The organism is Bradyrhizobium sp. LB14.3 (genome assembly GCF_040547985.1).
In the GTDB taxonomy this organism is placed as follows: Bacteria; Pseudomonadota; Alphaproteobacteria; order Rhizobiales; family Xanthobacteraceae; genus Bradyrhizobium.
In genome coordinates this window covers 1-57,152 of the sequence record NZ_JBEPQT010000034.1, presented here as the reverse complement: position 1 = coordinate 57,152, position 57,152 = coordinate 1, and the positions used below count along the sequence as shown (strand labels likewise).

At 60.9% G+C, this 57,152-nt stretch carries 52 protein-coding genes and 1 pseudogene (1 of these 53 running past the window's edge); 29 read left to right on the top strand and 24 right to left on the bottom strand.

What is annotated here, in order from left to right; translation table 11 throughout:
- A protein-coding gene (locus ABIB00_RS34510; protein WP_354107443.1) for an MATE family efflux transporter crosses the window boundary here: on the top strand, positions 1-920 show its 3' portion. Its footprint begins 604 nt before the window's first position; the window shows 920 of its 1,524 coding nt (coding positions 605-1,524); its start codon lies beyond the left edge, outside the window; it ends in the stop codon at positions 918-920.
- 42 nt (positions 921-962) lie between these two features.
- On the opposite strand, the gene ABIB00_RS34505 is transcribed toward ABIB00_RS34510, so the two are convergent.
- The 3 genes from ABIB00_RS34505 to ABIB00_RS34495 all read right to left on the bottom strand — a co-directional run bounded on the left by ABIB00_RS34505 (position 963) and on the right by ABIB00_RS34495 (position 5,128).
- Complete coding sequence (locus ABIB00_RS34505) at positions 963-2,093, bottom strand: glycosyltransferase family 4 protein (protein WP_354107442.1); 1,131 nt, start codon at positions 2,091-2,093, stop codon at positions 963-965.
- A 523-nt stretch (positions 2,094-2,616) separates the two neighbouring features.
- On the bottom strand, positions 2,617-3,699 hold the full coding sequence (locus ABIB00_RS34500) for a CgeB family protein (protein ID WP_354107441.1): 1,083 nt from the start codon (positions 3,697-3,699) through the stop codon (positions 2,617-2,619).
- A 100-nt stretch (positions 3,700-3,799) separates the two neighbouring features.
- Positions 3,800-5,128: a hypothetical protein gene (locus ABIB00_RS34495; RefSeq protein WP_354069454.1), complete on the bottom strand. Its 1,329-nt coding sequence runs from the start codon at positions 5,126-5,128 to the stop codon at positions 3,800-3,802.
- Between the two features lie 107 nt (positions 5,129-5,235).
- Between ABIB00_RS34495 and ABIB00_RS34490 the strand changes: the two genes are divergently transcribed.
- From ABIB00_RS34490 to ABIB00_RS34460, 7 genes and pseudogenes are all read left to right on the top strand, one after another.
- Complete coding sequence (locus ABIB00_RS34490; protein ID WP_354069452.1) at positions 5,236-5,550, top strand: Gfo/Idh/MocA family oxidoreductase; 315 nt, start codon at positions 5,236-5,238, stop codon at positions 5,548-5,550.
- 44 nt (positions 5,551-5,594) lie between these two features.
- Positions 5,595-5,994, top strand: a pseudogene (locus tag ABIB00_RS34485) (DegT/DnrJ/EryC1/StrS family aminotransferase).
- A gap of 208 nt (positions 5,995-6,202) precedes the next feature.
- Positions 6,203-7,201, top strand: a complete 999-nt coding sequence (locus ABIB00_RS34480; protein ID WP_354069450.1) for an NAD-dependent 4,6-dehydratase LegB — start codon at positions 6,203-6,205, stop codon at positions 7,199-7,201.
- 5 nt (positions 7,202-7,206) lie between these two features.
- Positions 7,207-8,427: a LegC family aminotransferase gene (locus ABIB00_RS34475; protein ID WP_354069448.1), complete on the top strand. Its 1,221-nt coding sequence runs from the start codon at positions 7,207-7,209 to the stop codon at positions 8,425-8,427.
- Positions 8,427-9,815, top strand: coding sequence for a hypothetical protein (locus ABIB00_RS34470; RefSeq protein ID WP_354069446.1), 1,389 nt, complete (start codon positions 8,427-8,429; stop codon positions 9,813-9,815). Before ABIB00_RS34475 ends, ABIB00_RS34470 begins: the two co-directional genes overlap by 1 nt.
- Before the next feature lie 62 nt (positions 9,816-9,877).
- A complete protein-coding gene (locus tag ABIB00_RS34465; RefSeq protein WP_354069444.1) occupies positions 9,878-11,203 on the top strand; it encodes an oligosaccharide flippase family protein in 1,326 nt (441 codons plus the stop codon).
- A gap of 11 nt (positions 11,204-11,214) precedes the next feature.
- Complete coding sequence (locus ABIB00_RS34460) at positions 11,215-12,786, top strand: hypothetical protein (RefSeq protein WP_354107440.1); 1,572 nt, start codon at positions 11,215-11,217, stop codon at positions 12,784-12,786.
- 43 nt (positions 12,787-12,829) lie between these two features.
- On the opposite strand, the gene ABIB00_RS34455 is transcribed toward ABIB00_RS34460, so the two are convergent.
- The 4 genes from ABIB00_RS34455 to ABIB00_RS34440 all read right to left on the bottom strand — a co-directional run bounded on the left by ABIB00_RS34455 (position 12,830) and on the right by ABIB00_RS34440 (position 17,048).
- Positions 12,830-13,789, bottom strand: coding sequence for an NAD-dependent epimerase/dehydratase family protein (locus ABIB00_RS34455; protein WP_354069440.1), 960 nt, complete (start codon positions 13,787-13,789; stop codon positions 12,830-12,832).
- Between the two features lie 77 nt (positions 13,790-13,866).
- Positions 13,867-15,021, bottom strand: coding sequence for a phytanoyl-CoA dioxygenase family protein (locus ABIB00_RS34450; protein WP_354069438.1), 1,155 nt, complete (start codon positions 15,019-15,021; stop codon positions 13,867-13,869).
- A 90-nt stretch (positions 15,022-15,111) separates the two neighbouring features.
- Entirely contained in the window at positions 15,112-16,305 is a 1,194-nt protein-coding gene (neuC, locus tag ABIB00_RS34445; RefSeq protein WP_354107439.1) for a UDP-N-acetylglucosamine 2-epimerase, read from the bottom strand.
- Positions 16,302-17,048, bottom strand: coding sequence for an acylneuraminate cytidylyltransferase family protein (locus ABIB00_RS34440; RefSeq protein ID WP_354069434.1), 747 nt, complete (start codon positions 17,046-17,048; stop codon positions 16,302-16,304). The genes neuC and ABIB00_RS34440 overlap by 4 nt, the downstream gene beginning before the upstream one ends.
- Before the next feature lie 178 nt (positions 17,049-17,226).
- Here ABIB00_RS34440 and neuB point away from each other — a divergent pair, with 178 nt between their 5' ends.
- Genes neuB through ABIB00_RS34400 form a run of 8 tightly spaced genes read left to right on the top strand, consistent with a single transcriptional unit; the run spans position 17,227 to position 24,153 of the window.
- On the top strand, positions 17,227-18,309 hold the full coding sequence (neuB, locus tag ABIB00_RS34435) for an N-acetylneuraminate synthase (protein WP_354069432.1): 1,083 nt from the start codon (positions 17,227-17,229) through the stop codon (positions 18,307-18,309).
- Positions 18,306-18,938: an acetyltransferase gene (locus ABIB00_RS34430; protein ID WP_354069430.1), complete on the top strand. Its 633-nt coding sequence runs from the start codon at positions 18,306-18,308 to the stop codon at positions 18,936-18,938. The genes neuB and ABIB00_RS34430 overlap by 4 nt, the downstream gene beginning before the upstream one ends.
- Before the next feature lie 6 nt (positions 18,939-18,944).
- Positions 18,945-19,985, top strand: coding sequence for a nucleotidyltransferase family protein (locus ABIB00_RS34425; protein WP_354069428.1), 1,041 nt, complete (start codon positions 18,945-18,947; stop codon positions 19,983-19,985).
- A complete protein-coding gene (locus tag ABIB00_RS34420; protein WP_354069426.1) occupies positions 19,982-20,794 on the top strand; it encodes an SDR family oxidoreductase in 813 nt (270 codons plus the stop codon). The genes ABIB00_RS34425 and ABIB00_RS34420 overlap by 4 nt, the downstream gene beginning before the upstream one ends.
- 37 nt (positions 20,795-20,831) lie before the next feature.
- A complete protein-coding gene (locus ABIB00_RS34415; RefSeq protein ID WP_354069424.1) occupies positions 20,832-22,013 on the top strand; it encodes an N-acetyl sugar amidotransferase in 1,182 nt (393 codons plus the stop codon).
- Between the two features lie 44 nt (positions 22,014-22,057).
- Entirely contained in the window at positions 22,058-22,696 is a 639-nt protein-coding gene (hisH, locus tag ABIB00_RS34410; protein ID WP_354069422.1) for an imidazole glycerol phosphate synthase subunit HisH, read from the top strand.
- 10 nt (positions 22,697-22,706) lie between these two features.
- Positions 22,707-23,483, top strand: coding sequence for an imidazole glycerol phosphate synthase cyclase subunit (locus tag ABIB00_RS34405; RefSeq protein WP_063995631.1), 777 nt, complete (start codon positions 22,707-22,709; stop codon positions 23,481-23,483).
- A 4-nt stretch (positions 23,484-23,487) separates the two neighbouring features.
- Complete coding sequence (locus tag ABIB00_RS34400; protein WP_354069420.1) at positions 23,488-24,153, top strand: LbetaH domain-containing protein; 666 nt, start codon at positions 23,488-23,490, stop codon at positions 24,151-24,153.
- Here ABIB00_RS34400 and ABIB00_RS34395 read toward each other — a convergent pair whose 3' ends face one another.
- On the bottom strand, positions 24,154-25,467 hold the full coding sequence (locus ABIB00_RS34395; RefSeq protein WP_354069418.1) for an aminotransferase class III-fold pyridoxal phosphate-dependent enzyme: 1,314 nt from the start codon (positions 25,465-25,467) through the stop codon (positions 24,154-24,156).
- 989 nt (positions 25,468-26,456) lie between these two features.
- Here ABIB00_RS34395 and ABIB00_RS34390 point away from each other — a divergent pair.
- From ABIB00_RS34390 to ABIB00_RS34375, 4 genes are all read left to right on the top strand, one after another.
- The gene (locus ABIB00_RS34390; RefSeq protein ID WP_354107438.1) at positions 26,457-27,674 is read left to right on the top strand and encodes a class I SAM-dependent methyltransferase; all 1,218 of its coding nucleotides are present in this window, start codon (positions 26,457-26,459) and stop codon (positions 27,672-27,674) included.
- A gap of 62 nt (positions 27,675-27,736) precedes the next feature.
- A complete protein-coding gene (locus ABIB00_RS34385; RefSeq protein WP_354069414.1) occupies positions 27,737-28,123 on the top strand; it encodes a cupin domain-containing protein in 387 nt (128 codons plus the stop codon).
- Positions 28,123-29,244 carry a DegT/DnrJ/EryC1/StrS family aminotransferase gene (locus ABIB00_RS34380; protein ID WP_354069412.1) on the top strand — a complete coding sequence of 374 codons (1,122 nt, stop codon included), beginning with the start codon at positions 28,123-28,125 and terminating at the stop codon, positions 29,242-29,244. The genes ABIB00_RS34385 and ABIB00_RS34380 overlap by 1 nt, the downstream gene beginning before the upstream one ends.
- On the top strand, positions 29,241-30,014 hold the full coding sequence (locus tag ABIB00_RS34375; protein ID WP_354107437.1) for a class I SAM-dependent DNA methyltransferase: 774 nt from the start codon (positions 29,241-29,243) through the stop codon (positions 30,012-30,014). Before ABIB00_RS34380 ends, ABIB00_RS34375 begins: the two co-directional genes overlap by 4 nt.
- 62 nt (positions 30,015-30,076) lie before the next feature.
- Here ABIB00_RS34375 and ABIB00_RS34370 read toward each other — a convergent pair whose 3' ends face one another.
- From ABIB00_RS34370 to ABIB00_RS34360, 3 genes are read right to left on the bottom strand one after another with little or no spacing between them, the layout of a single operon-like run.
- Entirely contained in the window at positions 30,077-31,744 is a 1,668-nt protein-coding gene (locus ABIB00_RS34370) for an ArnT family glycosyltransferase (protein WP_354107436.1), read from the bottom strand.
- A gap of 49 nt (positions 31,745-31,793) precedes the next feature.
- On the bottom strand, positions 31,794-32,840 hold the full coding sequence (locus tag ABIB00_RS34365) for a lysylphosphatidylglycerol synthase transmembrane domain-containing protein (protein ID WP_354069409.1): 1,047 nt from the start codon (positions 32,838-32,840) through the stop codon (positions 31,794-31,796).
- A 5-nt stretch (positions 32,841-32,845) separates the two neighbouring features.
- Complete coding sequence (locus ABIB00_RS34360) at positions 32,846-33,442, bottom strand: TVP38/TMEM64 family protein (protein ID WP_354069408.1); 597 nt, start codon at positions 33,440-33,442, stop codon at positions 32,846-32,848.
- Between the two features lie 524 nt (positions 33,443-33,966).
- On the opposite strand from ABIB00_RS34360, the gene ABIB00_RS34355 reads away from it, so the two are divergent.
- The 3 genes from ABIB00_RS34355 to ABIB00_RS34345 all read left to right on the top strand — a co-directional run bounded on the left by ABIB00_RS34355 (position 33,967) and on the right by ABIB00_RS34345 (position 38,182).
- Positions 33,967-35,001: a glycosyltransferase family 2 protein gene (locus tag ABIB00_RS34355; RefSeq protein ID WP_354069406.1), complete on the top strand. Its 1,035-nt coding sequence runs from the start codon at positions 33,967-33,969 to the stop codon at positions 34,999-35,001.
- 20 nt (positions 35,002-35,021) lie between these two features.
- Positions 35,022-36,119, top strand: coding sequence for a glycosyltransferase family 4 protein (locus ABIB00_RS34350; RefSeq protein WP_354069404.1), 1,098 nt, complete (start codon positions 35,022-35,024; stop codon positions 36,117-36,119).
- 131 nt (positions 36,120-36,250) lie between these two features.
- On the top strand, positions 36,251-38,182 hold the full coding sequence (locus ABIB00_RS34345) for a hypothetical protein (RefSeq protein ID WP_354069402.1): 1,932 nt from the start codon (positions 36,251-36,253) through the stop codon (positions 38,180-38,182).
- A 552-nt stretch (positions 38,183-38,734) separates the two neighbouring features.
- Here the strand turns inward: ABIB00_RS34345 and ABIB00_RS34340 are convergent.
- The 8 genes from ABIB00_RS34340 to ABIB00_RS34305 all read right to left on the bottom strand — a co-directional run bounded on the left by ABIB00_RS34340 (position 38,735) and on the right by ABIB00_RS34305 (position 47,656).
- Positions 38,735-38,908, bottom strand: coding sequence for a hypothetical protein (locus ABIB00_RS34340; RefSeq protein WP_354107435.1), 174 nt, complete (start codon positions 38,906-38,908; stop codon positions 38,735-38,737).
- Positions 38,909-39,148: 240 nt separating this feature from the next.
- Complete coding sequence (locus ABIB00_RS34335; RefSeq protein WP_354069398.1) at positions 39,149-39,379, bottom strand: hypothetical protein; 231 nt, start codon at positions 39,377-39,379, stop codon at positions 39,149-39,151.
- A 1,791-nt stretch (positions 39,380-41,170) separates the two neighbouring features.
- Positions 41,171-41,581, bottom strand: a complete 411-nt coding sequence (locus tag ABIB00_RS34330; protein WP_354069396.1) for a hypothetical protein — start codon at positions 41,579-41,581, stop codon at positions 41,171-41,173.
- 172 nt (positions 41,582-41,753) lie between these two features.
- On the bottom strand, positions 41,754-42,962 hold the full coding sequence (locus ABIB00_RS34325) for a glycosyltransferase family 4 protein (protein WP_354069394.1): 1,209 nt from the start codon (positions 42,960-42,962) through the stop codon (positions 41,754-41,756).
- A gap of 15 nt (positions 42,963-42,977) precedes the next feature.
- Complete coding sequence (gene fcl / locus ABIB00_RS34320; protein ID WP_354069392.1) at positions 42,978-43,946, bottom strand: GDP-L-fucose synthase; 969 nt, start codon at positions 43,944-43,946, stop codon at positions 42,978-42,980.
- Positions 43,927-45,012, bottom strand: coding sequence for a GDP-mannose 4,6-dehydratase (gene gmd / locus ABIB00_RS34315; RefSeq protein WP_354069390.1), 1,086 nt, complete (start codon positions 45,010-45,012; stop codon positions 43,927-43,929). Before gmd ends, fcl begins: the two co-directional genes overlap by 20 nt.
- A 648-nt stretch (positions 45,013-45,660) precedes the next feature.
- The gene (locus ABIB00_RS34310; protein ID WP_354107434.1) at positions 45,661-46,839 is read right to left on the bottom strand and encodes an ERF family protein; all 1,179 of its coding nucleotides are present in this window, start codon (positions 46,837-46,839) and stop codon (positions 45,661-45,663) included.
- Complete coding sequence (locus ABIB00_RS34305) at positions 46,823-47,656, bottom strand: YqaJ viral recombinase family protein (protein WP_354107433.1); 834 nt, start codon at positions 47,654-47,656, stop codon at positions 46,823-46,825. Before ABIB00_RS34305 ends, ABIB00_RS34310 begins: the two co-directional genes overlap by 17 nt.
- Positions 47,657-48,079: 423 nt before the next feature.
- Between ABIB00_RS34305 and ABIB00_RS34300 the strand changes: the two genes are divergently transcribed.
- On the top strand, positions 48,080-48,583 hold the full coding sequence (locus ABIB00_RS34300) for a D-glycero-alpha-D-manno-heptose-1,7-bisphosphate 7-phosphatase (protein WP_354107432.1): 504 nt from the start codon (positions 48,080-48,082) through the stop codon (positions 48,581-48,583).
- Between the two features lie 84 nt (positions 48,584-48,667).
- Here the strand turns inward: ABIB00_RS34300 and ABIB00_RS34295 are convergent, their stop codons facing one another.
- Complete coding sequence (locus tag ABIB00_RS34295; protein ID WP_354107431.1) at positions 48,668-49,624, bottom strand: recombinase family protein; 957 nt, start codon at positions 49,622-49,624, stop codon at positions 48,668-48,670.
- Between ABIB00_RS34295 and ABIB00_RS34290 the strand changes: the two genes are divergently transcribed.
- Positions 49,588-49,932: a hypothetical protein gene (locus ABIB00_RS34290; RefSeq protein WP_354107430.1), complete on the top strand. Its 345-nt coding sequence runs from the start codon at positions 49,588-49,590 to the stop codon at positions 49,930-49,932. The two genes, ABIB00_RS34295 and ABIB00_RS34290, sit on opposite strands and share 37 nt — an antisense overlap.
- Positions 49,933-50,003: 71 nt before the next feature.
- Here ABIB00_RS34290 and ABIB00_RS34285 read toward each other — a convergent pair whose 3' ends face one another.
- Positions 50,004-50,534: a hypothetical protein gene (locus tag ABIB00_RS34285; RefSeq protein WP_354107429.1), complete on the bottom strand. Its 531-nt coding sequence runs from the start codon at positions 50,532-50,534 to the stop codon at positions 50,004-50,006.
- A gap of 645 nt (positions 50,535-51,179) precedes the next feature.
- A complete protein-coding gene (locus tag ABIB00_RS34280) occupies positions 51,180-51,518 on the bottom strand; it encodes a hypothetical protein (protein WP_354107428.1) in 339 nt (112 codons plus the stop codon).
- Positions 51,519-51,742: 224 nt separating this feature from the next.
- Between ABIB00_RS34280 and ABIB00_RS34275 the strand changes: the two genes are divergently transcribed.
- The 3 genes from ABIB00_RS34275 (at position 51,743) to ABIB00_RS34265 (ending at position 53,597) form a co-directional block, all read left to right on the top strand.
- Entirely contained in the window at positions 51,743-52,498 is a 756-nt protein-coding gene (locus ABIB00_RS34275) for a hypothetical protein (protein ID WP_354107427.1), read from the top strand.
- Positions 52,499-52,620: 122 nt separating this feature from the next.
- Positions 52,621-53,259, top strand: coding sequence for a hypothetical protein (locus ABIB00_RS34270; protein WP_354107426.1), 639 nt, complete (start codon positions 52,621-52,623; stop codon positions 53,257-53,259).
- Positions 53,259-53,597 carry a hypothetical protein gene (locus tag ABIB00_RS34265; RefSeq protein ID WP_354107425.1) on the top strand — a complete coding sequence of 113 codons (339 nt, stop codon included), beginning with the start codon at positions 53,259-53,261 and terminating at the stop codon, positions 53,595-53,597. The genes ABIB00_RS34270 and ABIB00_RS34265 overlap by 1 nt, the downstream gene beginning before the upstream one ends.
- Before the next feature lie 70 nt (positions 53,598-53,667).
- Here ABIB00_RS34265 and ABIB00_RS34260 read toward each other — a convergent pair whose 3' ends face one another.
- A complete protein-coding gene (locus tag ABIB00_RS34260) occupies positions 53,668-54,891 on the bottom strand; it encodes a phenylacetate--CoA ligase family protein (protein WP_354107424.1) in 1,224 nt (407 codons plus the stop codon).
- Between the two features lie 86 nt (positions 54,892-54,977).
- Between ABIB00_RS34260 and ABIB00_RS34255 the strand changes: the two genes are divergently transcribed.
- Positions 54,978-56,132, top strand: a complete 1,155-nt coding sequence (locus tag ABIB00_RS34255; RefSeq protein ID WP_354107423.1) for an AGE family epimerase/isomerase — start codon at positions 54,978-54,980, stop codon at positions 56,130-56,132.
- On the opposite strand, the gene ABIB00_RS34250 is transcribed toward ABIB00_RS34255, so the two are convergent.
- Positions 56,129-56,968: an ABC transporter ATP-binding protein gene (locus tag ABIB00_RS34250; RefSeq protein WP_354107422.1), complete on the bottom strand. Its 840-nt coding sequence runs from the start codon at positions 56,966-56,968 to the stop codon at positions 56,129-56,131. The genes ABIB00_RS34255 and ABIB00_RS34250 overlap by 4 nt on opposite strands.
- Positions 56,969-57,152: the final 184 nt, after the last annotated feature.

Genomic DNA, 57,152 nt, shown 5'->3' with positions numbered 1-57,152 from the left:
TGTTCCTGACCGTCTACGACGCCCCGCGCCAGTTGCCATTCCTGGGGCGGGGACGCGCGGTCACCTCACGGTCCTGGCTATGGAATGCCGGGCAATTCCGTCTTGCGCTGCCATTCGCCGTGGCCAATCTGACGGAGATCGCGCTCGCCAATGCGCCGATGCTGCTGGTCAGCGCGATGGTTGCCGATCGCGTGGCGGTCGCGCAATGGGGCTTGATCCGCGTGATCTCGAGCTTCCTGCGCGGCATCAGCATCCAGATGACATTGCCCATCGGCGCTGAGCTCGGCCACGATTTTGCGATCGGCGACTTGGTACGGCTGCGCGGCCTCTACGCCTTCGGATCGCTGTTCATCACCGCGATGGCCAGCTTGATCGTCGGCGGGTTGCTGCCGTTCTGGCCGGATTTCTTTACATTGTGGACGCATGGCAGTATTCCGAACGACGCTGCGCTCACCGTCACGCTGCTGATAGGTTCGGCTGTCGTTGCGCCTTCCCTGATGGCCCTTAGTTTCGCCAATCACAGCAATCGTGGTAATCTCCTGGTGCGGACCAAGGGAGTACAGCTGGGAGTTTTCCTGGTGTTGTCGGCCGTGCTGATTCCCCGGCTCGGTCCGCTCGGTGCCGCAATCGCGATCGTTGCGAGCGACCTGCTTACCCAGTTCGGAATCCTGACGCTCGTGATCGTCTACCAGACGCTAAGCCATCCGGTCCGCCACGTGGTGGTCCTGATCTCAACCATGGCGACGATCGTGCTCGGCGGATGGGGTCTCGGCGCAGCAATCCGGGATGTCGTGCCGGGGGCGGGGCTGCTGCCTTTCATCGCGGAGTGTGCGATCTGGCTGGTCGTCGTTGCCATCGCGGCCAGTCCGCTTCTGATGGAGCGGGTGCGTGCGCGGGTGCTGGCGGCGGTGCCGAACTGATTTAGCACATCCGGCCAATCGTCTTTCCTGCTCCCGTGGAAGTCAGTAGATCTGGGGATAGCAGCGGTATCGCAGCCGCATCAGCTTCCGGGCGAGCTGGCGATGACCCTCGTCAATCCGCTCGGCAAAAAAAGCGAGCCGCTCCTTGCCGGCCGCGGCGAGCCGGCTGCGCTCCTCCGCCGAGCCGACCTTGACGATGGCCTCGGCCAGCGATGCGGGATCGTCGTAGTCGAACAGGATTGCGGCATCGCCGGCTTGCGCCTTCAATGCTTCCGGATAGATTACGGGCGTTCCGACCGCCCAAGCTTCCAAGGGCGGGAGGTTGGTCGGGCCAAAATAGGTAGCCATCACCATCGCATTTGCTGCCCGATAGAGAGCGGCAAGCTCGGTGGAGGGGACGAAGCCGAGGAAACGGACGGAATCTTCAAGCTTATGATGGGTGACAAGCGCCTCGAAAGTAGATCGGGCACCAGGATCGGAGCCGCACAGCACCAGCGTATGCTTTCGCCCTTGATCTCTCAGGAGGCGCATCGCGAGCAGGATGGTCGCATGGTTCTTATGCGACCAAAATTGTGCAGGGTAAAACAGATAGCCTGGCTCCAAGCCATATCTGCCCAAAATCGCAGCATCCTGTTCCCGTGTTGCCTCGTCCGCGTTCGCTCGGGTCACGTAAGGTGATGGCGAAAGAGGAATGCAAACGGCATGGTCCAGCGCCATCGCATAACGGAAGCATAATTTTTCGATAAGCTCGTCGGCGTTTGTGATGACAAGGGCAGCTTTGGTGCAAGCGCTGCGCCAAACGATTTCCCGTCGCTCGAACTGGGCAAATTCGCGTACCTCGTCGAATTCCGGGCTGTCACGGTGGCAGCCGTCGAAGATTGTGATGATGAACGGCAGCTTGTAGAGCACCAGATTCCAGTTGGACGTCGTGGTGAAGTAGACGATGTCGACCCCGGCGTTCCTCAGTTTTCTCTCAAACGGCGCGCATGTGCGCATGGTGTATTGCAGGAGATCGAACGGTCCCAGATATTTGAGGAACAAGAACAGGCGGTCGAGCCAGTTGAGTTTCAGATACACGCCGGTGATGCCGAGGTCGGCAAGGATCGCAACGTTATCGCGCAGCGTCGTGAATACGGTAACCTCCAGGCCGACGGTCCTGGCCCAGTCGCGCATCCACATGATGTCGGTGAGCGACTGCTGGAAACCGCCGCCGACGTCGAGCGGAAGTTCGAGAAACACACCAATGTGATAGCGTTTCATCGTTCAGCGCCCGCTCTTGTTTGCGACTTCGGCAGCAAGGCGTGATGAGGCAATCGAAACCCGCTGGAGTTTGACGTCGTGCCGACTTTGAATGGACACCCGTAGTACGGTCGGTGACGATTCGTAAGAAGAGCACCTCGTCAAGCGATCCTCTTCGTCAATGAGTATTTGATCCACGCGAATACTCGATCTGATTTTCGACGCTTTGGGGTTGTGCGATCCAGCCCGAATTGAAGCGTCCTGTGCTTGGTCCGCTCGATGCCTGCTTGCTGAGAATGATCTAGATAAAGGTGTTCGCCGAATCTGAAATGATCAACGTCTGCCATCCGGGCCCTCAAACAAAAAAAGGCGCCATCAAAGTGACATGGCGTCTCTTATGCGCAGGCACTTTGGCTATTTTGATTCGTACCGTCAAGGGTGAGGGGACTCGCGACCTTCAGCTCACAAAGCGAAGAATGTCCTCAATCCGTCGCCTGAATGTATGGGTCGATAGTGTCCGCGCCTGTCCTGCGGCAGCAATTGCGCAGCGCTCGTCTTCGTTCCCGAGATAGCGGTCGATCAGCGTCAGACAGTCGTCAGCCGTATGCCAAGCCGCGACCTCGCTGCCCACATCAAACAGTGTGTGGAGATTGTCCTTGAAATCGGTCAGCAGGAACGTGCCGGCGCCGGTCGCCTCGAACAGCCGCGCGTTGCCGGCCTCGCGGCCAGCCTGGTCGATATGCGAATTAAGCGTCAGGCGCGAAGCCCGGAGCGCCTGGTACATCTCCACGCCCCAGACCTCGCCCTGGTAGCAGCGGTGCAGCGGCGACGAGGCGGGCAGGTTCTGCAGGCCGCTGCCGTAGAGCTTCATGTCGAATTTTCGCGCCACCGCTTCGAGTTGTGCCACCCGCTGCTGGTGATCGGCCGAAACCGCGCCGACGAAAGAAATGTCGACGCTGCGTTCAGGCGCGGGCGGAAGACGGTGGAGGATGTCCGGTTCAAAGGCCAGATGGACCACCTCGGACCTGACGCCAACGTCGCTAAGGGACTGAACGACCCGCAGAAGCTGCGAGATCATCAGATCATAGGCCGACCAATCCTCGCCGCGCGAGGGGACGATGCCGACCTGCCCGATCAGAGTCGGCCGCCCGATGCCCTTGATCCGCCGGGCCAGGCGTGCGTCGATGTGGAAGATGTCCTGATTTAGGACCAGGTCCGGCTTGAATTCCTCAATCTGCGCCAACAGGATCTCTTCCGCCTGCGCATCGAGCCGTGGGCTCAAGCCCACTTTTCGTGCCAGTGGCCTGAGGATCGGCTTGAATGGCGCGATCATGCGTTGAAGCGAGCCGGGGATCGCTCGCCGTTGAGCCTCGTTGCCCGGCTCCGGTGGCTGCTCGAAAGCAAGCCCGTGTTCGCGCGCCCAAGCTGCGCGCATCCAGGGATTGTTGATGTGAATGTCGGCGGCGACATGCCCAGCGGCCGCGAAGTTGCGTGAGTAGAAATCGGCAACGCCAAACAGGCTGGCATTGCGCGCCGCCATCTGCGTCGCGTAAGTCGCGCCGGCAAGATCGGGCGTGCGGCGGTACAGCCAGGTCAGGAAGCGTGGATAGTCGGCGTTGAGGATGAGGACACGCATCGCGTTAATCTGCTCGTTCGGTTGTGTCTCGCGGCATCACATACCACAGGAGAAACAACACGACGGCTCCATGAGTCAGCATCACAGTCGTGAACGGCACGTTGAGCAGGGTCTGCGGCAACAGTGCCGAGGATACGAGAACAATCCGCTGGGATGCGCCTGCGGACATGCCGTTGGCGATGGCGACGACGATACCGCATAAGAGTGCAGAGATCGGGGCAAGCAGCGGGCCGACGGACGCAACGCCTTCGGTGGCGAAGAGCGAGGCGTTCATGTAGCCGCCGATGCCAAACCAATTGTAAATGACGACTGCCAGTGGCTCCCGATAGGGGCAAGGCATGATTGGCTTCAAATAGCTGATCTGACAGAAGTGCGTCAGATCGTGAGTGAAAAAGAACGCGTTATAATAGTCCATCGCAAGCGAGGGCATGGTCACCATACGGAGGTTCAGGAGTTGGAAGACCGCCATCGCGAACCGCTCTGGGAATAGGCCCCACTGGTAAAGGCCGAACAGAACCAGACCCGCTGCAGTCGGGAGCAGGAGGGACAGGATGACGGTGAGCCGCAAGCTGATGAACCGCGTGACCACGAACATGAAAACAAGCCATGCGGGGGTAAAGAAGGCCTGCTTGCTCAATGTGATCGGATAGAACAGCAAAAGCAGGATGAGGACTGCGCCAGCCCACCAGAGTTTTCCATGCACTGCGTAGCATGCGAATGCGAACGGCAAGAGGGCCGTCATTGTGCCCCCAACCAAGTAGTTCACCAGTGTCGGTGCGGTCAAAGCTTCTCGATACGTGTAGATGTCTCCAAGCGAGACCAGCCTGAAGTTGTAATATGCTCCAACCGCAGCGACGGCAGCCCCAGTTAGAACGATGCAGCTCAATAGCCGCTCGAAAGTCTGCGTGGACAAATTTAGCAATCGCGGCAAGGTTGGCTGGCAGAGTGCCGGCAACAGGAATGCCGCGGCGGAGGCCGCCGCCGAGAGGCCGCTCAGGCGATGGTTGTAATCTAGCTCAGTGAAGTTGATTAGCCAGAGATAGCCGGCAATCATGACGAAGAGGTAGTAGCCGGCAAAATAGCCGAAGCTGAACCTGGCGCGGACGAACAAGACGGTCAGGACGGCGAACGCTGCGACCGTGGCAATCGCCGCGGGTAGCTTCTCGTTGTCGAAGAGAATGTGGTAGACCGGGTAGATCCGCGCGACGCAGATCAGCGAGATGCTGCCCAGGGCCAGATGGCACAGGATGAGCAGCGGTACGCCGCGATCGTTGCCGCGCAAACGAAATCCGTCCGCGGCCGTGTGATCCGTGAAGTCCGTGAGGGGCGCCATGTGGCGATTCGGATATCCCATTCGAGGAACGCAAGCAATGTCTGAGGTACGCCCGAATGGGGGTATGAACGGTCTGAAACCTTGATTTATTCGAGCTTTTGTTAATATTGGTCAGCCTGGCTGGTGCGCTCAAGACCTTTCGTCACGAGCCCATCAAGGGGAAAGATCGAAGTCTCATGGTTAGGTTCGGCCTGCTCGGATGCGGGCATATCGCCAAGCGTCATTCCGAACTCCTGGGTGGCGGTATTGTCGAAGGCGCTCGCTTAGTTGCGGTGTGCGATTCCGACCGTGCACGGGCTGACGCAATCGCCGCGAAGTTCAAGGTTTCCGCGTATGCCGATCACAACGAGATGCTCGCGCGCGACGACATTGACGCCGTCGCGGTACTCACGCCGAGCGGGAGGCATGGCGGGGTCTGGTGAAGCATCAACACGAGATCGAGGGCGTCAACAGCCGGCTCGATGGGATGCAGGCCGCGATCCTGGCGGCAAAGCTTCCGCATCTGGCCGCCTGGACCGAAGCGCGGCAGCGCGCTGCCGCAGTCTACGATGCTGGTCTCAACCAGATCGAAGGGGTGAGCGTACCGCAGGTCGCCCGGTCGCGATCACGTTTATCACCTCTACACTATCAGGCATCCGCGACGCGATGCGCTGGCGGCTCACCTCAACGCCAATGGCATGCAGACCGCGATCAACTATCCGACCGCGCTGCCGCTGCTTCAGGCCTATGCGCGATTCGGCCACACAGCGGCGCAATTTCCACATGCATGCCGAGACCAGACCAGCATCCTGTCGCTGCCGATGTTTGCCGAAATCACGCCGGCGCAGCAGGAGAGCGTGATTTGGCTCGTTCGCGAATTTGCATAGCCCCGGCTGCGCGTCTATCGCGCGAGATTTATTGATCTTTCTCAAAGACTTGTGCGCCGCGCGCGTTCGTACTTCGTGCGGAGGTTCCCGAGCCCGTTGTTGGCCTGTAGTGCATTCAAAACTGGCCTCCAGCGGCGGGAATGTTTAGAAGCGGCCGTGTCAGGTCGGCAGGCGGGGCGGGTGGCCCGTCCAGAGGGGAACAGGAACTTTGCAAAAAGTACTTTTGACGGGTGCGGGTGGGTTCATCGGATCGCACCTCGCCGAAGAGCTGGTCCGCCGCAATGTCGCGGTGCGCACGTTCGTGCACTACAACAGCGCGGGTTCGCACGGCTGGCTCGATTTCTCGTCGCCCGATATCCGCAAGGAGTTTGACGTCTTCGCGGGCAATATTTGCGACCCCAACGGCGTGCGCACGGCGATGAAGGGATGCGATGCCGTGCTGCATCTCGCCGCGCTGATTGCCATTCCCTATTCGTACCACTCGCCTGATACCTATGTGGAAGCCAACATCCGCGGCACCCTCAACGTTCTGCAGGCAGCGCGCGATCTTGGCGTCGAAAAGGTGATCCACACGTCGACCAGCGAGGTCTACGGCACTGCTCAATTCGTTCCGATCACCGAGGAGCATCCGCTGCAGGGCCAGTCGCCTTACTCCGCGACCAAGATCGGCGCTGACCAGCTTGCGTTGTCATTCGAGCGCTCGTTCGGTACGCCGGTGACCGTGGTGCGGCCCTTCAACACGTATGGCCCGCGGCAATCGGCCCGCGCTGTGATCCCGACCATCATCACCCAGATCGCGGCAGGCGCGCGCCAGATCAAGCTCGGCAGCATTCATCCGACCCGCGACTTCAACTTTGTCGCTGACACCGCCGCGGGCTTCCTGGCGGCACTCGAGTCCAAGGCCAGCATCGGCGAGGTCATCAATATCGGCAGCGCCTTCGAGATCTCGATCGGCGACACCGCGAACCTAATTGCTGAGCTGATGGGAGTCGAGATCGAGATTGAGCACGATGACGTTCGTGTGCGCCCCGAGCGCAGCGAGGTCGAGCGGCTCTGGGCCTCCAACGCCAAGGCGCTCAAGCTGCTCGGCTGGTCGCCGCGTTTCGGCGGCGTCGACGGCCTGCGCAAGGGTCTTGAACAGACCGTCGCCTGGTTCACCAAGCAGGACAATCTGTCCCGCTATCGCGTCAATACCTACACGTTGTGAGCATCATGAGCATGTCCTCCGCGCAAGCGAGCCCTAACCGTCCTGCCGTGCTTGACGTTAATCCGGTGCTCGACGCCGTCGATGCGGCGCTCGGCCCAGCCCAGCGTCCGGTCGAGCTGCACGAGCCGCGGTTCGGTGATCGCGAGCGCGAGTTGGTGCTCGACTGCATCGACACCAATTGGGTGTCGTCGGCCGGCAAATACGTCACTAGTTTCGAAGAAATGGTGGCGGAGGCGACTGGGTCGCGCCACGCTGTTGCGATCGTCAACGGCACCGCGGCGCTGCATGCGGCGTTGGTGCTGGAGGGCGTCGAGCCGAATGACGAGGTGCTGCTGCCCTCGATCACCTTCGTCGCCACTGCCAACGCCATCAGCCATGCCGGCGCCGTGCCTCACTTTGTCGATTCGACCTGGGACACGCTCGGGCTCGACCCGCGTGCGCTCGAGGCCCATCTCGATGCGGTCGCCGTGCAGCAGAACGGCGCCTGGGTGAACAGGCACACGGGCCGCCGACTTCGCGCCGTCGTTCCCGTGCACATTTTTGGACATCCCGTCGACATGGTCGCGCTCTGCGCAGTCGCTGCTCGTTACGGCCTCGTCATCGTCGAGGATGCGACCGAGTCGCTGGGCTCGCGCCTGAACGGCAAGGGCTGTGGCACGTTCGGCCATTCCGCGGTGCTGAGCTTCAACGGCAACAAGATTGTCACAACAGGTGGCGGCGGTATGATCGTGACCGACGATGAGGCGCATGCACGCCACGCCCGGCATTTCACGTCGACTGCAAAGAAAGCCCATGCTTGGGCGTTCGAGCACGACGAGATCGCATACAACTACCGCCTGCCCAACATCAATGCCGCGCTCGGCTGCGCGCAGATGGAACGGCTAGGGGGAATGGTCACGGCCAAGCGCGTCCTTGCTCGGCGGTATCTCGATGCGTTCAACGATTTCCCATGGGCGCGCATCTATCGTGAGCCGAAAGGGTCCGAGAGCAATTACTGGCTCAATACGCTGGTGCTCGACCGCGAATACGCCCCCGAGCGCGACCGCCTGCTTCAGGCCCTGCACGGCCACGGTATTCGTGCGCGCCCGCTATGGACGCCGATGCACCTGTTGCCGATGTACCGCGACTGTCCACGCGCAGCGCTCCCCGTCGCCGAAGATATGAATACCCGCTGCATCAACCTGCCGAGCAGTCCGTTCCTCGCCGAAAACGCGAACGAGCGCTGATGCCCCGGATCGTTTTCTTCACGATTCACAGCACGACGGCCTGGTGGAAGTACCTGGCCTCGCGCATGGAGTTTGCCGACGCGGTTGTGCTCAGCGATCTGCGCGACGACGGCGACTATTCGTTAGTCGACGACTTCTATCGTTTCATCGACCAGGGCGATGCCGCCGCCGCGGCGCTCGACCGCTTCGGCCAGGAGGGCTGCGCCGACATCATCCTGCGCTGTCGTGTGCTCAGGAGCATAGATCGCGATCTCGCGCTTAATATGATCGGCGGCATGGCGCAGGCCATCGAACAGGCTTTTGACACTCTTGGCCCCGAGTTGGTCGTGACCTTCACGATCGATCGCTACGTCATGGACGTGATGGCGCGCGTCGCGCGGCGGCGCGGTATCGACTTCCTGGAGATGACGACCTCGATCATCCCGGATCAGGTGATGTTGATGCGGCGCGGAAAGCCAGCCTGGCTGCGCGAGCCCTCCACGGAGGACATCGACGCGGCAGTCGGTCAGCTCTGCCGGGAAGATTTCGCGCCGGCTTATGTTCGCGACGCCCAGCGTTTTTCACTCGCCAGGTTCTGGTGGATTTTCGGGTATTACGCCCTGCGTGGCGCATATTTCAACCTCTGGCGCTTTCTCAAGCGCGACCGTTACAACTGCCACTATCTCGATGCGTCGAAGCGGCTCAAGCACAAGGTCCGCGTGCGCGACGTGGCCGTGCTTGGAATGCTCGATCATGGCTGGGACAGGCGGCTCGCCGAAGTGCCACGCGAGCGTCGGGTGTTCCTCGGGCTTCAGCTCTTCCCCGAAGCTTCGATGGATTACTGGCTCGAGGCGCAAAACATGCTCGCGCATGACGACGTCGTCGTACGCTATTGCGAGGTGCTCAGCCGCGTCGGCTACCGCATCTTCGTCAAGGACCATCCGCTGCAGTTCGGTTTCCGCCAGCGCGAGCTGTTCGAGCGCCTGGCGAAGCTGCCGTTCGTGGTGCTGGTGCCTTATGACGTGCCGGCGAATCTGCTGAACGCGAAATGCGCGGTGTCGGTGACGTTCACGGGCACCATTGGCTTCCAGGCGGCGCTGGCTGGGTTGTGCTCGATCGCGACCGAGCCGTACTACGCAACCGAGCGGCACTTTCTTCACGTCCGCGACACCAGCGAGGTCGATGGCATCGTTGACCGGCTGGCGCGGTGGCAATCCCCCGACGATCTCGACACGACCCGTCGGGCGATCATGCGGCACTTGGCGTCGATCAGCGTCGAAGGCGACTATTTCGGCTGGCGCAAGTTCGATCCGGGGAGCGAGGCCTTGCGGGCCTCGGTCGAGCCGCTGGCGCGTTCGCTGAACGCGCACCTGCCGCGATTCTTGAAATCCTGCAGAACTGCGGCCTGACGATCCCGTGGGACGCGCGCCTGTAACGGATGTCGATGGCCGGGCGTAGATGGAACAGCGCGATGCGATCTCGTCTGCTTGACCTCGCAACTCGGCCGGCGGTTATTGCCGCCGTCGCGGTCCTTATCTTGCGCGGTTTGACGCTTGGCAGCCGTTTTCTCCTGTCTGTGCTGCTGGCACGGATGCTCTCGCCGGAGGAGATGGGCAAGTACGGACTGATAACAGCGGTACTGGCGTTCGCACTGCTCGGCCTGGGGCTCGAGTTCTATTCCTACATGTATCGCGAGATGGTGCCATCGACGCCAGAAAGGCGGGTGCAGATTATCGCAGATGAGGCCGCACTGGGGGGGCTCACGTTTCTCGCCGTGGTAATCCTCTCGGCTCTGGCGGTCCTTGCGGGGGTGTTTCCGGCAAGGCTCGCTACCTGGTTTCTCTTGATCTTGTTGACCGAGCATATCTCGCTCGAGGCCACGCGCTTCCTCATCATCATGTCGCGACCGATTCGCGCCTATATCGTTGTTTTCCTTCGGGGTGCCGTATGGGTCTACGCCATCGCGATTCTGATGTTCACCGTGCCGTCGTCGCGCTCGTTCGAGACGGTCCTGGTCTGGTGGGGGCTCGGGGGAGCTAGTTCGATTCTCTTCACGGCGATCTCCCTGCGAGATCTGCCGTGGCGCAAACTCCGGAAGCGGCGGCCGGATTGGGCCTGGATTGGTCACGGCTTGCGCACCGCTGGTCCCTTCATGTTGACAGCAGCGGGAGCACTGGTCATCTCCTATGTCGACCGCTTCGTCATCGACGCGTTCGTCGGTCGCGATGCGCTCGGCGTCTACACGTTCTATTCGACGATCCTGATCGGCCTGCTGTCGCTGGGCGGCTCGGTGTCGCATCAGTTCCTGCCAAAAGTTATCGCGGGCTATGCCGCGGGCAGGGAGGCCTATCGCACGGCGTTGCGCTCGTTCTTCTGGTCGATGCTGGCGCTGGACTGCGTGACCATGATCCTTGCGGCCTTTGCAATGGGACCCATGCTCGCGCTGCTTGGGCTGTCCACCTACGCGACGAGCATCGGCGTGTTCTATGCCATGCTTCCAGGGATATTCCTGCGCATGCTGGCGGATGTCCCGTCCTATGCTCTCTACGCGGCGCGGTCGGACAAATATCTCATGATCTGCAATCTCGGTTCAGCCGCGGTGTCGACGCTGCTGAACGTGGCATTGGTTCCCGTGCTGGGCATCTACGGGGCACCGCTTGCCGGTGGAGTTGCCAGTGCTGTGCTGTTCCTCTCCCTGGTGGGGTTCGCAATCCGCAGGATGCGCGGGAGATTCGGGGAACGCTCTGCGACCGAATCCGTCGGCCTTCCCACCGATCCGGACATGCTCTATCCGTGAAAGACTGGCTCATGCGTCAGGGCAATCTCACTTCTAAACCCGAGGGGCGCCTCTTGGACGGAAGCATGCAGAAACGGTTCACTCCGTTGGTCGGCGCTCTCGCGTCGCCCGCGATTCTGATGACGGTGATCTGGCTCGGGACCCTCCTCGCCGTCGCCATCGGGCCGATCAACTATCCGGGACAGCCCTCCGCTGCGGTGCTGACGTTGGTCTCGCTGGGGCTGGCGATCTTTCTGCTGTCCTATCAGGGCGGCAAGCTCCTCTTCGATCGCGGGTTTGTGCTCCTGGCGCGTTCGCCGCGCCTTTCCGAGCCGGTTCTAAACAATGTCACCATGGCCGCATCGCTGTTCGGCATCATCGGCATTGCGCTGGTGGCGCTCGACCGCACCGTCCTCAGCGGCGTGAGCAACAGCAGCTATGCCGAGCTGCTGCGCTGTGCGCCCGGGCTGGTCGACACGATCGCGATCAAGCGCACGCCGCTGCTCTACGGCGGTTACGCGATGTTCTCCTTCGGTTTCGTCTCTATCGTGCTGTTTCTGCTGAAAGGCGAGGAAATCAGAGGCCGGGCGGCTGTGCTGGCGCAACTGTCCATCATCTCGCCGGTCGGGTATGCGCTGCTCTATTCGGGTCGGATGCCGATCCTGTTCGTTTTCGTCCTGGTCGCGATGACGATGATGGTACGCCTCCTACAGGGACGAACGCTGTTGCCCCTTGGCCACTATCTCGTGCTCAAGACCATCATCGCCGTGGGCTTGTTTGCGGTCTATTCGAGCTCGATCTGGACCAGCAGACAGAACTTCTGTATCCAGATGTCGCCTCTGATCTCTAAATTGCAACAGGAGATGACCCAGCGCAACGCGCCTGAGGCCGTTGCTTCGAGCGTATCAGGCGAACCCAACCAGCCCAAAGCCGCGGAGGCCATCACCGCAACCGAGCTCAACAAGCGGGTGGCCGAGGCGCGAGCGGTCGCGCCGACCGCGCCGTCAGCGCCCGACGCAAGCTCGACGGACGCTGTTCTGGCCATGCTGGAGCGCTGGGGTGTCAAGCCGCGCAGATATGTCACTTCGGCAATCGAATCCAGCCACATGTCGACGCACGGAGCCGTAACTGGCCTCGGCACCTATTTCTACCTGACTCATGGTGTGCGGACGGTCGACATGGTCTGGAAGGCGCGCCACGAGTTCACGCCCCAATGGGGCGTGTACGAGATCGGCGTGTTATCGCCTCTGCTGCGGATCTTCTTCCCGGAGAGCGATCAGCTAGCAATCATGGAGGCTGAGCAACGGGCGGCGTGGATCTACGGCTTCTACCCGAGCGCATGGGCTGCGGCCTTCATCGATTTCGGTCTTGTGGGCGCCATCATCTACGTCGCGATCTGGGGGGGGGTGGCCGGCTGGAGCGCGGCCGGAAGCCGGCATTCCGGTCTGATGACACCGTTGCTGCTGCTCGTGTTCGTGCTCGCCAGTGTCCTGCTCAGTCCGGTTCAGGGACCTCTCGGCATGGCCAATTCGGCCCTGGTGCTGGCGTCGATGCTGGTGACCGGACTAATGCTTGATCTGGCGACCCTGCCCGCGAGGGTGTAGCAGGCTGAGGCAAACTCTAGGCCAACGAGCCTGCGACCTGATATCAGCGTGCGGAGGTGTTGCGCAGCCACGCGACGGTCGCCGCGACGCCTTGCTCCATGTCGAAGGGAAGCGGGCCGCAGACCGCTGCGGTCGGCGCGAGATCGAATTGATATTGCGTGAGAACGTTGTTGAGGCGGAACGAATTGAAGGGAAACCGCTTCAACCCGATCGCGTTTGCCGCATCACCGCAGTGTGCCAGCGCGCGTGCGACGCTGTTCGGTAGATGCGGGATCGGCCGCGAACCGAACGCGTGCTGAAACGCGTCGCACCACGCCATCAGATCGATCGGCGTGTAGTCGGCGAGATAAAACGTTCGGCGATGGATCTGCTCCGCCGGTACGCTCAGGAGACGCCAATACTGGAAGACAATGTTCTCGATATAGCTATACGACTTCCAGAGCGGGTCTTGCCCGACGTGGAAATAATGGCCGCGCTCGATCATGCGCAGGAAACGCTGATAGTGGGCGCTCATGCCAGGGCCCCAGACGGTCGTGGGGCGCGCCAGGCACCATTCGCGCCCGGCGCCGTCGGCGCTGCGGACAATCTCCTCGGTGCGGACCTTGCTCTTTCCGTACAGCGTGTCAGCCTGGTAGTCGGTGTCGCTGGTCGGCATATAGCCGACGCGGCAGACGAGCTGTGACGAGGTCCAGATCGCCCGCCGCACGGACGGCGTCTGCCGTACGGCTTCGACCAGGGTCTCGACGCCTTCGATATTGGCGGTGTAGCCGGAAAGGTTGACCTTTTCGTCGAGATCGATGCGTGCGGCAAGATGGACCACCGCGTCCGGCGCAGCGCCGGTCACGGCTCTCGTCAAGCCGTCGGCATCGAGAATGTCGCATACGATATCGGTGGCCCCGGCCGGAACCTTGTCCAGCCCCACGACTTCGCAATGTTCGGCGCGCAGCCGCCGCACCAGTGCCTGCCCGATAAAGCCGGAGCTTCCGGTCACGAGAACTTTCATGCTGATGCCATTGTCTTGAGTATCTCAGGCTTCCGAGCGAGCCGGAAGGCGCGTAGCCGTGATCGACGCCCTCTGCGTCAGATTTCCGCGAGCAGGATGAATAGGCAGCGACGCTCGCCCTTGTTCACCATGCCGCCGCGATGCACGCCGTTGCCGTCGAACAGCACGCAATTGCCGTAGTTCGAGGTCGCGGCGAAATGGCCCTCGCGCAGGCGCGTCACATCGCGCGAATTGTCCAGCAGGTCGCCGCCGAAGTCCGCTTTCTTACGTAGGAACGCCGGCAGCGCCATAAACTTCTTGCGCGCGTCGGGCCGCCGGCCGGAGAAGCCGGAGAAATCGTTGGTGCGCCGGATCATGCCCTCGAACCAGCCGATCTTCGCGTTCTGGCTGCCGCGAATGTAGCAGAACGGGCCACCGTCCGGACCGATGTCGTGGACGTAGATCGCGCATTTCAGCATGCCGTAGGTGGCATCGATGTGCAGGTAGCTGCCCCAAGGATCGGCGAGTTGGGTATCCGGGAATACGCGCTTCCAGAACGCGAGGTCCTGGTCGTTGATCTGCGCGTTGACGTGCTTCACGCCGGCCGGCCGGCCGAGATAGGCGCTCGCCGCTTCCATGATGCCGTAGCGCTTGAAGATGGATTCCACGGTCGCGAACGCCTGGGGATCAGCGGCGCGTGTGCACCAGTAGACGTTGTCGTCGAACTTGCGCTTCTCCGGCGGAATGTTGGCGCGGCGCTCGTCGAGCTTGGCGAAGCCCGGATTGGTGACCCTGCGGATCTGGTCGAGCTCGTCGGGCCCGAGCGTCAGGCAGACGATGCCGTCGGATTTGATCTTGTTGAGCAGCGACGGGTTCGCCGGCCTTGCGGGACGACGCGCGCCGGTCAGCCTGCCGATCGCACGGCTCGCGCGGATGCGCGCAAACATCGACATGTAGCGCAGCGCCGTCCTTGCATTGAGGCCGCTGAAGCCCGCTTCCTTGGTCAGCAGCGGCATGTTGTCGTAGTCGACGATGCGGCGAATGGTGACGAAGGCGAAGGTTCGCAGGAACACGTTCAGCGCATAGAGCCGCTCGCGGGAGGTCGGCTTGGGCAGCATGCCGCCATAGGCCGGATGCGCGTCATAATCGATCGCAGGAAGCGTGTTGCCGCCATAGGGCGGAACCGGAAGTTCACCAATCTCGACGGCGCGTGCCACCGGCGCCGCGTTCGAAAGTGAATCGATCGTCGTCATGTCGCGTTCTCCCGGAACGAGCGCGGTTCGTCAAAAGTTCGCCCCGATCTATACAGCCAGAGGCGCTGCACAGGCAATAATCGCGGACAGTTATCCGGTCGTGCTGGGCGATTCCCGTGTTGCCGCTAAATCATGAAAATGCTTCGGAAAAGCGCGCCCGATGTCGATCTTTCGAAGGGTTCCAGCGATCGCCTCGGACGCGCCGCCGCGGCCATAGGGCGGGACCAGGGCCGGATCGGGCTGGAACCGGCCCTCGAAGATGCGCGTGAGGCTCGCGAGGATGGCAGCCGAATCGGCCGGGCAATCGATGATCGACGCGGCGCGAAGCCGGCCCTTCTGGCGGTCGCCGATATTTATTGTGGGCACGCCGACGGCGGGCGCCTCCAAAATACCGCTGGAGGAGTTGCCGGCCACGGCGTCCGCAAGCCGCAGCGCGGCCCAGTAGCGCTCACTGCCGAGCGAGGTGAAGAGATGGGCGCGATCGGGGCGTGTCGCGACAAACGCCCTGATCGCGTCGTCGATGGCGCGATAGCCTGGATCGGCGTTGACGCCGGTGAAGATGAAGCTGCGGTCCTCGAGCTCCGCGAGCGCGGCGAGGAGGGCATCGACATTGGCGGCGTCGGCTCCAGGCTGCGCCGTGGTCGGATGCAGCGTCACCAGCAGGAAGCGCTCGGGGCCGGCGATACCGAGCTTTGCAAACAGCTCGGCGCGGGTCAGCGGCGCCGCGCTATCCGCCAGATCGAGGCCGGGCGCGCCGACATTGAAGACGAGATCGGGCTGCTCGCCCATCCGGATCACGCGCTGGCGATAGGACTCGGCCGCGACGAAATGCAGGCAGGCCATCTTGGTGATGGCATGACGGATCGCGTCGTCGAAGGCGCCCGCGGTGATCTCGCCGCCATGGATATGCGCGATCGGAATGTTGAGAAGCGTCGCCGCGACCGCGGCGGCCAGCACCTCGTAACGGTCGCCGAGCACAACGAGGATGTCGGGTGCGAGCTTCGGCAGCTCCTCGGCAAAGCCGGTCACGCCGATGCCGGTGCCGCGGGCGACGGTCTCGGCGCGGTCGTCGTCGAGCGCGAGATCGATTTTCGCGGCGATCGGAAAGCCGTCGGCCTCGATCGCTCGCCAGGTCTCGCCGAAGCGTGGCACCAGATGCGTACCGCATGCGATCACGCTTAGTGCGACGTCGTCGGCCGCCTTGAGCCGCGTCAGGATGCCCCGCAGCAGGCCGTAGTCGGCGCGCGAGCCCGTGACGACAGCGATGCGGCGGCGTGCGCTCATGCCTGCTGCCGCCAGGGTGACGCGTCGAGCATGCCGTGCTCGATGACATAGGACGCATAGGCGAGATCAGCCGCACTCTCAATCTCGATCGAATGCATGCGGTCCATCATGATGCCGTAGCTCGCGGGCGGATCGGCGTAGATCTTGCGATGCTTGCGCATCGCGTCCCAGCCGACGAGATAGAGCGCGCCGTTCATGGTGACTTCGATCGCCTGGTCCTGCCGCCGCTGCGCCGTGGTCGTCAGCATCTTCTCGACGATGCCGCCGATCGAGCCGTACTTGCCAAGCGTGCCGACGAAGATCGAGGAGACCTCGGTCTCGCGCATGCCGACCACGAGGCTCGCCTTGCGCGCCGCGAACAGTTCGACGGCCTCGTCGAAGTGCTTAGGTGCTGCGAAGGGCGAAGAGGGTTCCAGCAGCATGATGGCGTCGTAGCGCCGCTTCTCATGCGTCTCGATCCAGTCCATGGCATGCAGCACCACGTCGTTGGAGGAGGCGGTGTCGCTGGCAAGCTCGGCCGGTCGCTCGAACGGCACCTCGGCGCCATGCCGCTTTGCCTCGGCCCGGATCTCCGCGCTGTCGCTGGAAACGATCAGGCGGGTGCAGTAGCGGGACTGCCGGGCCGCAATTGCCTTGTAGCCGGTCAGGCTGAGGCCACCGATCTCGCGCAAATTCTTGCCGGGCAAGCCTTTGGATCCGCCGCGGCCGACCAGCAGGAACAAAATCTCAGGCGAATTCGTCATCTGTTCTTCGCAATCCCGTTGCCAGCGCCGTTCGGGAATCGGCGTCATTCGTCGTCCTTTCGGGGCCTTTGGGGAAACGCCGCAAGCTGCCCGCTTGCGTTGCTTTTACCAGTGTACTCGACTAAGACAACCGCTTGATTGGCGAGGCGATTTTGCCTTGCCCCAGCAACGAAAGCCCATGCATCGCCGAACCCTGATCATTGCTGAGGCTGGCGTCAACCACAACGGCGATCGCGACCGCGCGCTTGCGCTGGTGGACGCGGCTGCGATGGCCGGGGCCGACGTCGTCAAGTTCCAGTCGTTCCGCGCCGACAAGCTTGCGACCGCCGAGGCGGCGAAGGCGAGCTATCAGCAGGCGGCCACCGGTAATGCGCAATCGCAGCTCGACATGCTGCGCGCGCTCGAGCTGAGCGAGGACGACGAGGCGCGCATAGCCGCCGCCTGCGCGGCGTCCAACATCACCTACATGTCGACGCCGTTCGACGCCGACAGCGCCACGCATCTGGTGCGCCGCATCGGCGTTTCCGCGCTGAAGGTCGGCTCGGGCGACCTCACCAATGCGCCGCTGCTGCTGCATCTTTCGCGCTTCCGCCTGCCGATCATTCTGTCGACAGGCATGGGCACGCTTGCCGAGGTGGAGCAGGCACTCGGCGTCATCGCCTTCGGCTATCTCAGCGATGCGACGGCAAGGCCGGCGCCTGGCGACTTCGCGAAACTCCTGCTCGATCGCGAGACGTGGACGGAGCTGCGCGCCAAGGTGACGCTCCTGCATTGCACGACCGAATACCCGGCCGATCCGCAATCGATCAATCTGCGCGCGATGGGGACGCTGCGCGATGCGTTCGGCCTCCCCGTCGGCTTCTCCGATCACAGCCGCGGCATCCACATCGCAGCGGCCGCCGTGGCGCTCGGGGCTGGCGTGATCGAGAAGCATCTGACCCTCGACCGAAACCTGCCGGGACCGGACCACCGCGCCTCGATCGAGCCGTATGAGATGGCGGCGATGATTGCCTCGATCCGCGATGTCGAGGCCGCGCTCGGCGACGGGCGCAAGGTGCCCGCGCCGGAGGAGATCCCGAACCGTGCGGTGGCGCGGCGCAGCCTCGTGGCGCTTGCCCCCGTGCGCGCCGGCGAGCGCTTCACGGAAGCCAATCTTGGCGTAAAGCGGCCCGGCAACGGCGTCGCGCCGATCGAATATTGGAATTGGCTCGGCAAGACCGCGCATCGCAATTACGCGGCCAACGAGGCGCTGGAGCCATGAGCCTGATCGTGCTCTGCGCGGGCGGTCACGCCCGCGTCGTCATCGAGGCCTTGCTGAGCCGCGGCATCCGTCCCGACGGCGTGATTGATCGCGACGCAGCGCGTGTGGGCGAAAAGCTGGGCGGTATTCCGATCACGGGATCCGACGACGACATCCTGAAGATGAGCGCTGAGAAGGTCGAGCTCGTCAATGGTCTGGGAAATCGCGCCTCGCGCAGCGATTCGGGGCTGTCGGGGCGGCGCGCCTTGTTTGGCAGGTTTGCCGCGCTGGGCTACAAATTTCCAGTGATCTCGCATGTATCGGCGGTGATCGCCTCCGATGCAAAGCTCGGCGACGGTGCGCAGGTGATGGCCGGCGCCGTCATTCAACCGGCGGCGCGGATCGGGCAGAACGTCCTGGTCAACACGCGCGCGGTGGTGGAGCATGACTGCGTCGTGGGCGATCACGCGCATGTCGCGCCGGGGGCGGTGCTGTGCGGTGGGGTGTCGATCGGCGAGAGCGCGCATGTTGGCGCGGGCGCCGTGGTGTTGGTCGGCGTCAATGTTGGCGCCGGAGCTATCGTTGCCGCGGGCGCGGTGGTTGCAAGGGATGTCACGGCCGGCGGGTTTGCCGGCGGCGTCAGGGATTAGTCTGTCATGAAGGGTGCGTTTGTCGTCAATGAAGATACGCCGTTGATCGAGACGCTGCGGCGCATCGATCAGGGCACGCTGCAACTCGCCATCGTTGAGCGCGACAGCCGGATCGTCGGCACCGTCACCGATGGTGACGTGCGGCGCGCGCTGCTCGGCGGAATTGGCCTCGACGCCTCCGTCGACCTCGTGATGAACCGCTCGCCGATCACGGCGCCCGTCAGCATCTCGAATCCGGCCGCCCTCAATCTGATGCGCAAGCATTCGATCCACCAGCTTCCGCTGGTCGATGCGGACGGGCGGGTGATCGAGGTCAAGCTGATCGACGACCTCGCGCTTGCGCAGCAATCCGATCACTGGGTCGTGCTGATGGCCGGCGGCCTCGGTTCGCGGCTGAAGCCGCTCACCGACGAGATTCCGAAGCCGCTAATTCGCGTCGGCGACAAACCGATCCTGGAGACCGTGCTCGGCGGTTTCGTGAAGGCGGGCTTCGGCAAGTTCTTCATCTCGGTCAACTACAAGGCCGAGATGATCCGGGAGTATTTCGGCGACGGCTCGGCCTGGGGCGTCGAGATCGACTACCTCCAGGAGAACGCCCGTCTCGGCACTGCCGGCGCGCTGTCGCTGTTGCCGGAGCGGCCCAGGCAGCCGTTCTTCGTCATGAACGGCGATCTGCTGACGACGGTGAATTTCGAGCAGATGCTGAAATATCATCGCGAGCACCAGGCCTTCTCCACCGTCTGCGTGCGCGAGCATTCGGTGACGGTACCGTTCGGCGTGATCGACTTCGACGATCATCGCCTGCTCGGCATTCGCGAGAAGCCGACCCAGAAATTCTTCGTCAATGCCGGCGTCTATTTGCTCGATCCCGGTGTGCTCGACCATCTCGACGCCAATGAAGCCGTGGACATGCCGACGCTGATCGAGCGCACCATCGCCAAGGACAAGCCGTCGGTCGTGTTTCCCTTGCGGGAATACTGGATCGACGTCGGCCGGCTCGACGACCTCCAGCGCGCGTCCGACGAGTTCCAGAGGATCTTTGGATGAGCACCGAACGTTCGCTCCGGGAGCTGATGTCGCTCGACGGGCGCGTCGCTGTTGTCACCGGCGGCGCAGGCCATATCGGCCGCGCGATCGCGGGCGGCCTTGCCGAACTCGGTGCCAACATCGCGCTGGTGGACATCGCTGCGCCCGCCGGCACGGAGGCCGCCGCGAAGCTTACGGCAAGTCATTCGGTCAAGGTCGCGATGTTCGACTGCGATTTCGAGCAAAGCGCGGCGGTGAAGGATCTGCCGCGGCGGGTGCGCGAGGCGTTTGGTGGTATCGACATCATCGTCAATTGCGCGGCCTTCGTCGGCACCAGCGGGCTCGAGGGCTGGGCGGTGCCGTTCGAGCAGCAATCGGACGCGACCTGGCGGCGGGCGATCGAGGTCAACCTCACCGCGCCCTTCGTGCTGATCCAGGCTGCGGCAGAGGATCTCGGCAAGTCCGGCCATGGCAGCGTGATCAATATTTCCTCGATCTACGGGCTCGCGGGGCCGGATTGGCGGCTCTACGAGGGGACGGCGCTGGGGAACCCGGCGGCTTATGCCGCGAGCAAGGGCGGGCTGATCCAGATGACGCGCTGGCTTGCCACCACCATGGCGCCAAAGGTGCGCGTCAATTCGGTGGCGCCGGGGGGCGTCTTCAGGGCCACGCCGGAGCCGTTTTTGAGCCGCTATGTAGCCCGGACGCCGCTTGCCCGCATGGCACGCGAGGACGATATGAAGGGCGCTGTGGCCTACCTCGCGAGCGACCTAGCAGCCTATGTGACGGGCCAGTGCATTGCGGTCGACGGGGGGTGGACGGCGTGGTAAGCCAACGGCAAATCATGCAATTGCAGGAATCTCCGAAATGTTGAGCTGTAGCAAGTGCTTATTGCCGGAAACGGCAGAGGCCACGTCGTTCGACGACTCTGGTTCGTGCAGCGTCTGCGCCCAGATCGAGGTCCGTGACACCCAGATCAATTGGGACGAGCGCCACGCTCAGATGCTCGAATTGGTATCGAAATACCGCGACAAGGGGCTGTACGACTGCATCGTGCCCTATTCGGGCGGCAAGGACAGCGTTTTCCAGCTCTGGTACGTCGTCAAGACGCTTGGTCTGAAGCCGTTGGTTGTGCGCTTCGACCATTGGTTCTATCGTCCGCTGATCGAAGAGAACAATACCAGCGTGTTCAAGCAGCTCGGTGTCGACGTGCTGAACTTCACGCCGAATTGGCATGTCGTGCGTGAGCTGATGCTGGAATCGCTGAAGCGCCGCGGCGATTTCTGCTGGCACTGCCATACCGGCATCTACGCCCACACCATGCAGATCGCGATCCGCTACGAGACGCCGCTGCTGTTCTGGGGCGAGAGTTTGGCCGAATACCAGTCATTCTATTCCTACGACGAGATGGAAGAGGTCGACGAGAAGCGCTTCAACCGCGCGATGAATCTCGGCATCACCGCCGACGACATGTACGAGTTTCTGGGGGGCCGCGTTGCCAAGCGCGACCTGTATCCGTTCGTCTATCCGCCGCGCAAGGAATTGATGCGGATCAAGTGCCGTTCGATCTGTCTCGGCAGCTACATCAAGTGGGACACCAAGAAGCACGTTGAGATCATCAAGCGCGAGCTCGGCTGGAAAGGCCAGGAGGTCGAGGGCATTCCGCCGGAGTACGATTACGAGAAGATCGAGTGCTTTTTCCAGGGCGTGCGCGACTACCTCAAGTACATCAAGCGCGGCATGGGCCGGACCAACCATCTCGCCAATATCGACATCCGTAACAAGCGCATGACCCGCGAGCAGGGCGAAGCGCTGGTGCGCGAGTTCGATGGCAAGCGGCCGCCGAGCCTCGATCTGTTCCTCGACTATCTCCAACTCACCGAGGAGCAGTTCCTGGGGATTGCGATCAAGCACGAGGTCAGCCCTTGGCAGTTCTCGCCGAACACGGTCGAGCCGGGACGCCGCATGCCGGACATGGACAAGTGGAACAACACGCAAGTGCCGTGGCCGAACCATCCCGGCGTCGAGATCGGCGGCGGCAAGGGCTAGGCGAGGATTGACGGGCGGCGCGTCGAAACGCCGGGGAGCAGGCGATGTCAGGCGTAGCGATCGTCGATTACGGCATCAACAATGTGCGCTCGGTGAAGAACGCCGTCGAATATTGCGGCTTCGATCCGGTCGTGACCCCTGACGCCGCTGCGATTGCGGATGCTTCCCACGTCATCCTCCCCGGCGTCGGTGCGTTCGGCGATGCGATGAGCAACATCCGCGCCCGTGGCATCGACGAGATGCTGGAGCGCCACGTCCGCGAGAAGGGCAAGCCCTTCCTAGCCGTGTGCCTCGGGATGCAGCTGCTCGCCAACACGTCCGAGGAGCATGTCGACGACGGCGTCGCGCATCGTGGGCTCGGCTGGTTCGATGCCGACGTCCTGCGGCTGATGCCGAACGATCCCGCTTTGAAGATCCCGCATATGGGCTGGAACATGGTGGCGAAGGAGCGCGACCATCCGATCCTTGCCAACATCCGCGAGAGCAATCTGGCCTTCTATTTCGTGCACTCCTTCGCGATGCGTTGCAGGGATGCAGGCGATGTGGTCGGCTTCGCCCAGTACGGCCAATCGGTGACCGCAATCATCGCACGGGACAATATCGCCGCCACGCAGTTCCATCCCGAGAAGAGCCAGGACACCGGGATCGAGCTGATGAGCAATTTCCTGCGCTGGAATCCCTGAAGTTCTCGCGATGTTGAAGAAGCGCCTGATCCCGAAATTTCTGCTGCGCGACGGCAGACTCGTCAAATATGTCCGCTTCTTCGAGAACGAGCGCGCCGCCGGCAATCCTGTGACGACCGCTAAAGTCTACAACGACTACGGTGTCGACGAGTTGATCGTGCTCGACATCGTGCCGAGCGCGGCCTCGCGCGGCCGCGTGGTCGACATCATCGAACGGATGTCGGAAGAGATTTTCATGCCCTTCACGGTGGGCGGCGGGGTCAAGACGCTCGACGACGTCAACATGCTGCTCCGCGCCGGCGCCGACAAGGTGTCGGTGAATTCGGAGGCCGTGCGGCGCCCGGAGTTCTTGCGCGAGGCAGCACGCACATTCGGCGACCAGTGCATGACGGTGTCGATCGACTACAAGCGGATCAGCCCCAACCACGCCAGCGTATTTATCGACGGAGGCCGCGAGCATGTCGCGCTCGATCCGATCGAATGGGCGCAGCGCTGCGAAGACCTGCACTGTGGCGAAGTGCTGTTCGGCTCGATCGACCGCGATGGCACCATGAGTGGTTACGATCTCGAACTGATCCACAAGGCGGCAAGCGTCTTGAGCGTGCCGCTGATCGTCTCCGGCGGCTGCGGTTCGCTCCAGCATGCGATCGACGCACTCGAGGCTGGAGCTTCGGCGGTGGCGATCTCCTCGATGTTCCTCTTTACCGATCACAGCCCGATAAAGTTGCGTAGTCATCTGTTCTCGCGCGGTCTCGACGTGCGCGCTAGCTTCTCGAGCAGGAATTAGCACCGTGCAGCTTTCCCTGGCCCGTACCGATCTTGCGATCTATGTGCGAAAGCAGTTCGAGAACCTATTTCCTGATCGCGCAGATCTCGGCGACCTCCCGAAATTCGTCGAACTTGCACTCGGCCGGGTCGACCATTGCTTTTCGCGGCTGCGGCTGAAAGGGTTCTTTGCGAACGGCGAGGCTCGATTCTCGCACTGGCACTCCGACCAGTATGCGATCTTCCTCTATTTCCTTGCCAATTCAGCTTTTCGCGAATGGCCAGGCCACCCCATCGCGGACAAGGCCTACGCAATGAACAAGGCGCTGCACGCGCTCGACGCGTTCTACGAGGTGGAGCTGCCTGACGTGTTCGCGGTCCAGCATCCGGTGGGCACCGTACTCGGCCGCGCCAGCTATTCGGACTATTTTATCTGCTACCACAATTGCACGGTGGGTGCGAACCTCGACAATGACTACCCGTCGTTCGGCCGCGGCATCGTGATGTACGGCGGCAGCCGCGTCATCGGCAAGACGGCCGTGGGCGATAACTCCTTCGTCTCGACGGGTGCAATCGTGATTGACGGCGGCACGCTTGCTGCCGATAGCGTCTTGCACGGGATCTATCCGAAGGCAGCGCGCTCGCCGACGTCGCGCAACGTGGTGCGCGATATTTTCGGAATGACGACCTGATCAGGTCAGCCGCTTGAATCCGGAGTGAGCGACGGGGCCACGCAACAACTGCTTGACCGCCTTCTGGTCAACGGCGGTGCGGAGCTCGCGGAATACCTCGGACACCGTTTCCAGGTAACGATCGACATGAGCGTCGGTGTGCGACCACATCGCGTAGAACGAGCCGGTTGCGAGGATGCCGCGGTCCAGCATCATCTGCGTGAACAGCGTGCGCACCCCCTGGGCGTCGGGCAGGTCAAAGGCGAAATGGCCGAGCGGCGAGATGCCGGAGACGTGCAGCGGTAGGCCGGCGGCCTGCGACGCGTCGGTCCAGCCCTTCTGGACGCGCTTACCGATCCGCATCAGGTGCCGCGCGACGTTCTGCTCGCGATGTTTGCGCAAGGTGGCAAGTGCCGCGACCGGGCCGACGCGCTCGGTCCATGCCGTCGAGCTGACGAAAGTCTCCTGCGCGGCGTCCATCACCGAGGCGCGGCCAACGATCGCGGCCATCGGAAAGCCGTTGGCGATAGCCTTGGCAAACACGGCTATGTCAGGATCGACGCCGTAAGCGAGATGCGCGCCGCCGGAATTGATGCGGAAGCCCGACGTCACCTCGTCGAAGATCAGCGCGGCGCTGCAGCGGTCGGCGAGTGTACGAATGCCCTTGATGAAGGATGGCTCGGGCTCACTAGAGCGCACCGGCTCCATCACGATTGCGGCGAGCCGCTCGCCATGGGCGACGACGATCGCCTCGATCTCGTCGAGCTTGTTGAAGTGGAACGGGTGCATCAGGCCGGCGAGGCCGCGCGGCACACCCTTGGTATCGAGGCCCGGCAGCAGATGTCCGTCGAGTGCGGTGGTCTCGCCGAGATTGGCGCTGAGGTACCAGTCGTGCCAGCCGTGATAGCCGCAGAACGCCACCATGTCGCGGCCGGTCGCGGCGCGAGCGATGCGCACCGCGATCGCCATGGCCTCGCCGCCGGCGCGTCCGAACCGCACCATGTCGGCCCAGGGATGCAGCTCGACCAGGAGTTCTGCAAGCTCAATATCCTCGGCGCAGTTCAAGGTCGACATCGAGCCCAGGTCGATCGCGGATTTCACCGCAGCATCGACGTCGGGATCGGCAAAACCCAGGATGGTGGCGCCGATGCCGCAATAGCTCATGTCGAGATAGGTCTTTCCGTCCAGATCGACAACTTCCGCGCCCTTGGCCGATTTGAAATAGGTCGGCCATTGACCGGGCAGGAACATCTCCGGACGCTTCGATAGCAACTGGGTGCCACCGGGCATAACGGCGCGGGCACGCTCGTAGAGCGCTTGAGCGGAATTAGACATTGCGCTTCTCCAATACGGTCGTGCAACCTAGGTCGATACCTCAAAGCGACACCAGCTTGCAAGGAGCTCTGGTGCCTTGGCAGAAAGGGCCCGTTGCAACGGTGAGGTGGCGCAAGCCGGGCAGATGAAGAGCGACTCAAAATCCGATCGCCGCAGTCGTCAGACCATCGATCCGCGGCCAGGACCGCGTTGTGGCCGCAGCGATAGCCGGCGTAGTAAGCGAGGACGTCGCGCAAGCCCATTGCGCGCATCTGCCGAGAGTGATCCTCACCGGGCAACCGTCAGCGGAGTCTGATCGTTTGCAAGAGTGGAGGTCAGCGGCATTTGATGAGCTCGCGATCTCGTCGGCGGAAAGCTGTTAGTTCCCCGGCAATCCCATAGCGCATCGTTGCGGATGCTGCGGCCCATTCACGGGCAGTGCGCTTCGTCTCGCGAAGCTCGACCGCTATCCTCGGACGGCGCGCGCTTCGACGGTGCCCTCAACGCGCTTAGCTTCCTCTCATCAGTCAACGGCCGGTGTTGGTGCGAGGACATTGGGAGTGCGCATCTCGAAACACCAACATGGTTGGGACATAGGAGTACTGCGTCAGCAGTTGATTGTGGTGCCCAAATACCAGTTTCCGCGAACTCGGTTCACGTCTCAGGGGCCGATGTTCCTGAAATGTTCTTGTAATTTTGATCGTTAAAGGCCACTCGATCCGTCGGATTTTGTTGCTCTGGGAGTAGACCGGAACTTGCTGTTGAGGCCGCCCAAGCGGTCGTCAGCGCCAATTGAGAGCGGTGGAGGGCAGCTGAACCGGAATGACATCCTGCGGCATTATTTGGGCGGTCCGCGAGGCTAAAGTCTGCACTAATCCATGCCCTCCAACCCTCTCGATTTTACGGAGGAAGTGTGTTCTTAGAAACAGTCTCCAGCTGGAGTCGCGGAACTGGCGACTGCCTTCAACCCCTGAATGATGGGCCGACCTATGTTCGTAAAGAATTGCCGCATGTGCGCGAGCGAGCGTCTCGCGCTCTTTCTCGATTTGGGAGAGATGCCGCCGGCCGATCAGTTCCTGCACAAGCACCAGCTCAGCGAGCACCGGGATGCGTACCCACTGCAGGTCGCGGTCTGCGAAGAGTGCGGGCTGATCCAGCTCAACTATGTAGTGCCGCCCGAGATTCTCTACTGCGACGACTATCCCTACGAATCCTCGACCACCACGGCCGGCCGCCGGCATTGGGGGGAGTTTGCTCGCACCACGACGCGCCTGCTCGGGCTGACCAAGGATGATCTGGTCGTCGATATCGGCAGCAATGTCGGCGTGCTCCTGCAGATGTTCAAGGAGCAGGGCACCAAGGTGCTCGGCGTCGACCCGGCCGCCAACATCGCGGAGATCGCCAACAAAAACGGCATCGAGACCGTCGCCGCGTTCTTCAACAGCGAAAGCGCCAAGAAGGTCGTTGCCAGCAAGGGGCAGGCCTCGGTCATTACCGGAACCAACGTCTTCGCTCATGTCGGCGATCTGCATGATCTGATGCAGGCCGTTTCCATCCTGCTCGCCGAGCGTGGCACCTTCATCATCGAGGCTCCCTATTTCCTCGAACTGCTGCACAGCCTCGAGTACGACACTATTTATCACGAGCACCTGTCCTATCTGTCGGTGAAGCCGCTGGTGCGGTTCTTCAAACAGTTCGGCATGGAGATATTCGACGTGCAACTGCGCGACATCCATGGCGGTTCGATCCGCCTGTTCGTGCGCAAGATCGGCGTCTCGACCAGCCCGGTCGCTCCGATCGTCGAACAGATGCTGGCCAATGAAGAGCGCGAGAAAATCTACGAGCTGGATACCTTGCGGAAGTTCGCGCAGGGCGTCGCCAACAACCGCCTGGCGCTTCGGGCGATGCTGACCGGCCTCAAGCAAAGCGGTAGCAAGATCGTCGCCGTGAGTGCGCCGGCAAAGGGAATGACCCTGCTGAATTATTGCGGACTGGGCAGCGATTTCCTCGACTTCGTCACCGAGAAGTCCAGGCTGAAGCTCGGCCGTTACACGCCGGGGATGAACATTGAAGTCGTTCCGGACGATATGTTACTGAAGCACCAGCCTGATTATGCGCTTCTGCTGGCCTGGAATTTTGCCGAAGAGATCATGAACAACCTGAAGGAGTTTTCGGATCGGGGCGGCAAGTTCATCATCCCGATTCCGACGCCCAGGATCGTCGGCTGACATCTTTCCAACTAGTTCCTGCCAGGCAACTCAACTTGCCATCGGCAGCAGGGAGTCATGAGATGAATTTAAAAAAGCTTCCAATTTCCTTTGCGGATACGCGCGGGGAAATCATCGACGTGCTGCAGCGGGAACCCATCGAGTACGCGACCATCATTCACAGCCGGAAGCACGCGGTTCGCGCCAACCACTATCACAAGGAGACGTGGCAGTGGCTGTACGTACTGTCGGGGAAGCTTCGCACCGTTTCGCAAATGCCGGACCAGGCGCCAGTCGAGGCGATCATGGGGCCTAACGATCTCATCCTTAGTGTTCCCCACGAGCGGCACGCTTTTGAGGCGCTGGAAGACACGACGTTTCTGGTGCTGACCCGCGGCCCGCGCGGCGGCGAGGACTACGAGAAGGACACCTTTCGTCTCGACGTCCCCCTGATCGCACCGAGGTCGTAATGGAAGCGGCCCCGTTCATTCCGGTCTCCGAGCCCCTGATCGGAGACAACACGGCTCCCCTTGTCAACGAGTGCATCGAAACCGGCTGGGTTTCTTCAGAAGGGCGCTTCATCCAGGAGTTCGAGCAGAAATTTTCGCAGTTTTGCGGCGTCGCGCACGGTGTGGCGGTCAGTAATGGCACCACGGCCCTTCAGGTCGCCATGAAGGCATTGAGTCTCGAGCCCGGCTCCGAGGTCATCATGCCGTCCTACACCATCATCTCCTGCGCTATCGCGATACTAGAGGCCGATTGCGTGCCGGTGCTGGTAGATTGCGATCCCGAAACCTGGTGCATGGATCTCGATCAGGTTGAAGCCGCGATCACGCGGCGGACACGCGCGATCATGCCGGTGCACATGTTCGGGCATCCCGTCGACATGCGTCGCGTCATGAAGCTTGCCGCCAAGCATGATCTGCGCATCATCGAGGACGCCGCGGAGGCCCACGGTGCGGAAGTCGAGGGCCGCCGTGTCGGGAGTTTCGGCGACATGGCCTGCTACAGCTTCTACGCCAACAAGATTGTGACCACAGGCGAGGGCGGGATGGTCGTCACCAGCAGTGACCACTATGCCGCCCGGCTGCGTTCCCTGCGCAATCTTTGCTTCCGCCCGGAGCGGCGGTTCTATCACACCGAAATCGGTCACAATTATCGCCTGACCAATCTGCAGGCTGCGATCGGCGTGGCTCAGGTCGACCGCGTCGAAGATCACATCCGGCGCAAGCGAAAGATGGCCGTCGCGTATCGTGAACGGCTGTCCGATCTGGCGCAGATCACGTTACCGATCGAGCGGGAATGGGCAAAGAACGTCTACTGGATGTATTGCCTGATCCTCGTCGATGACGTTGGCTTTGACGCCGTCGAGTTCGCGAAGCGCCTGCGTGCAAAGGGGATCGACACACGGCCGCTTTTCCTCGGCATGCACGAGCAACCGGTCCTGCGCGAACGAGGCCTTTTTGTCGGAAGCAGCTATCCGGTGACGGAGCGGCTGGCGCGCCGCGGCCTGTATGTTCCCTCCGGACTTGGCTTGACCGAAGCGCAGATCGATCGCGTCAGCGCCGCGGTTCGTGAGGTTCTTTCGTGACGGGCGTCTTCAACGACTCCTATGCGGCGACCTATGATACGGTCTACGCCGAAAAGAACTACGCCGCCGAATGCGAGGCGGTGGAGAACCTGATCGCGAAATTCAGGCGCGGCGAGATTAAGAAATTGCTCGATCTCGGCTGCGGAACCGGCAAGCATGCTGTGATCTTCGCAGGCGATGGCTTCGACGTAACCGGCGTCGATCAATCCGAAGCGATGGTGGCGCGCGCACGCCACCGCGCATCGCACATGAAACTCGGTGCCAATCCGGAATTTCTTTCCGGCGATATCAGGAATTTCTCGGGCAAATCACCGTTTGACGCGGCGCTGATGAATTTCAACGTCATCGGCTATATGAGCAGCAATGACGATGCCCTGGACGCGCTCGGCGCGGCGCGGAAGAATCTGCGACAGGACGGATTGCTGATCGCAGACTTCTGGTATGGGCCGGCCGTGGTCGTGGATCCGCCGGGTGAGAACACCCGAAGGTTCGAGACTGGCGACGCGGTCGTCGTTAGGTCCTCTTCAGGCCTGCATCTGCCTGACAGCCAGCGCTGCGAAATCACGGTCAAGGTCATGCGCCTGCAGGGCAACACTGTCCTCGGACAAGCAGAGGAAACCCACCAGGTTCGGTATTTTTTTCCGCTTGAGCTCGAGCTGATGCTTCGGGTCAGCGGATTTAAGTTGCTCGCGCTGACCGGTTTCCCGGACATCAATACGCCCGCGAGTTCGCGTAAATGGGCTGCGGCTATGGTCGCGGTCGCGGTCTGATGCTTTTGCCGAGCAGGCCATTTGGGAAGGCGACCTAATCTCTACTTGCCGCCAGGCGCCACTTACTCGTGCCTGCGGTAGACCTCGAACGTCCGCTCTCCGACTGCGAAGCTGGCCGTGAGCGCGAAATGCTTAGCCACGACGTCGCCGAATGGAATGCCGTCGCGCACGGTCCCGACAAGCGTGTCGCCATAGTCCTTGCGGCGCTCGATCAGCAGCGTCTGGTAGTCCTGGACCAGCGCGAGCCGCATGCTGGCCTCGCTCCAGAAGCCGGCTTCCCAGATCGCCGAATTGACCCTGTCGCGCTGCTCGTTCGTCAATCCGGGCTTGGGCTCACGTAAGACCGTGGGCAGGTATAGGGATCGCGGCTCGATCACGCCGCCGGCCAGCCAAACGGCTTGTGCGACCTCGACGCGATCGCTCAGGACAAAAACGCGGCCTGTTGGAGGGAGGCTCTGCCGCAACTGACGCGAAATGTCCGTTGCGGCTGTCCGCACTTTTTCGGTTTGCGGGCGCAACAGAGAAGGGAAAGAAGGAAAGACATGCATCACCGCGCCTGTGATGCAGAGGCCACCGAGCGCGACATAGACCAGTTGGCGACTGCGCCCAAGCCTGGATATCTCCCCAATTAGGGCCGCCGCGCCAAGCGCGCCAACGGGCAGAAAGTAGTTCGTGTAAGGAATAATGCAGTCGACGCAGTAAGACAGCGACAGCATGTAATGCAGGATGGCGGTGATCCAAAAATAAGCCAGGATCAGGTCGATCGGTTTCAGTCGACGCCCCTCGCTCGAGCGGCTGGCTGAAACAATCCGCAGCCCGATCATCGCCAGCGTGATCACCGACACAACAAAATACGGTCGAAAAAAATATGAGTTGAAATAGACCGGGATTTCACGGAGCCGCACCACAGGGTCCAGCGGTGACACCGTAAGCGGCAGGATGTTGGAGGTTGGAGCCGCCGGCACCCCCAGCGCCATGGCAATCTGCGCCAACCCCGGCGTGTCCAGAACGACATCCACCAAACCACGTCCGAATATCCAGAGTGTTGCCATGGATGCGGCGAGGAACGTCAGAAAGCCGATCGTGAAGCACTGCAGCTTGCGCCTGGGTTCGATCAGGAGGGCCCAGCCGGTCGGGATCATGGCAAACGGCAGCATGTCGGGCCGAGCGAACAACAACGCCCAAAGAATACCGCCGGCAATCGCATAGGCGATCCGTCGTGCGTTCGCAGCGAGCAGGATATGGATCATCGCCAGCGACAGACAACTCACCATCGCATAGGGCGTAGCGGTAGCAAAATAAGTCAGGGTTACGGGATAGCCCACGACGAGGATGGCCGGGCCGACACCGGCAAGGCGAGAACGGCCGATCCGCGCGCCGGCCAGGTAAACCAACACCAGGCACCCGATTGCGAACAGGATCATCAGCGCGCGGCCGGGCAGATAACCGGTGCCGAACAAGCGCTCCATCGAACCGACGGTGTAGAATGGCAGCGGCATGTACCAGGTCGGATCCAGCGCGGAATAGGGTGCGATCTGACCGGTAAGGTACCAGTAGCCCTTCATCAGGTACTTGCCCTCGTCCATCCAGGTGTCGAGCGTAAGGGCGTTGAATACGAGCTGACCGATTGCAAACAGCAGACAAGCCAGCAGCATCCAGCAGGCGAGACGATTGTTGGCTTCTCCGACAATATCGCCGGCCGGATGCGATGCTCGGTCGTGTGCCTGCATCGTCAAATCGTCGCAGCTGGAAGGTCGACAGACGGTCTTAGGCGCGAGATCATGATGGATTCGATATTCCGTCCGTGGCAGATGGCGCAGGCACCGCGTCCCGAGCGTGCAAGCGATGCCATTCGAGAATACTTCCGATGACCGCAAGTAGGCAAGTGACGGCCACGACAAGGGTCGCAAGCGCCAGTGCATCGACCATTGAAACATCTTGCAGACGGAGCAGTGCCACAAGCGCACCTCCCGCAGTTATCTGGCCGACTGTGATCGGAATGAGCCCCGCAATGCTTACCAGTCCGGCGATCCAGCACCAATCGGCGAAGTCGATTTTGATACCGATACCGACCGCCAGAACAATGAATGTCAGAACGTTGACGATGTGCACCAGCGCCCCGATCGATACGCCCATCACCACCCGCCACCACTGACTGACCGCCACATGCCATTGCCGAATAGCGTTCCGCAATTCCCTGGCGAGTGCGACCGAATAGCCGTTCGTCGAACCTTCGATCCACGTCACAACGCGTTCGGCCCAACGGAAGACGGCGTCGTGACGCAGCGCAATCAAGGTCCCGATCAGCAAGACCAGGCTCGCCAGCGCAATGTGCTGAAGTCTCGGTGGGTAGTGACTGGAGGACATCCCAAAGCCGATCACCGAGACAGACAGCATCCCGATGAAGGATGTCAGCCGGTCGGTGAGGACCGAGACCGCCGCACCGCTGACGTTACCCGAACCGCGGGAAATCAGGTAAATCTTGGCGGCTTCTCCGCTGGCCTGTCCGAGAAAGAAAAAGCTGTAGAACTGACCGATAAGGGCGGCCTTGAAGAGGTCCACCACCCTCAGCGCAGGGATAACAAGCTGCCATTTGACCGCATTCAAGCCGACGGCAAGCATGGATAGCACGAAGGCCGCTGCGTCGCAGGCAAAGCTCGAGCGAACCACATCCGCATAAATTTCCCTGACATCGCTGAGGCAGACGACGAGCCCTATGGCGACCGGGATGATCAAAAATTTCAGGATCGATAACAACCTTCGCATCAATGATTCGGCCTTTGAGATGGATTCCGCCGCGGCTTGAGGGCGCGCATCGAGCTTCAATCCGATCAGCGTTCGAGCCGCACCAGCAGCGTTCTTACGCGCCGCGTAATGAGGGCGATGATCGTGGCGGTAAGCAAAAGCGCCACCAGCGGAAACCCAAGCGGTACGCCTGAGGACCCATCATTGAGCAGGGAGGCCCTGCCGGTCGCGCCAAGAAAGGAAAACAGGAATACCTGCGGGGCGCTGAAGACAAAGGTCGCGATCGAATAACTGACGAGGTCGATCTTTGTCAGTCCGAACAGATAATTCTGCAATGCGCTGGGAACGGGTGCCCCGAGGCGCGAAAGAGCAATGATGCGCCAGCCCTCTTCGTCCACGGCCTGCGCGACAACCTTGAGCGTCGGCCTCGTCTCCAGCTTTCGGCGGAACCAGTTTGCAGCGATGTATCGCGACGAACAGAACGCAAGGATCCCGCCGACGGTCCCGCTCAGCAGAATGATTGGAGCAGCTGCCATCCCGAACGCCACGCCCGCCACAATGATCAGCACGGTGCGAGGAAAGACTACGAAGGCGGTCAACAGAAATACCAGGCAAAGTGCCGCCGCGGAAACCGGCGTCAAACTACCAAAATGCTGAAGCCAATTGCTGAGCGCTTCCGTCATCAGACCAGTAGTAGCCCGGATCCTTCGCGGCCCGTGATGGGTGCTGGAGCCATTGCCGCCGATTTCCAACAACCCATGTATTCTCGCACCAACAGGGCTTATTGCAGCCTGACCTGAACCGGCCCAAACGGAAAGCGCACTAATACGAGCGATCCTCTAGCAAATCAAAATAGCCTTGGCTATAGGCGCCTTCAGGACGATGGGGGGCAGGCTAAAACCAGGCAAATTTGCCTGAGACGCGAGCCCCAGGGCCACTAGGTGATGCGTTCCGGCCACGGACGGCTGAGTCGCTATTTGGAGCCGCGCGGTACTTCCCTCTGTGGTCAGATTAGGATAGGCCAAGTCCCTTGGGGCGTCCCCGCAAGGGGAAATGGTGTTGACAGCCCGGAAGGCGCAGACGGCCTCCTGTCACCGCGATGCCTCGGCTTTCATTCTTTCGCAAAAAGCGAACATGGATCTGCTCAGGTATCCTGGTTCGCCAAACCAGATGCTTTCGATCTCGACTACCGTTCTGAGGGACAAAGATGACGAGCAATGTTGAGGTGTCCGTTGAGCCACGGCTGAGCGTCGTCATCGCGGTCATGAATGAGGAGAATAACCTCGCTGCGCTCATCGACGAGATCAACGGCGTCTGCGATGCGCGCGGCTGGGTGCGCGAGATCATCGTGGTCGACGACGGCTCGACCGACAACAGCGCGCGCGTCGCCGGTTCGATGGCGAACGTCACGGTGTTCCGCTTTCGGCGCAATTTTGGACAGACCGCCGCCTTCGACGCCGGCTGCCACGCCGCCCAGTACGAATACGTGATCACCATGGATGGCGACGGGCAGAACGACCCCGCCGACATTCCCAATTTGATTGCGCATCTGGAGGCCAACAATTTGGACGTTGTCTCGGGCTGGCGCGTCCACCGGCAGGATACATTTGGCAAGCGCTTCGTCTCGCGCGGCGCAAACCTGCTGCGCAAGGTGTTTCTCAACGACACCATTCACGACAGCGGTTGTTCGTTGAAGGTCTACCGGCGTGAGTGCTTCGACAACGTCCATCTGTACGGTGAAATGCACCGGTTCATCCCGGCGCTGCTTGAAATGCGGGGGTTCTCCGTCGGAGAGCTGCCCGTCAATCACAGGCCGCGCCGGAGCGGGACGTCGAAATATAACGCGGTCCGGACCATCAAGGGCCTCGCCGATATCGTGCTGCTCTGGTTCTGGCGCAGCTATTCGGTCAGGCCGATCCATCTGCTCGGCGGCATCGGCGTTCTGTTCTTCCTCATCGCGGCGATTTTCGGCTTGCGCACGGTCTGGCTGTTCGTCACCGACAGGAAGTTGTCGAGCACGCTGGAGCCGCTGCTGACTGTCTTCAGCTTCATCGCGGGGCTGCTGTTCGTGTCGCTGGGAATCCTGACCGACATCCTGATCAAGATCTACTATGCGATATCCGCTGAGCGCTATTATTCGGTTCGCGAGATCGTCAAGAACGGCGCGATTATGAAGGTGACCAGCGCCCCAAGCAAGCTGAGCGAAGTGCATTCCGGGCGCGCATCGACCGACGCCTCATGATTGCACCCGGCGCACAATCAATGACCCGCGACGTGTCGCCGGTATCGGCTTCGTTGAACCAGGTCGGCATCAGCGCATTTCCGTTGTCTATCGGACGCGACACTGGACGCGGCCTGGAACGGGTGATTGCGGAGTTGGTCACAGGCCTCGATGCCATTGGGCAGCCTTACGTCTTCCACGATCGCGGCATGCTCCTCACCGAAGCCGCGGTGCTTAGGCAGGCACCGAATTTCCTGTGGGATTTGCGCGGCGTCCAGCACGACGTCTGGTTCGGCGTCTATTCGGTGTCGTCGATCTTCATAATTCTGGCGCGCAAGCGCCCGGTCGTCACCGGGGTTTACGATCTCATTCCCTTTCTGGCGCGGGGTTACGACAATTTCCTGAAATACTCCATCAAGCGCCGCTGCATCGAATTCGCGTGCCGGCATAGCGACGGACTGATCGTGCCGTTTCCATCGACGGCCAAACAGGTGGTCGACATGTTCGGCGTGCCGGCGGATCGTATCGGCGTTATCCCGCTTGGCATCGACCACAGCAGATTCTGGTGTGATGCCGCGATTCCCAAGCGCAAATTCCGCATCGGGTTTTTGGGCGAAGCCAAGCGGGCGAAGGGTCTCGATGCCGCGATCCTCGCCTTTGCCGACGTTGCCAGGCAGAATCCGGATGCGTTCCTCGCAATCGCAAGCGGCGGCAATGAACTGGAAGAGATGAAGGATCTGGCGCGCAAGAACATTCCGCCGGATCGATATGAATTTGTCGGCTTCGTGCCCGAGGAGAACATGAGGCAGTTCTATTCTGAGTTGGATCTGTTCTTGTTTCCCTCCAGGTATGGATTCGGCCTGAGTGCGGTCGAGGCCATGGCGTGCGGAACGCCGGCAATCACCGGTCGTACGCTTGATTCGACGGAATTCTTTACCCACGAACTATCGTTAGTCGATCCTGACTCGCCCTCGGAACTGGCCGATCGGATCTCGCTGCTTCTGAATGACCGCGAGCGCTATGCCGAGCTGCGGCAATGGGGGCTGCAGCAGGTCCAATCGTTGTCGTGGACTCGCATGGCAGAAAAGTACGTGGAGTTCTGGAAGGAGATCCGCTCCCGATACACATCCCGACTTTAGTCTTCCGGCGGAAACTCACCGGCGCCCGCGAATACGGTACTTTGCGCGTCAGGAATTTTCGGCACTTCAAAGGTTTCGCATCATTGTCATCAACAAATTCAGTGTCGCCTAAAACAAAATCGAGCGATGTTTTGCGAATACTTGCAACGGTCGGGCTCCTCGCCGCGAATCTGGTGTCGATTGCCACCTATTTTTGGGCCCTCTCCCAATACCCAACTGCAGATCAGACCTCGACTTTGAAGCGGCTCGGTGCATTTCTCGCCGACGTGAGATCCATTCAGTTGAGCGATGGATCTCTTATCTCTAATCTTCTGATTGCCTACCCGGGAGAGTGGCTGAACTCGATCCTGAGCCGTTTGTATCAGCTCAACGATCTGATCGTCTGGGACATTCACTACACGCCGATCTTGCCGTTTGCGTTTTTTCAGGTCGTCGTTGCACTGGTCTTGATGGCTTATCTGGCCTCGCTCGTCGTGAGATTGGCCGGCGCGTCCGCCTGGAGCTCGAACGCTTTTCTGTTCACGCTGCTCGTCGTCATGAACTTTCCGATGCTCAAGGGCATCGCGAAGGTTCTCAAATACGACATTCTGTCTACATTATTTGCCGCCATCGCCATCCTTCACTACGTCGGATATCGCGCATTTGGGCGCAATGGCGTGGCCGTGATCGCGATATTTTGCGGCCTCGCCTATCTGGAGAAAGACACCTCGCTCTCGATCACGATCCTGATTTGCTGGCTCGAGCTGATGTTGATACCGCTCGTGGTGCCGGCGCCGCGCGAGGCGGCGGCCGCGGCGGGACGATTTTTGGTGATCTTCGGCCTGACCATTTTAGGAACGTGCGTGTTGCTGGTGCCAAAGATCTGGCTCAATCCGCTCCAGATGCGCTCAATCTTCGCCAGCGTGCCGCTGTATTTCGTCAATATCAAGCCGTCGATTGCGCTGCTGCCGCTCGTGGCCCTCTTGCTGATTTACCTGGGGCTGCCGGCGATCCGTAAGCGATGGCCGGCGCTAGTGCCGTCCAAGGTGCCGGCGCAAGTCGCCACGATATTCTTTTCAATCATTTCGCTGACTGTCGTGGCACTTGGCGTGTCGGCAATATTCTTCCAGCAGAATGTTCTGTTTGATCCGACAATCGTCGGCAACGACATCGACGTTGAAGCGCTTCGCGCGGAATCGATCTACGTGGCCAGGCCGATTGCCTACAGCGCCATCACGACGATGGATCACAGCGCCATGCTTCAGCATCTCAAGGAATTCTGGAGCATGGCGCGGGTCATCTTCTACACTTTGCCAGAGATCACCCTGGTGATGATCGTCGCCGCCGCGCCATTGTTCCTGTTTTTGGCGCGAAGAAATCGGTCCGTGCTTGATCGTCACGCGGTACCGCTAATCCTCGTTTTGTTCTTCCCGGTGGCGATGCTGAGCGCGTTTAGCTTCGCGGACCTGCCGTTCGAGCCGAAATACCTCGTTCTGGTAAGCCTGCTACTGACGATTTTCGGCGTCTATCCAATGTTGGTATGGTTCGAGAACATCAGCACCGCGACCACCGCTGCGGTACAGACAACTGTCGCCGCTCTGATGGTGCTGGTCGCACTGTCGGCAGCGCCGTCATATTTGCGATACAAGAACGTCGTGCGGGACCGGGCGCTGGACAATGCCGCTGCGCTAGACATGAATCGCTACATCTGGTGGACGTGGCCGGGATGGGGCGAGACGGCTTACCCAATGAGCAGGTACGTCGAACAGAACGCTACGACCAAGCCCGTGACTATCGCGTTTGATTACTGGGCGCCGTTCTATCGCGCACCGGGATTGACCTGGCTGGAAGCTGATTTTGCGAAATGTCAGTCAATGGATGATCTGAAGAAACGGTTGCAGGAAATGGAGGCGCGGTCGGTCGACTTTCAAATCATCAGCAAGAACATGAGTAATAGGCAATGGTGCTTGAATTCCATACTTGGGAAGATGAGGGACAAGGCCCTCTTCATTGATAGTCAACAGGGATTCGAATACGGCTGGTTATTCCGGTTCAGCGATGTTCTGGAGGCGTTTCCCCGCTAGGTTCGTGGGAGGCTCGGCCCCCGATTTCACTGGAAAGCTAAGTCCTTGGAACCCAGCCTCGGGCGGTTAGCCGATGGCTTCTATCCCAGATGGCGGTTGCGCTGTTTGTGAGAATTGCTCACTGTGCTAGTGAATGTCTCGTGCTCTTCTCGATTTGGGAGGATGTCGCCGCAGATCAGTTCCGGTATCAGCATCAGCTCAGCGAGTACCGCGATGCCTTCCGGAGGTCGAGCGCAACTTTTCCAGTTGTGCGGCGCTGAGCACGAAGGCCCCGTTGCGGCGACTCCTCCTCGCGGCGGCGATCTTTCGCGAGCAGAACTGCCGCAGCCGATTTTGGCAACAACACAGGCGAACCCGGCGATGTCCTCGCCCGTGCCCATGTCGATCAAATTGCTGCCGGCATAGCCTTGAACAGGTGCACACACGCATTCGCCATCGAAATAGAGGAACTCGCGTCACAATGTGCCGCTGCCGCAAGCTGCGATGCTTGTCGCACCTGACATCCTCGCCTCCTGGAAACGGCCGATCAACGTGGTAACGACGTGGCTCCGCTCAGGTGATAATTGTCGCCTGGGCCGTAGAGATTGGCTGGCGAGCGCTGGTGAAGTCGCAGCCATGCAGGCCGCGATAGGCTTCCGCCTTGATGTCGGCAATCTTGGCAATGGCGTAGGGCCGGTTGGTCGGCTCCAGCTGGCCGGTCAGAACGCTGTCCTCGCGCAGGCGCACGGTATGAGCTAGGGACAGATGCAGGACGAGCCGAGAAACATCAGCTTCTTGGCACCGTTCTGATGCGCAGCTGGATCACGTTCGCAGCGATGGGATGTCGTGATAAACTCGGCGCGCAGCTTGTTGTTGGCGAGGTGCCACCAAAGTTTGCCGCAGCGAGAAAGATTCACCTGCGGCCGCACACGTGCGAAGCAGTCGAACAGCGCAGCAGCAAGTGGTGTACGCTTCGAGCGTGGTGCATCAACTGATTTCCTTGATTTCGAAAAGCCGAAGGAAATCCAACCGCACTCCATTCTTTGCCAGATATTCTTTGGCCGCCGAGAGAAGATCGTTAACAGCAACAGCGTCGTAGCCCTCAACATTGGCGCTAAGGGCTAAATATGTCTCTACGACCAAAACCCTTTTTATGCCACCAGCAGTCAGTTCTTTGGTTTCCCAAGCGGTCGTGGCGTGCGGATGATTGAAGCTCATCAGTAGTTGTCCCAACGTTTCAAGCAAATCCCATGCGCACCCCCGGAATGGATTGAACCGCCGGCAGCTCCCAACAGTGCAATTACCACATGTCGCCGTAGTTAAGTACTACCTCGCGGGCGTGAACGAGGACCGCAGACACTGTCCCGACATATCATTTGTCGTGCACCGCATCGAGTGGCGCTTGTCGTTTTCGATACTGCATGAGTTGATCATTTATACTAGGACGCGAATGTCAGCAACTGCCGAGCAGCATTTGCCACATGACTAACCCGTCCAAACTGACCAGGCTGATGCCGCATGTCCCGCCGACAGAGGTCTTCAGTCTGGCGATACGACGCCGGTCGCCGTTCAGCTCAAGAGTCCTGGAGGAGTTCCAAGAAACCGGCGAAGGTCCTCCTGTTTGGACTAAAACCCAACCTTCCCAGAACTTCCTTAGCATCGGCTGCTTGCAGCGTCGTAGACCAGCTCGTTTGAAGCAAGCACGAACATCCCGCTAGTATGGCTTTCCAGGTACACAGCCCGCTATGCACGGCTCAGGACGGGAAGATTGGTCATCGAGCCTTTGAACAGGTACGTAGGTCTGCAGTTCGCACTCTTCCATGATAATGGAGAGTCTCGATCCTTTGTATTTGTCGCCGTCGAAGAAGACGGCGTAAGGCAATTGCTGCTTCCCGGAAAATGAACCTACCTGTCTAATACAGACAAAAGATGACCCTGGGCCGTGATTGGTCTTCCGCACAGAGGACATTTCGAGCGGGCCTGTAAGATGCGCATTGTTGGCTGCTCGCGTTAATCCTGTCCGCTGTGCATTGTCCGTCAATGGATTTTCCGGAGGAGCCGCAGGCGGTCCAACTGATGTTTCTGGCCAGACCGAGCATGCAGACAGAAGAAAACATAGCAACGGAGTCAAGCGTTTCAATGCACTCATAGCCCCAAACCCAACGATCGCAGCGATTGCTGGGGCAAGGGCCCCGCAAGCATCCACTATCTGGTCATGATTATCGGCGCCCTCTGCGCGTGAGTCACTCCCGTCCCGTGGCGGAGAACGAACGGAACCTAGGTAGCTCTTTCGATCGACAGAACGCCCCGCCAATTTGATCCAAGCGCCTCGAGCACAATCCATTCAAATGCCATCTTATTCCTCACCTGTCACTAGAGCGTCATGATGTTGCCTTCAATACGGGTTCTGGAACGCTGGCGGACCTCTTCGATCTGAGTATCCTTGGTTCGAATACGGAGGATGGCCGAGGGACAGCTCCTCGGATCCTGTCAGGTATGAAAAGCGGCTGCAGTGGCTTCACATCACGATTCGCGGCCTTAACCCCCTGCCATCGTCCCAAGACGTTGTACACCTCATGGTAGCATGCGAGAGTACCTTCTTCCGCGTATTTTTTCGGCGAGGCTCGCGCTCCGGTGCCGTTTCTGCTGCGTCTCGCCGCGATCCCGTGCCGCCCGGAAGATCGTCTCTGCAAGTTGGGCGGGGTCTCTGGCGGGACGCCGCCAACAACGCTGGTGTTGGTATTCTAGTCGGACGGTCCGGCTACGCAAGTCATTCTCAATAGTTCGGCGTCAACGGGCAACGTCACCGGTTTGAGCTTTACAATGATGGTACGATGCCATCACTCAAAAATAATGCCGTCGCAGGTAATCGGGCGGACGAAACCTCGTCGGGGCGGCGACTCCTCAGTAGAACACTTTTTCCATGGCCGGCGCCTCGCATGGAAGCGCGGCGCCAGCGGGATGAGAATTGAGGGGAGGGTTGGTAGCATGCGACCGGTACGTTGACGGTTAGCGCCGGCGTTGCGCTTCGTAAGGGTCACGCGCGCCTGGATCTGTCGCCAGATAGACGCGTCCATTCGTGTTGGGGTCGGAGTTGTCGGAGGCTGAGAATACGAGGACGGGCGGGTCCTGACCTGTCTGAAGGAAAATATAGCGGCCGCCGCCCAATGCAGAGACCTCGGCCTCCGGGATGTGCGCCGGTCCGAGCGCCGTACCATTCTCTGTCAACGCGAGCGTGGCACGGCTTAGGTCGCTCGGGACGTCTCCTTTTGCTCCCGCAATCTTGTGGTAAGTCACATAAGCGTTGCCACCGATCTTGATGAAAGGTCTGTGCAGCACGTCGGCATCGAGCGATGGCCTGTACGTTGCGTCAAGGCACCATGCGATTGGAAGGTACGCCGCGATAGCTGCGAACGCCATTATGATAGGTCTCATTCCGATTGCGACTCTGCTAAGACTGCGCCAAGTTGTGAACAACTATACCGTCTGGTCGTTGCTGTCTATTTTCTCTAAGGTCTGAAGCGTTCTCAGACGAGCGGCCGACCTCCGAATGGTCAGTCTTCAACCATCAAATATTCAGAGCGGAGATTGCTCAACGGCGCGCAGCCTGATCGACTTCGTTCATGGCCTCGCGATAGCGAGCAAGGGCGATGTCTTCGCGATATTTCTCTGCGATATCGATCGCACGAACGCCCTTGTCCTTCGTGGCCTGACGATCGCCGGCCGCCTCGCGAATGGCGCGCGCGAGCTCGGCTGGAGCTTCGGGAGGAACGACCCATCCGATTTCTGCTTCTCCAATTACCAGCGCGCCTTCGGAACTGGCTTCCGAGGTGATCACGACAGGCCGCCCGATCGCCAGGATATTATAAAGACGGCTGGGGATCGAGACACCGGTGACATTGCGGCGATAAGGAATAATCCAGAGATCTGCGGCCGACAAAAACTCCACGAGTTCGTCTTCGGGAACAGGTTTCAGGATCGTGACATTCTCGAGTCGGTCCTTGCCGTAGAGATCATTGAGCGTGGCCCAGCCCACGCCCCATCCGGACAGGATGAAATGAATGTCCGTCCGGTGTCGCAACAGGCGGGCCGCTTCAAACACACTGACGGGATCGTGTGTGAAGCCGAGATTGCCGGACAGACCGACGATGAATTTAGACGAATCCGCAGCACGAAAGCGGCTGGCCGGATCGATCGTTCGATAGCCAATCGACGTCAGTGCCCAGTTCGGAATGTAGCGAAGCTGCTCTGGGGTAACACCGCGATATTTTTTGATCAGCGGCGGCACGTCGCGCCCGATCACAACGATCGCATCAAGGCGTCGGAACAACAGCGTGTTGGCAAAGCGAATGAGGCGAGCCGCTAGCGAGGTCGAGCGGACCATGCCGGCTGCCTGGAGGGCTTCCGGATAGAGATCGTATACTAAAAGCGTGGCCTTTGCTCCGCGCAGTTTTCCGGCGACGAGCACACTGTAGGGCAGAGTGAACGGCGTCGTGACGCAAAACACGATGTCGCCCGACCTTGCCCGCCGCAGGACCGAGAAGAACATCTGGGCCGCGAGCAGGCAGATCGCTGCAGCGCGCTGAACGATCGCCGACTTGCGAGGATTCCAGCTTTTTATTTCGACGACCTCGGGCTTGCCGATTTGGCCGGTCGCGCGCGAGCCTGGTGTCGCCGAGATCACAACGACCTGCCGATCCCTTGCGAGGCACTCCGCGATCCTGCCGACATAGATTGCCGTCGTGGTCGTGTCGGGCGGATAGAACTGGGCCGCGATGATCAGTTTTGCGGAAATGGCCATTTGCAAACGTGATCCTCAGGCGTTTGGCTGGTGGCCGTTTGGGTGGCTTTCCGTCTGATACGCCTCGTACGCGCGCTTTAAGCCATCCTCGAGCGGCGTCGTCGCGCGCCAGCCGAGCTTGTCGAGGCTGCCGACATCGAGCAGCTTGCGCGGCGTCCCGTCGGGCCGCGAGGTGTCGAAACTGATCTCGCCGCGATAACCGACGATTTCCGCGACCAAGCGGGCGAACTCGGCAATGGTAATGTCCTCGCCAGTGCCAATGTTGATCAATTTGTTGCCCGAATAGGTCTTCATCAGGTGCACGCAGGCATCCGCCATGTCGTCGACATAAAGGAACTCGCGCCGCGGCGTGCCGGTGCCCCACACAATGACACTCTTCGCGCCCGACACCTTGGCCTCGTGGAAACGGCGGATCAGGGCCGCGACCACATGGCTCATTTCGGGATGATAATTGTCGCCGGGCCCATAGAGATTGGTCGGCATCACGCTGATGAAGTCGCGTCCGTACTGGCTGCGATAGGCCTCGGCCATCTTGATCCCGGCGATCTTGGCGATCGCATAGGGCTCGTTGGTCGGCTCAAGCGGGCCCGTCAGGACGGAATCTTCCCGCAATGGCTGCGGCGCCATTTTCGGATAGATGCAGGACGAGCCCAGAAACATCAGCTTCTCGGCGCCGTTTTGATGCGCGGCCTGGATCACGTTAGCCGCGATCGCGATGTTGTCGTAGATGAATTCTGCCCGGAGCGTGTTGTTGGCGGCGATGCCGCCGACCTTTGCCGCGGCGAGGAAGATCACCTGCGGCCGCGTCTTCGCGAACCAGTCGAACACGGCGGCCTGGTTGCACAGATCAACGTCGCGCCGGTCCACGGTGACTAGCTTGACGTCCTCCCCCGCCAGCCGGCGCACAAGCGCGCTGCCGACCATGCCGCGATGGCCGGCGACGTAGACACTCTTGCCTGTCAGCTCAAACGGAGCGTTTGCCACTCGTCGCGTCCCGTTTTGCTACCGCCAGATCGCTCGCCATCATCTCCGCGACGAGCTCTGCAAAGCTCCGCTTCGGCGTCCAGCCGAGCACCTCGCGCGCCTTGCTGGCGTCGCCGACGAGAAGATCGACCTCGGTAGGGCGGAAATAGGTGGGATCGATCTTCACGACCGTCTTGCCGGTCTTGGTGTCGACGCCGGTCTCGTCGACGCCCTCGCCGCGCCATTTGATGCGGCGGCCGACTTGCGCGAACGAGAGTTCGACCATCTCTCGCACCGAGTGCATCTCGCCCGTGGCGAGCACGAAATCGTCAGGCCTGTCGGCTTGCAGAATCTTGTGCATGCCCTCGACGTAGTCGCGCGCGTGGCCCCAGTCGCGCTTGGCTTCGAGATTGCCGAGGTAGACCGTCTCCTCCAGCCCGACCTCGATACGGGCGACAGCGCGCGTGATCTTCCGGGTGACGAAGGTCTCGCCGCGGATCGGGCTCTCGTGGTTGAACAGGATGCCGTTGCTCGCGAACATGCCATAGGCTTCGCGGTAGTTCACCGTGATCCAGTAGCCGTAGAGCTTTGCCACGCCGTAAGGCGAGCGCGGATAGAACGGCGTGGTCTCCTTCTGCGGGATCTCCTGGACGAGGCCATAGAGCTCTGAGGTCGAGGCCTGGTAGAACCGCGTCTCCTTCTCCATGCCGAGGATGCGGATCGCTTCCAGCAGGCGCAGGACGCCGATGCCATCGGCATTGGCGGTGTATTCCGGGCTCTCAAAGCTCACGGCGACGTGGCTCTGGGCGGCGAGATTGTAGATCTCGGTCGGCCGGATCTGCTGCACCAGGCGGATCAGATTGGTCGAGTCCGTCATGTCGCCGTAGTGCATTTGGAACGGCACATTGCCGACATGGGGGTCTTGGTAGAGATGGTCGACCCGCGCGGTGTTGAACGAGGACGAGCGCCGCTTGATGCCGTGCACGACATAGCCGAGCGACAGCAGGTACTCGGCAAGGTAGGCGCCGTCCTGTCCGGTCACGCCGGTGATGAGAGCGATCCGCTGTTTGGATACTTGAGAGTTCATACTGTTCCAGGCAACCGAGTTTGCTAGCGACGATTTGTTGAGTATCGCAGTTCTCTAGCGATGTCTTGTTTCGTAATGCAGTGCGGTTGGCAAAATGCCCCAAAATTCAAGTATCATAGTGACGCGTCTCCACTTGTGGGCTGTCAAACCTCGGTATTTTCAAGCTTAGTGCCAAACCTCAAAGCTGTGGTTGAGGAACTACCAGACAGCTTTCGCCGGTTCCAATGTTAATTCGCCGAGGCAAAGTGGATTGCTCGACGTCCCCTAGTTCTTATAGACGTCGGTCGAATCGAGGATTTTCTAACCTTCGAGGGGAGGTTGGAGTGAGAGAGCGCAATGACAAGAGTTTGCTCAGAACGGGCGCAAGTTGCATCGACCGATGTTGAAAAGGCCGCTGCCGCAACCCAGACCGGCTGTTTGAGGTATCCGAGATTAGCGGCGCTGATCCGGAGAACAGGAGAATCCAAAAAAGGGGGCGTCAGCAGTATCGTTGTTTGGATGCGGACTATCCGCGAGCTAAATAGTTCTGTGGTATGGGCCGTCTTGCTCATTGCCATGGTGAATGTGTCCCCAGGGGTACCAGGGGACACGGCCTGCAATTACAGGGGATGCTGTTGACTGAAGCAGCCGTTTATAGACGTGTAGCCTCTACCCCGATCTGCGATGGACCATCATGATGGGGGTGTTCGGCTTGGCGGGGTCATGAATAGGACTCGCCGTCCATAACTCGCTGGCAACAGGCAAGGGCAATATCTGCATATCCACCCACCACGCCTTTTCGTTCCCATGCCGATGGAGAGCGTGGTGGTGAGAGCGGCATAACGGAACGGTGAATTCGTCGCTGACCTTGCGGCCGAGCGTTCGCGGCTGGGTGAACTTGAGGTGGTGGGCGTCGGACGGAGCCTGCTTGCAGACTAGGCAAGGCTGTGCGCGGACAAACGCAAGGTGGGCCTTGCTTCGCTTGCGCGGAGGCTCCTTGGGGAAGGCGAGGCCCCCCTCGCTCTGATCCGCCGGCTCATCGGTGTCTGGGCCTGCGATAACGGCTTGGTCTCGGGAAGGCCCTTGCACCGGTCCCTCTCCTGGGCTGCTCCCAGGCCCAGATCGAGGCATGTCGTTTTCCGTCTCAGGCCGAGCCATTTCCTCGAGCCTCATCTGATAGGCCGCCTCCAGGGCCCGGGCGTCGGCCTGCAGCAGCGTGTTCTTCAGTGGAAGGCTCGCTTTGGCCCAAGCCAGGAGGTCGTCGCCATCCCTTAAGGTCGCCAGCTGGGCTAACAGCCGCTTTCGTAGGTCAGCGGATTGCTGAAGCTCCAGGACCGCCGGTCGGTTCAACACCGCCTTCGCCGGCTTCCCCTTGGGGCCGGGAGCCACTTGCGGCGCGGCGGCAGCGGGAGGTCCGGCCATGGCGTCCGGGGCATCCAGATCGTCCTCACCGGCAATGCCGACAAGAGCGAACAGGGCGTAGCGGCGGGCATAGGTCAAGGACGCGCCCATGCGGTGGGGGGCCTCGACATCCTTTGCGGCGCAGACCGGCAGGTCAGAGGAAATCCATTCTCCGGAGGCATGGGCCAGCAGCGTCGTGAGGTGTATCTGACCTGAGATCTGCTCGATACGCGTAGTCTGGATCGTTGCGATCTCCTGCTGGCTCAGTGTCTTGCGGACGATGTCTAAGCCGGAAGCCAAGGAAGCGTAACGAAAAGTCCTATCGTCCTCCCGGGGGAACGGCGACCGGATGACCGCCGTCAGGGTTTTTTCGGGGTTGGTCAGCGCAGCCTGGGCCTTCGCCAAGGCTGCAGCGAGGGCGCCTATGCGCTCACTGGACTGATGCACGAGCGACCTCCACCCGCAGAGCCTCGAAGCTGATCGCGCCAGATTTGGAACGCTTGGCCTTGATACCGTGTCCGGTGGCTTCCTTCGCATCCTCCGGAACCAGCTTCTTCAATTCGGCTTTAGCGAGCTCATGGTCATCGTGAGCATATCGGGTGCGGAGGTAAGTCGCGGCAAGTCCAGCCCAGGAGTTGGATGTTGCCATATCGACGATCTTGATGGCCTCGAGCCGAGGACGCGGCGTTTCAATTCCGAACAGTGCCGGTGCATCGCCGCTTTGCACGCAGCGCCAAAACTGCTTTTCGGCCGTCAAAAGAAGGTGCTGGTAAAGAGGGTCCGCATGTACCGTGATTTCAACCCACTTTCCACCGCCCGTGATAATGGAAAGCACCGCGGAACGTGCCGACACGACCCACATGTTGTGCTGCAGTTGAGCCATGTGCTTGTCCGCTGCCGCTTCCTCTGAAAAATTCCAGGGCAGCATGAACTTGGCTTCGAATACTGCCCCGGTCTCCTGCACACGCCCGTCCAGCGTTGCTCCCATCCATTTGTGGACCGGATGCCTGGCCCTTCTCTGAACATCTTCAACGCGGTTGCCGCTGGTTCGCTCATACCAGGTCCGGTTGAGGTCCTCTGTAATAGTCCCAAGTTGAACGATCAGCTCACCACTCAAATCCTCGGCCTCGACCTCACCTCGCTTCTCTCGCCAGAGCCGAGTTAGTTTGTGTCCATCCTCTCCCATGATGATCCGCGCATCAGATCCTCCTATGAATGAGCGTCGGTCGATGGCAGATAATTGCGTCGTCTGTTTAAGAATCACGGCATGGTCTCCCTTGAAAATATCAACATAAAATGTTGATTACAGGGAAGCAGAATAGGTGTCAACATAAAATGTTGAAATTGATGTCGCCGTCTCAATGTCGAGGCGCCCGGGCTTTGCTCGATATGACACAGCCGCAGCTGGCAACATTGGCAGGGATCGGATTGTCGACGGTGGTCGACTTTGAAAAGCAACGGCGCGTCGTCTCTGATGACGCTATTAGGAAGATGCAAGGGGCCCTCGAAAGTTCGGGTGTGGTTCTTATTTCCGAGAACGGCGGAGGACTTGGAGTTCGTTTGCGCAAGCCCGCCGGAAAGCGGGGCTAGTAGCTATTCTCACCGGCCCTCTAAGGGCGCTTCTTCGAAGTGAGCAGTTAGCGCGCCAACCTTGATCGCAAGGTTGCTTGGTTCAAAGGTATTTGCAATGGAACCTGCGGTGTTTTTTGACCGGGATGGCGTCCTCAACGAGGACATAGGCTATCTCTATGAGAGAGCTAAATTCAGTTGGATGCCAGGCGCGCGCGAAGCCGTGAAGGCCGTCAATGACGCGGGATATTTTGCTTTCGTAATTACGAACCAGTCAGGAGTTGCTAAAGGATTGTACAAGGAACCCGATATTAGAATCCTTCATACCTGGATGTCAGAGGAGCTGGCTAAAGTCGGCGCTCACATAGATGCATTCGAGTATTGTCCACATCATCCCGAGGCAAGCGTTGAGCTTTACCGCACTTCGTGCACCTGCCGAAAGCCTAAGCCTGGCATGATCACGAAGATCATGAATCGCTTCCCCGTTGATTCTGCTCGGAGCTTTCTCATAGGCGATAAATTCACTGACATCGAAGCGGCAACCGGAGCGGGGATACGCGGCTACCTTTTCGGGGGCGGGAATCTTCAGCAGTTCGTCCGTAGCCATTTACCCGCCAGATAAACAAGCCAATCAGGAAAGACGTCCAATCATCAGACGCGGCGAACATGTTCTGACGTAGCGTCGTGCAGTTGCCTCGTACAGCCCTTACGTGGAGAAAGCCGCCACTTTAGTCATGATTGCTCGCATGACGTCCTCGATTGTGGGGCAACGGTAAGCCGCAAATCGGGAGCGAGGCGTCGCCGTGAGATTAATTCGCTCCTTGGCCATTTCACTCAGCAGCAATAGGAAATAATCCGTCACTTGTCTGTTTGTTGCTGGATCCAGCCTCAGCGCCAAAATGAGCTCGGCGGGTTCGATAATCCGCCGATGTACCAGCCAGGCGGGCGCGTGTCGTGGCGCGATGTAGTAGCGAGCCATCCGAAGAGAAATGGCGAGCCTGCTGTCAATAGTCATCACTTTGGTGTCCTCGTCGAAGACGGCCGCAGCGCCAAGTGCTCGAATGCGCGTGGCAAGCTTCGATGCCTGTTGCAGCAGTTCAGCATCAGATTGTCGGCGCGCGTCAAGGTAATCGAAGTCGCGATCAGAGTTCACATAGCCGACCCGGCGGAACGCTTCCCGCACGCTGCCGAAACGGTATGCATACAGAGGTGGGCTCGGCATGCCCTCCGTCGCCGCCACTATCGAGACGCTCAACCTCCCGTTGACAGCGAGCGCCTCTCGCAGCTTTTTCAGCAATTCCTCATCCGAAAGCCTGACATACTGCTCTTTCAGAAGCTCTTGAGCCTTAAGAAAAATGCTTCTGTCAACAATAGGCTCATAGAGACCAGTCGCTCTGACCCATAGTTCGGGTGGGTTCTTTTTCATCACCTGCTTGAGCCGGAACGACTTGCGGTTATAGACGCTGTTGCCGATGTAGGCTTCGTTGCTCAGTATGTTGCGGATCATCCCTTCGGACCATGGTGTGCCCCGGTGATTGGGAACTTGTTCTTTGTTGAGCAAGCGTACGATCGACGCTTGCGACCGTCGGCGCGATATCGTATTTCCTGCTTTCAAATCGGAATCGCATGAACCTGTTTGTCCCGGACGGCTTGCCCAATTCACCCGGTGCACGGACCAACCAGTTTTGGGCCCAGGTCCCCGAGCCGATTCGCAAGGACGTCGAGCGGCATGTGTTGGCTCATCTGCCGCCCGAGTTGGTCGCGAGATTGCGCGATTTGCATATCAGCGGAGAGTCTGCCGCTTTTGATCCTGCCTTCTTCCATTTTGGCAGCGGGCTGGTTGTGCGGAATCTTTGCCGGGAGCGGCTCAGCGATCATGCACTGGCAGCCCACGGCCTCGGGTGCAATTGGGATCGTTGCTATGTCGGAGTACTTGACGCGATCGCTGCTGACCTAGTGGACGGCGCGTAGTATCTCCGTGACGCTCTGATATCGCAAGACCCGCCGGGAGTTACCGGAGGAAAGCCTGACAGCTTCGGTGTCTAGTCAGCCGCTCGTATGCGATTTACGATGAATTTCAGGAGCGGGACCTTGACGCCCTCCGGCCAGGGCGGGGGATCGTAGTCGCGTCCGACTGTCTGAGCCAAAATCCGCATCCCGTCCGACCAGCCCAGCAATTCGATCATCATCCGCGGATCTTGACGCTTGTCTTGCGCCCATCCTTCGAAAAGATCGCCCAACAAAACGCAATCCTCGCCCGATAGAGCGTCGAGGGCCGGTGCGGGAGGTGTAGAATAATAATGGCGAACGGCCTCCGCCTCTGAAGCGTCAATAACGCGGTTGAAGGGCTTTCTGTCCCGGACAAAACACCGAATGCCCAGCTCCAAATGGATGGCGCGCCGGCGTTTCTCAGCTTCTATTTCTAACGTGATCGATTCAAGGAGCCGGTTCATCCCGGTTTGCAGAAGTTGTCGCGCATTGTGATCCGCTTTTCGATGTTCGGCAACGAGCGCGACATATCTCCTTGCGCAAAGCAGGATCTGGCGGTCCGATCCGATCAAAGGGCCTGTCATTGCTTGCGTCCCGTCCTGATGGCAAACAACGAATGACTACGTGCGAATATGAATTCTCGTCGCTCCAAACAGATTATCGTGCTTCGCCATGCCGTGCGCACCATGATTCGAGACGTGAATGTTCGCCGACAATTGAATATCGGGATCCCATGGGTGAAAATAGTATGGTGTTATCGGATTGCCAGTCGTCAGATTCAATTTGATTTGGAAGTTGGAGCCGGAGCGTGCGCATCATCCGGTTCGCATGCAGGCGAAGAGGTACGGCCTTTGACTGGGCGGATGCCAAGGTTGAATCGGTCCCGCAACGCGACCTTTGCGGCATCGAGCGTGGGGGTGACAAGCTAGCGCGAAACGGTTCGCAGAGCCGGCCATATCCATCGTGCCGGCGAGGTGGGCGAACACAAGCGTCTTGATCGCTCACAGGGAATGAGGGGGTGAGCAGGACAGGAGGAGCGCCGAACGGGTGGGGAAACGCGTGTAGGATCTGGCCGGAATGAAGAGGGGAAGCCATGCAGAACGGCTCCGGATTGACGTCTGCACACGAGCTCTATTGCGCATGTCGCATCTGACGTGACTCAGCAGGTAGCGCCTCCCGCTACGGCTTGACCGGGCGGCTCGCGCGGGACGTCGTGCCGTCTCGTCTCATCATTTCGAGGCTTGTCTGGCGGCGTTCGTGTCGAAATCGTTCAGCGTTTTTATGAAATCGTTGTGGATTTTGCTGATACACCCCTGTGCGATGCTTGCTTCGGCCATGCTGCCGAAGTTCAGCTTATCCATCCACTTGACCACGACTCTCGAAATCTCAATGCTCTCAATCATTGACTGTTTGAGCTCAGACCGAAGGATCTCGATGCGCTGGGAGAATTCCGCGGATTGTGTCTGGCCCGGGTTCTTGGTGAGGTCGACAAGCAGCGCCTTGTGATGCCTCTGCAGGGATACCCGTTGCCGATCCAGGCGCAGCGCAGCCTTTCTGGCGTAGAACATGTTGAACTCTCTTAACGATTGGTTTTGGTCTCTGGCGTGGTCTTTTTCGTTGAGCCAAGTTCTGCTTTGTTGTCGATGTTCATCTGATTCGTCGTCCGCGCAAGTTCTCGAAAGCGTTCTCCCCAAATTGCTCTGCATCGTCAGAATAGAGGGCACAGAATCGGTCCGGCGAAAACGGGTGACATGACCAGTCTTCACTGAGCGACTTGTAAAGGGACCTGCTCGTGCCGAAGCGCTATCGTGCGGAAAGCTACCAGCCGGCGCCAGGCTGGCTGTCGATCTGGGACTCCATCTATTCGGCGCTCTCGACGCGTGTCGTCTCCATTCTGCAGCCGACGGGCTTCTACGAGAAGTATGATATCGAGGGTCAACTGGCGAACCCGGGGCCGTTGGAGGCAGAAGAAAAGGCCGCCATCGAAGCGATCGCAACCGCGCTGACCATTGCAGCGCACTGCTCGCACGAGACGCCGGCGGGCATCGTGCGGATCTGGCTCGAGCAGATCGCAAGACAGCCGGTGTTGTTTCGCTCGAAGGCGCTTCCGCCGGAGGTTCACTGGGCCATCGTGTCCAATTATTGTCGCGGCAGCGAACCGCCCGGCACGCATCAACAGGATGTTTTTGGTCGCAGGCGGGTTCGCTTCGAGGCCCGGGCGCGAAGGCCAACTGCGGCCAACATTGCAAAGGCAGCGCGCCGTGCGCTTGAACAGCAACGGCGCGTTCGCGGTCGTCCACGTAGCGTCGCCAATCGAATGCTGGCCGAAAACCTCGCGCAGACCTTCAAATCCTTGGGCGGCCGGATCGTCCGGCGGCAAATGCCTGTCGACGTGCAGGGGGGCGGCGTTCTCTATGTCGACAGCGGCCCGTTCTTGTTGTTCCTCGAAAGGGTGATCGGTCCATTGCGAGCGCACCTTCGCGAGCATGGGTTGCCCGACGTAACCGTTGAGACCATCGAAAGAATTGCGTCCGAGCAGTTCAAATAACTGGCCGGTATTGCCTACCCCTTTTCACCCACAAGGCTTGGCTTCCTGGAGGCATCAAAGTCAGGTTCTGCTGCTGGATGGCATGCTCTGGTTGCCTGCCATGAGATCAGGAGCTTTAACCCATGGCTGAAAATGTGAAGCAAACCCCGTCGTCGACAATACCGCAATCGTATCCCGTCCCGCGTTACATCCAGGGCCAGCTGGCCCACCCGCCGATCGGCCCGAACGAGAGTGTCGCCGAATTCAGGGCGCTGTTCTACGACCTGGCAAGCGCCGTTCAGGCCGGCCACCGCGCCGCCGCCGAATATGCCATGTTGTTTCAGGCAACGCTTCTCACGTTTCGCACCATGGGGCTTGAGCGCATCCGCAGCGCGATCATCCAGCACATGCGCCCCGAGGCGGTCGTGGCCTTGATCCGCCTGACGGACGGCGCGGTCGAGCGCAATTCCACCGCGTATTTCGAGGTCAACGATCACAGGAAGGAGTACTTCTCGAATAAGGAGGGCAAGGCAAAGATCGAGGCGCGCTTCGCCAGCATGGGCTATGCAGCGGACGCGGTCGACGTCGAAGCCTTCCAGCTCGCGCTGCCGTCGCTCGCCCTCGTGGATCGCCAGATCAACGCCGCCCAGAAGCAGCTGATGGCGTTCCTCAGGGAGATCGATCGCCGTGATGCCAAGCGCGGCGAAGATCTGCGCAGGGCGGCGCTCGGTGCCGTCTCCCGCGCGGGCTTGGAGATGACCCTCGAGCGCGAGGCGAACTGATGGCATCTGACAAGCAGATCGCCGCCAACAGAAGGAACGCGGCCCGCAGCACCGGACCCCGCTCGTTGCCGGGCAAGGCGCGTTCCAGCAGGAATGCGCTCCGTCATGGCCTGGCCGCCGTTCTTAGCGGCCTAAGTCCGGTGTCTGAATCCGGCCTCGACCTGGAAGCGTTGTCCGAACGAATCGCGCGCATCGAGGCGGAGCGGGGCAAACTCACCTTCGACATCGAAACGCAACTGTGGGAGGGAAACCGCAATGGCATCGATGTCCTCGTGCGCCAGCTGGACGCTCTTGAGCGCTATGCCAAGCGCAGTGCTTCGGCGCTACGGAAGAAATAGACGGGTGTAAACTTCAGTTTGACAGAACGAACCCAATTCCAAGGAACAGATTAAGCATTGAGGCGGCCCACTACCGCTCGTCCGCGATCACCTTGCCGTCGTTCGGCAGCGCGCCGGGCCTCACCAGTTCGACGTCGCCTCCGAGTTTCGTCACTGCGCGCAAGCTGCCTGCAATCTCGTCGCGCAACGCGTCGCTCGCGGCCGCCGTTTCCGCTTTCAGCGTCATCGCGTCGGTCTCGCCCTGGCGCGCGACGACGAGGCGTAGTCTTCCGAGCGCGGAATGGCGCTTGCCGATCTCGGCGACCTGCTCGGGTCGGACGAACATGCCCTTGACCTTGGTGGTCTGGTCGGCGCGGCCCATCCAGCCCTTGATGCGCATGTTGGTGCGCCCGCAGGGGCTGGTCCCCGGCAGCGCCGCGGTGAGGTCGCCGAGCGCGAGCCGGATCCAGGGATGGTGCGGGTCGAGCGAGGTCACGACGATCTCGCCGACGTCGCCCGGCGCCACGGGATCGCCGGTGCCTGGCTTGACGATCTCCATGATCAGGTCCTCGTTCACGACCATGCCGTCGCGCGCCCCGGTCTCGAAGGCGATGAGGCCGAGATCGGCGGTGCCGAAGGCTTGATAGGCGTCGATGCCGCGCGCCTTCATCTCCGCCTGGAGCGAGGGCGGGAACGCCGCGCCCGAGACCAGCGCGCGTTTGATCGAGGAGACATCGCGGCCCGAACTGGCAGCGGCATCGAGCAATATCTTCAGGAAGTCGGGCGTGCCGCTGTAGCCGACAGGGCGGTAGGCCTCGATCAGCTCGAATTGCTGCTCGGTATTCCCGGGACCTGCGGGGATCACGGCGCAGCCGAGCGCGCGCGCCGACGCATCGAAGATGAAGCCGCCGGGGGTGAGATGGTAGCTGAAGGTGTTGAGCACGATGTCATCGGGCCGGAACCCGGCCGCGAATAGCGCCCGTGCGCCGCGCCAGGGGTCGGCCTGTCGTCCCTCCGGCTCGAAAATCGGCCCTGGAGAGGTAAAGAGGCGGGCGAACGATCCGGGCGCAGCCGCGACGAAGCCGCCGAAGGGCGTGGAGGCCTTGTGCAGGGCCGGCAGTTCCGACTTGCGCAGCACCGGCAGGCCTGCCAGGGCCGTCCTCGAGGTCACGGTGGCCGGATCGACGCCTTTCAGCCGATCGGCATAGGCGGGCGCGGTCATCGCACTGCGCAGCACGCCTGGCAGGCGGGAGAACAGATCGGCCTCGCGCGCGGCTTGTTCGCGCGTCTCGAGGGCGTCGTAATGGGCGGTCATGGTTGATCTTTCCGGGTTGGCATCCGTTGCGCGCCGCCGCCGGCATGGGTATCAGACGGCCATTGGCGAGGTTTGAAGAGGACGCGATGGCGGACGAAGGAATCATTGCGGCGGGCGAGGTGGCGGACGTCGTCGCGCGCCTGAAGCGCCGCATGATCGACGAGGCGCTGCCGCTGTGGTCGACGGTCGGCTGGGACCATGGCGCGGGTGGTTTCATCGATCGGCTGCACCATGACGGCACGGCGGACGTGGCCGCGCCGCGCCGGGTGTTCGTGCAGGCCCGCCAGATCTGGTGCTACGCCAAGGCCGCGCAGATGGGCTGGTATCCTGAGGGGCGCGCCATCGCGCTGAAGGGCCTCGAGCATCTGCTCGCACGCGCGAAAGCGCCCGACGGCCGGCCTGGCTACGTGCACCGGCTGACGCCGGAGGGCGCGGTGCTGGACGACCGGCGCGACGCCTACGACCACGCCTTCATCCTGTTTGCGCTGGCGACAGTCTATGCGCTCGACCAGGACGCGCAAATTCGCGCCGAGATCGACGCACTGCTCGCCTTCCTCGACGGCCATTTGCGCTCGCCGCACGGCGGCGTCCACGAAGGCCTGCCGGTCTCGCTGCCGCGCCGGCAGAATCCGCACATGCATCTGTTCGAGGCGATGATCGCGTGCTTCGACGCGACCCACGATTTGTCGTTCCAGAATCGCGCCGGCGAGTTCTTCGCGCTGTTCCTCGCCAATCTCTACGACAAGCAGACGCGCGCGCTCGGCGAATATTTCGAGGAGGACTGGTCGAAGATCGCGCCGGTCAGCGTCGAGCCGGGACACCAGGCGGAATGGGTCTGGCTGCTGAAGGGGTTCGAACGCATCACGGGCTGCCCGACCGGACAGCGGCGCGCCGAACTGCTGGAGACCGCGCTGCGCTATCGCGACGCGGCCAACGGTTGCCTGATCGACGAGGGCGACGACGCCGGCAACATTCGCCGCGGCACGCGCCGGCTGTGGCCGCAGACCGAGATTGCGAAAGCGTGGATCGCGCAGGCCGAATCCGGCGAGACGGGCGCGGCGGACGAGGCGCGCATGGCGCTGGCGCGGCTCGAACGGCATTATCTCAACCATCCTGTGCGGGGCGGCTGGTACGACCAGTTCGATCGCGACGGCAAATCGCTGATCGACACCATTCCTGCGTCGTCGTTCTATCATGTTCTCTGCGCAGTCACGGAAGCGGAGCAGGTATTGGAAGGTTAAAGCCAGCGCTTGCGCCGCTTGAAGCTCTTGAGGTTCTTGAAGCTCTTGCGCTGGTCGCCGGCGCCGCCGAGGTAGAATTCCTTGACGTCCTCGTTGTCGCGCAATTCGTCCGCGGTGCCGTCGAGCACGACCTTGCCCTGCTCCATGATGTAGCCGTGGCTTGCCACCGACAGCGCTGCGCGGGCGTTCTGCTCGACCAGCAGAATGGTGACGCCGAGGTCGCGGTTGATCTTCTGGATGATCGAGAACACCTCTTTCACCAGCAGCGGCGACAGGCCCATCGAGGGCTCGTCCATCAGGATCATCTTCGGTCGCGCCATCAGCGCGCGGCCGATCGCGAGCATCTGCTGCTCGCCGCCGGAGAGATAGCCGGCTAGCCCGGTGCGCTCCTTCAGCCGCGGGAAATAGTCGAAGACCATGTCGAGATCGGCACCGACCTCGCGGTCCTTGCGGGTGAAGGCGCCGAGCTTGAGGTTTTCCAGCGATGTCATGTCGGCGACGATGCGCCGGCCCTCCATCACCTGGAAAATGCCGCGGCGGACGATCTTGTCGGGATCGATACCGTTGATGCGCTCGCCCTCGAACAGGATCTCGCCGCGCGTGACCTCGCCGTCCTCGGTCTTCAGCAGCCCCGAGATCGCCTTCAGCGTCGTCGACTTGCCGGCACCGTTGGCGCCGAGCAGCGCCACGATCGCGCCCTTGGGGACGTCGAGGCTGAGGCCGCGCAGCACCAGGATGACATCGTCATAGACGACCTCGATGTTGCGCACGCCGAGCAGGGGCGGCGCGGCTACGATGCTGGGGGAGGGGCGTGTCGCTTCTGCAATCTGAGTCATGCTTCGCAGTTCTCCGCAGTCGTGGGGGGGGGGGGGGGGGGGGGCCCCCCCCCCCCCCCCCCGGGGGGGGGGGGGGGGCCCCCCGCCCGCCCCCCCCCCCCCCCCGGGGGGGGGGCGGGGGGGTGGGGGGGCGCGGGCGGGCAGGCGCACCAGCACCGGAGGTGGAGATGACAACGCAGCGGCC

Coding starts and splice junctions, on each gene's coding strand:
- ABIB00_RS34505 (WP_354107442.1), bottom strand. CDS start 2,093: ATGCGCGACTGGGCCAGGACCGTCGGCCTGGAGGTTACCGTATTCACG.
- ABIB00_RS34500 (WP_354107441.1), bottom strand. CDS start 3,699: ATGGCGGCGCGCAATGCCAGCCTGTTTGGCGTTGCCGATTTCTACTCA.
- ABIB00_RS34495 (WP_354069454.1), bottom strand. CDS start 5,128: ATGGCGCCCCTCACGGACTTCACGGATCACACGGCCGCGGACGGATTT.
- ABIB00_RS34475 (WP_354069448.1), top strand. CDS start 7,207: ATGAGCATGTCCTCCGCGCAAGCGAGCCCTAACCGTCCTGCCGTGCTT.
- ABIB00_RS34470 (WP_354069446.1), top strand. CDS start 8,427: ATGCCCCGGATCGTTTTCTTCACGATTCACAGCACGACGGCCTGGTGG.
- ABIB00_RS34465 (WP_354069444.1), top strand. CDS start 9,878: ATGCGATCTCGTCTGCTTGACCTCGCAACTCGGCCGGCGGTTATTGCC.
- ABIB00_RS34460 (WP_354107440.1), top strand. CDS start 11,215: ATGCGTCAGGGCAATCTCACTTCTAAACCCGAGGGGCGCCTCTTGGAC.
- ABIB00_RS34455 (WP_354069440.1), bottom strand. CDS start 13,789: ATGAAAGTTCTCGTGACCGGAAGCTCCGGCTTTATCGGGCAGGCACTG.
- ABIB00_RS34450 (WP_354069438.1), bottom strand. CDS start 15,021: ATGACGACGATCGATTCACTTTCGAACGCGGCGCCGGTGGCACGCGCC.
- neuC (WP_354107439.1), bottom strand. CDS start 16,305: ATGAGCGCACGCCGCCGCATCGCTGTCGTCACGGGCTCGCGCGCCGAC.
- ABIB00_RS34440 (WP_354069434.1), bottom strand. CDS start 17,048: ATGACGAATTCGCCTGAGATTTTGTTCCTGCTGGTCGGCCGCGGCGGA.
- neuB (WP_354069432.1), top strand. CDS start 17,227: ATGCATCGCCGAACCCTGATCATTGCTGAGGCTGGCGTCAACCACAAC.
- ABIB00_RS34430 (WP_354069430.1), top strand. CDS start 18,306: ATGAGCCTGATCGTGCTCTGCGCGGGCGGTCACGCCCGCGTCGTCATC.
- ABIB00_RS34425 (WP_354069428.1), top strand. CDS start 18,945: ATGAAGGGTGCGTTTGTCGTCAATGAAGATACGCCGTTGATCGAGACG.
- ABIB00_RS34420 (WP_354069426.1), top strand. CDS start 19,982: ATGAGCACCGAACGTTCGCTCCGGGAGCTGATGTCGCTCGACGGGCGC.
- ABIB00_RS34415 (WP_354069424.1), top strand. CDS start 20,832: ATGTTGAGCTGTAGCAAGTGCTTATTGCCGGAAACGGCAGAGGCCACG.
- hisH (WP_354069422.1), top strand. CDS start 22,058: ATGTCAGGCGTAGCGATCGTCGATTACGGCATCAACAATGTGCGCTCG.
- ABIB00_RS34405 (WP_063995631.1), top strand. CDS start 22,707: ATGTTGAAGAAGCGCCTGATCCCGAAATTTCTGCTGCGCGACGGCAGA.
- ABIB00_RS34395 (WP_354069418.1), bottom strand. CDS start 25,467: ATGTCTAATTCCGCTCAAGCGCTCTACGAGCGTGCCCGCGCCGTTATG.
- ABIB00_RS34390 (WP_354107438.1), top strand. CDS start 26,457: ATGTGCGCGAGCGAGCGTCTCGCGCTCTTTCTCGATTTGGGAGAGATG.
- ABIB00_RS34385 (WP_354069414.1), top strand. CDS start 27,737: ATGAATTTAAAAAAGCTTCCAATTTCCTTTGCGGATACGCGCGGGGAA.
- ABIB00_RS34380 (WP_354069412.1), top strand. CDS start 28,123: ATGGAAGCGGCCCCGTTCATTCCGGTCTCCGAGCCCCTGATCGGAGAC.
- ABIB00_RS34370 (WP_354107436.1), bottom strand. CDS start 31,744: ATGCAGGCACACGACCGAGCATCGCATCCGGCCGGCGATATTGTCGGA.
- ABIB00_RS34360 (WP_354069408.1), bottom strand. CDS start 33,442: ATGACGGAAGCGCTCAGCAATTGGCTTCAGCATTTTGGTAGTTTGACG.
- ABIB00_RS34355 (WP_354069406.1), top strand. CDS start 33,967: ATGACGAGCAATGTTGAGGTGTCCGTTGAGCCACGGCTGAGCGTCGTC.
- ABIB00_RS34350 (WP_354069404.1), top strand. CDS start 35,022: ATGACCCGCGACGTGTCGCCGGTATCGGCTTCGTTGAACCAGGTCGGC.
- ABIB00_RS34335 (WP_354069398.1), bottom strand. CDS start 39,379: ATGAGCTTCAATCATCCGCACGCCACGACCGCTTGGGAAACCAAAGAA.
- ABIB00_RS34330 (WP_354069396.1), bottom strand. CDS start 41,581: ATGGCGTTCGCAGCTATCGCGGCGTACCTTCCAATCGCATGGTGCCTT.
- ABIB00_RS34325 (WP_354069394.1), bottom strand. CDS start 42,962: ATGGCCATTTCCGCAAAACTGATCATCGCGGCCCAGTTCTATCCGCCC.
- gmd (WP_354069390.1), bottom strand. CDS start 45,012: ATGAACTCTCAAGTATCCAAACAGCGGATCGCTCTCATCACCGGCGTG.
- ABIB00_RS34300 (WP_354107432.1), top strand. CDS start 48,080: ATGGAACCTGCGGTGTTTTTTGACCGGGATGGCGTCCTCAACGAGGAC.
- ABIB00_RS34290 (WP_354107430.1), top strand. CDS start 49,588: ATGAACCTGTTTGTCCCGGACGGCTTGCCCAATTCACCCGGTGCACGG.
- ABIB00_RS34285 (WP_354107429.1), bottom strand. CDS start 50,534: ATGACAGGCCCTTTGATCGGATCGGACCGCCAGATCCTGCTTTGCGCA.
- ABIB00_RS34280 (WP_354107428.1), bottom strand. CDS start 51,518: ATGTTCTACGCCAGAAAGGCTGCGCTGCGCCTGGATCGGCAACGGGTA.
- ABIB00_RS34270 (WP_354107426.1), top strand. CDS start 52,621: ATGGCTGAAAATGTGAAGCAAACCCCGTCGTCGACAATACCGCAATCG.
- ABIB00_RS34265 (WP_354107425.1), top strand. CDS start 53,259: ATGGCATCTGACAAGCAGATCGCCGCCAACAGAAGGAACGCGGCCCGC.
- ABIB00_RS34260 (WP_354107424.1), bottom strand. CDS start 54,891: ATGACCGCCCATTACGACGCCCTCGAGACGCGCGAACAAGCCGCGCGC.
- ABIB00_RS34255 (WP_354107423.1), top strand. CDS start 54,978: ATGGCGGACGAAGGAATCATTGCGGCGGGCGAGGTGGCGGACGTCGTC.
- ABIB00_RS34250 (WP_354107422.1), bottom strand. CDS start 56,968: ATGACTCAGATTGCAGAAGCGACACGCCCCTCCCCCAGCATCGTAGCC.